The sequence below is a fragment of the Chitinophaga rhizophila genome (assembly GCF_019492185.1).
GTDB classification, from domain to species: Bacteria; Bacteroidota; Bacteroidia; order Chitinophagales; family Chitinophagaceae; genus Chitinophaga; species Chitinophaga rhizophila.
On the sequence record NZ_JAICCF010000003.1, the window covers coordinates 1326446 to 1366829 of the forward strand.

Annotated in this window: 35 protein-coding genes and 1 tRNA gene (1 of these 36 only partly in view); 16 read left to right on the forward strand and 20 right to left on the reverse strand. The window is 45.0% G+C overall.

The window, feature by feature from the left end:
- Window positions 1-25 carry the beginning of a helix-turn-helix domain-containing protein gene (locus K1Y79_RS20020; protein WP_220251932.1) on the reverse strand. 980 nt of this gene lie to the left of the window's left edge, so 25 of the gene's 1005 nt are visible here — the first part of the coding sequence; the start codon lies at window positions 23-25; the stop codon falls past the left edge of the window.
- Between the two features lie 108 nt (window positions 26-133).
- Window positions 134-1300, reverse strand: coding sequence for a DUF1624 domain-containing protein (locus K1Y79_RS20025; protein WP_220251933.1), 1167 nt, complete (start codon window positions 1298-1300; stop codon window positions 134-136).
- 122 nt (window positions 1301-1422) lie between these two features.
- On the opposite strand from K1Y79_RS20025, the gene K1Y79_RS20030 reads away from it, so the two are divergent.
- Window positions 1423-1782 carry a nuclear transport factor 2 family protein gene (locus K1Y79_RS20030; RefSeq protein ID WP_220251934.1) on the forward strand — a complete coding sequence of 120 codons (360 nt, stop codon included), beginning with the start codon at window positions 1423-1425 and terminating at the stop codon, window positions 1780-1782.
- A 95-nt stretch (window positions 1783-1877) separates the two neighbouring features.
- On the opposite strand, the gene K1Y79_RS20035 is transcribed toward K1Y79_RS20030, so the two are convergent.
- Window positions 1878-2360 carry a DUF4240 domain-containing protein gene (locus tag K1Y79_RS20035; protein WP_220251935.1) on the reverse strand — a complete coding sequence of 161 codons (483 nt, stop codon included), beginning with the start codon at window positions 2358-2360 and terminating at the stop codon, window positions 1878-1880.
- Between the two features lie 183 nt (window positions 2361-2543).
- Between K1Y79_RS20035 and K1Y79_RS20040 the strand changes: the two genes are divergently transcribed.
- A complete protein-coding gene (locus K1Y79_RS20040) occupies window positions 2544-4475 on the forward strand; it encodes a gamma-glutamyltransferase family protein (protein WP_220251936.1) in 1932 nt (643 codons plus the stop codon).
- A gap of 6 nt (window positions 4476-4481) precedes the next feature.
- Here K1Y79_RS20040 and K1Y79_RS20045 read toward each other — a convergent pair whose 3' ends face one another.
- A complete protein-coding gene (locus K1Y79_RS20045; protein WP_317197491.1) occupies window positions 4482-5798 on the reverse strand; it encodes an amino acid permease in 1317 nt (438 codons plus the stop codon).
- 112 nt (window positions 5799-5910) lie between these two features.
- Here K1Y79_RS20045 and K1Y79_RS20050 point away from each other — a divergent pair.
- Window positions 5911-5984, forward strand: a tRNA-Ala gene (locus K1Y79_RS20050).
- An 87-nt stretch (window positions 5985-6071) separates the two neighbouring features.
- A complete protein-coding gene (locus K1Y79_RS20055; RefSeq protein ID WP_220251937.1) occupies window positions 6072-6806 on the forward strand; it encodes an AraC family transcriptional regulator in 735 nt (244 codons plus the stop codon).
- A gap of 224 nt (window positions 6807-7030) precedes the next feature.
- Here the strand turns inward: K1Y79_RS20055 and K1Y79_RS20060 are convergent, their stop codons facing one another.
- From K1Y79_RS20060 to K1Y79_RS20085, 6 genes are all read right to left on the reverse strand, one after another.
- The gene (locus K1Y79_RS20060; protein WP_220251938.1) at window positions 7031-7795 is read right to left on the reverse strand and encodes a hypothetical protein; all 765 of its coding nucleotides are present in this window, start codon (window positions 7793-7795) and stop codon (window positions 7031-7033) included.
- A 193-nt stretch (window positions 7796-7988) separates the two neighbouring features.
- Window positions 7989-8405 (reverse strand): response regulator, encoded by a 417-nt coding sequence (locus K1Y79_RS20065; protein WP_220251939.1) that lies wholly within the window; start codon window positions 8403-8405, stop codon window positions 7989-7991.
- Window positions 8389-9486, reverse strand: a complete 1098-nt coding sequence (locus K1Y79_RS20070; protein WP_220251940.1) for a sensor histidine kinase — start codon at window positions 9484-9486, stop codon at window positions 8389-8391. The genes K1Y79_RS20065 and K1Y79_RS20070 overlap by 17 nt, the downstream gene beginning before the upstream one ends.
- A 63-nt stretch (window positions 9487-9549) precedes the next feature.
- A complete protein-coding gene (locus tag K1Y79_RS20075) occupies window positions 9550-11676 on the reverse strand; it encodes a sensor histidine kinase (protein ID WP_220251941.1) in 2127 nt (708 codons plus the stop codon).
- Window positions 11677-11696: 20 nt separating this feature from the next.
- Complete coding sequence (locus K1Y79_RS20080) at window positions 11697-12407, reverse strand: hypothetical protein (protein WP_220251942.1); 711 nt, start codon at window positions 12405-12407, stop codon at window positions 11697-11699.
- Window positions 12408-12513: 106 nt separating this feature from the next.
- Window positions 12514-13617, reverse strand: coding sequence for a ThiF family adenylyltransferase (locus K1Y79_RS20085; RefSeq protein ID WP_236059709.1), 1104 nt, complete (start codon window positions 13615-13617; stop codon window positions 12514-12516).
- A 415-nt stretch (window positions 13618-14032) separates the two neighbouring features.
- Here K1Y79_RS20085 and K1Y79_RS20090 point away from each other — a divergent pair, with 415 nt between their 5' ends.
- Window positions 14033-14770, forward strand: a complete 738-nt coding sequence (locus tag K1Y79_RS20090; protein ID WP_236059710.1) for a superoxide dismutase — start codon at window positions 14033-14035, stop codon at window positions 14768-14770.
- A 228-nt stretch (window positions 14771-14998) separates the two neighbouring features.
- Here K1Y79_RS20090 and K1Y79_RS20095 read toward each other — a convergent pair whose 3' ends face one another.
- The 3 genes from K1Y79_RS20095 to K1Y79_RS20105 form a co-directional block, all read right to left on the reverse strand.
- On the reverse strand, window positions 14999-16636 hold the full coding sequence (locus K1Y79_RS20095) for an ArnT family glycosyltransferase (protein WP_220251944.1): 1638 nt from the start codon (window positions 16634-16636) through the stop codon (window positions 14999-15001).
- Window positions 16637-16664: 28 nt separating this feature from the next.
- A complete protein-coding gene (locus tag K1Y79_RS20100; RefSeq protein WP_220251945.1) occupies window positions 16665-17327 on the reverse strand; it encodes a phosphatase PAP2 family protein in 663 nt (220 codons plus the stop codon).
- Between the two features lie 157 nt (window positions 17328-17484).
- Window positions 17485-18921, reverse strand: a complete 1437-nt coding sequence (locus K1Y79_RS20105) for an LptF/LptG family permease (RefSeq protein ID WP_220251946.1) — start codon at window positions 18919-18921, stop codon at window positions 17485-17487.
- A 186-nt stretch (window positions 18922-19107) separates the two neighbouring features.
- Between K1Y79_RS20105 and K1Y79_RS20110 the strand changes: the two genes are divergently transcribed.
- Entirely contained in the window at window positions 19108-19719 is a 612-nt protein-coding gene (locus tag K1Y79_RS20110) for a hypothetical protein (RefSeq protein ID WP_220251947.1), read from the forward strand.
- Window positions 19720-19735: 16 nt separating this feature from the next.
- Here the strand turns inward: K1Y79_RS20110 and K1Y79_RS20115 are convergent, their stop codons facing one another.
- Window positions 19736-20116, reverse strand: a complete 381-nt coding sequence (locus K1Y79_RS20115; protein WP_220251948.1) for an START-like domain-containing protein — start codon at window positions 20114-20116, stop codon at window positions 19736-19738.
- 368 nt (window positions 20117-20484) lie between these two features.
- Here K1Y79_RS20115 and K1Y79_RS20120 point away from each other — a divergent pair, with 368 nt between their 5' ends.
- The 9 genes from K1Y79_RS20120 (at window position 20485) to K1Y79_RS20160 (ending at window position 28681) form a co-directional block, all read left to right on the forward strand.
- Window positions 20485-21354: a sigma-70 family RNA polymerase sigma factor gene (locus tag K1Y79_RS20120; protein WP_044218015.1), complete on the forward strand. Its 870-nt coding sequence runs from the start codon at window positions 20485-20487 to the stop codon at window positions 21352-21354.
- 218 nt (window positions 21355-21572) lie between these two features.
- Entirely contained in the window at window positions 21573-22898 is a 1326-nt protein-coding gene (ffh, locus tag K1Y79_RS20125) for a signal recognition particle protein (protein WP_220251949.1), read from the forward strand.
- 132 nt (window positions 22899-23030) lie between these two features.
- Complete coding sequence (rpsP, locus tag K1Y79_RS29560; protein ID WP_220251950.1) at window positions 23031-23471, forward strand: 30S ribosomal protein S16; 441 nt, start codon at window positions 23031-23033, stop codon at window positions 23469-23471.
- 81 nt (window positions 23472-23552) lie between these two features.
- The gene (rimM, locus tag K1Y79_RS20135) at window positions 23553-24074 is read left to right on the forward strand and encodes a ribosome maturation factor RimM (RefSeq protein ID WP_220251951.1); all 522 of its coding nucleotides are present in this window, start codon (window positions 23553-23555) and stop codon (window positions 24072-24074) included.
- 57 nt (window positions 24075-24131) lie between these two features.
- Entirely contained in the window at window positions 24132-24803 is a 672-nt protein-coding gene (trmD, locus tag K1Y79_RS20140) for a tRNA (guanosine(37)-N1)-methyltransferase TrmD (protein ID WP_220251952.1), read from the forward strand.
- Window positions 24804-24913: 110 nt separating this feature from the next.
- Window positions 24914-25261, forward strand: a complete 348-nt coding sequence (rplS, locus tag K1Y79_RS20145) for a 50S ribosomal protein L19 (protein WP_220251953.1) — start codon at window positions 24914-24916, stop codon at window positions 25259-25261.
- A 236-nt stretch (window positions 25262-25497) separates the two neighbouring features.
- Window positions 25498-25683 carry a Sec-independent protein translocase subunit TatA/TatB gene (locus K1Y79_RS20150; RefSeq protein WP_044220993.1) on the forward strand — a complete coding sequence of 62 codons (186 nt, stop codon included), beginning with the start codon at window positions 25498-25500 and terminating at the stop codon, window positions 25681-25683.
- 195 nt (window positions 25684-25878) lie between these two features.
- Complete coding sequence (gene gatA, locus K1Y79_RS20155; RefSeq protein ID WP_220251954.1) at window positions 25879-27318, forward strand: Asp-tRNA(Asn)/Glu-tRNA(Gln) amidotransferase subunit GatA; 1440 nt, start codon at window positions 25879-25881, stop codon at window positions 27316-27318.
- A 13-nt stretch (window positions 27319-27331) separates the two neighbouring features.
- Window positions 27332-28681: a lytic transglycosylase domain-containing protein gene (locus K1Y79_RS20160; protein ID WP_220251955.1), complete on the forward strand. Its 1350-nt coding sequence runs from the start codon at window positions 27332-27334 to the stop codon at window positions 28679-28681.
- 200 nt (window positions 28682-28881) lie between these two features.
- On the opposite strand, the gene K1Y79_RS20165 is transcribed toward K1Y79_RS20160, so the two are convergent.
- Entirely contained in the window at window positions 28882-30327 is a 1446-nt protein-coding gene (locus K1Y79_RS20165) for a cation:proton antiporter (RefSeq protein WP_220251956.1), read from the reverse strand.
- Between the two features lie 132 nt (window positions 30328-30459).
- Between K1Y79_RS20165 and K1Y79_RS20170 the strand changes: the two genes are divergently transcribed.
- On the forward strand, window positions 30460-32997 hold the full coding sequence (locus K1Y79_RS20170; RefSeq protein WP_220251957.1) for a phosphocholine-specific phospholipase C: 2538 nt from the start codon (window positions 30460-30462) through the stop codon (window positions 32995-32997).
- Between the two features lie 121 nt (window positions 32998-33118).
- Here K1Y79_RS20170 and K1Y79_RS20175 read toward each other — a convergent pair whose 3' ends face one another.
- The 5 genes from K1Y79_RS20175 to K1Y79_RS20195 form a co-directional block, all read right to left on the reverse strand.
- Window positions 33119-33544 (reverse strand): SufE family protein, encoded by a 426-nt coding sequence (locus K1Y79_RS20175; protein ID WP_220251958.1) that lies wholly within the window; start codon window positions 33542-33544, stop codon window positions 33119-33121.
- A gap of 74 nt (window positions 33545-33618) precedes the next feature.
- Entirely contained in the window at window positions 33619-34521 is a 903-nt protein-coding gene (locus K1Y79_RS20180; protein WP_220251959.1) for a DUF4349 domain-containing protein, read from the reverse strand.
- A 121-nt stretch (window positions 34522-34642) separates the two neighbouring features.
- Window positions 34643-36778: a DNA topoisomerase 3 gene (locus K1Y79_RS20185; RefSeq protein WP_220251960.1), complete on the reverse strand. Its 2136-nt coding sequence runs from the start codon at window positions 36776-36778 to the stop codon at window positions 34643-34645.
- 46 nt (window positions 36779-36824) lie between these two features.
- Window positions 36825-38495: an FAD-dependent oxidoreductase gene (locus K1Y79_RS20190; RefSeq protein ID WP_220251961.1), complete on the reverse strand. Its 1671-nt coding sequence runs from the start codon at window positions 38493-38495 to the stop codon at window positions 36825-36827.
- A gap of 30 nt (window positions 38496-38525) precedes the next feature.
- Complete coding sequence (locus K1Y79_RS20195; protein ID WP_220251962.1) at window positions 38526-39932, reverse strand: ATP-binding protein; 1407 nt, start codon at window positions 39930-39932, stop codon at window positions 38526-38528.
- Window positions 39933-40384: the final 452 nt, after the last annotated feature.

The window sequence follows — 40384 nt, forward strand, 5'->3', positions numbered from 1 at the left end:
CCGGGGGATATAAGCTGGAAGTCATGTTCAGGCATTTAACCGGTGACTGATAATAATTCTGGTTGTATAAATTCTGGTTACTACCCAAATTTATGTCCCGGTACTGCGATGGTACTTCAAATGAATGCCTGCGCTAAATATACTTCAGCCACCACTGCGTATGTGTCTGCCTGTATTTTCCGAACCACTGACTAGGTTTATACAGTATAGCAACTACCGATATCCATATCGCATATACTATCGGTAACGTATACCCGAAGTTAACCGGTCTGAATAAAAAAGGTATATTAGGATCAACTATATCTCCTGCTGTATAACCGCTAAGGAAAAAGGCAATCACCAGCAAAAAATGTAACAGGTAGAAATGCAGAATGTAATAGAAGAAAGGAACTTTACCATACACACTAATCACCTCCTGCCAGCGCCCTTTTACCTGTTCAAGCCCTGCAAGTGCAAGCAATGTTGGCCCCAATGTCATGCACAAGAAATCAAGTGATGGCGGATATTTACTTACATCAATAAAATCAAGGAATGTTCTGAAGCCTGTCTGCTGAAATTCCCATGGAGTAGGGTTTCCATAATGATTAATGCTTCTGAGCACAATGAATAAAAGTATAGCCGCACTGCCTGTTATCAGCAGAAACTTTCTACGTACTTCTACTGTTGCGTCTTTCCTGAAAAAATATCCCGCACAATATCCGAGTAACATGGCACTGGTCCAGGGCAGTATGGCGTAGAACGCAAAGATGAACCGGTTGCCTCCCATCGGTATAACTGTTCCAAATGAGGTAAATAATATCTTCCAGATATTACCCGGCAGCGTGAAGTAATCAAGTATATTATGTCCGAAGAAAAGCAGCAGACCTGTGAATAGTACTGCCTTAAATGATAATCGCATCAGTAAACCAAGTACAATCATACTCCATCCGATAGCCCAGATTACCTGCAGGATGAACACATTGTAAAGCGGATTAAATGTAAGCCCCAGGGTAACTATCACCAGCTCTGCAATAATCAGCCATAGCCCCCTTTTCATGAGGAAGGTACTGGCCTCTTTCATTGTTTTCTTCTGCGAAGCAATGTATGCTGATAATCCCGATAAGAATACAAATGCAGGAGCACAATAATGCGTGATCCAGCGGGTGAAAAATAACAGGGGCGTTGTAGTTGCCGCATCCAGTGGATCGGCAGTCATCGCTGTGTTATGGAAGAAATCACGTGTATGGTCCAATGCCATAATGATCATTATAATGCCACGCAGGATATCTATTGATGCAATACGGGAACTTGCTGACTGCATATGGAGTGTATTTTACAGGGATGGGTTGATGCTATGGTGAATATACCGATGTTTATTTATGACAACAATATCTTTTCAGAAATTGGCCTAAATTAGCTGATACTCCAAAATCCACCATTCTCATGACTACAAAACAAATTGCTGATCGCCTGGTAGCACTCTGCCAACAAGGTGAATTTGATGCTGCTCAGAAAGAACTCTTTGCAGCTGATGCTGTAAGTATTGAACCTTATGCCACACCTGAATTTGAGAAAGAAGTAAAAGGACTGGATAAGATTGCCGAGAAAGGAGAGAAGTTCATGCATATGACGGAAACTATGCATAGTGTAGAAATCTCTGCTCCGGTAATCGGAGGAAATGCCTTCGCTATGTCTCTAAAAATGGACATCACTATGAAAGGACAAGATAGAATGACAATTGAAGAATTATGTGTTTACCAGGTGAAAGACGGAAAGATTATTTCCGAGCAGTTTTTTATGTAAAAGTCCGCCGCTGTAACTAACTGCGTCCAGGACGGCAACCCCTGAAGAGCTTTTTAGATAATACAGCAAAGGGCTGCCTGAGCAGCCCTTTGCTGTTACCAGCCCCTTGAATTAGAGCCGGACTCAATACAGTGGAGGCAGTATCGCTCAAATGTTTCGCCGAATTTGTCTTCATAGACACCATATCCGACAAACCCGACATCCCCGGCAGCAACATCGGTAGTAGCTACCGAAGGGTTCTCATCCACCATGTCGTAATAGGTTTGTCCCATACCTACAATAAAGCATCGCCGGTATAGAAAGCCGTCGTCAGTCCCGCCTGTGCGTTCATGAATCTCTTCCCTGTCTATATGGAAAAGCTTTTCCTCCATCACATGATTGAACTTCGTTAATTCCCGATCATCCAGGTAAATAAGCTGCTGCCGGATATGGTCTGTGATCTCTGTGGAAACGATGTTTCCGAGGTACCTGATTAAAGCGGGATCATTGGTAGTAAGCGCGGTTTCTCTTAAATTGAATAAATCTCTATCTGTTGTCCACGCGGTTTCAATGATTTCCCAGAATCTTGTTGCGTTCATAAAAGACAGATTTTTATGTGTCGTGGAATAGGCGCCGGGTATCACCAATGTACATTTACATAGACGCCTTTACCTATAACAATCCAGGGACGCCAAAGTTCATCCCTTATTTTAGAAGTATACCTGCTATTTTACTATTTTGTCACCTACTGATAATAACACCTATAAATCGCTTATTATTTTATGAAACAGCTTCTTTTTCTTGTCATATTCCTGTCCCTCGGATTGACAATGCGGGCGCAGCCAACCCAAAAGCCGCCATTACATGGACGTCACTGGATGGCTGTTACCGGTAAGCCCCTGGCCGCTACTGCGGGCTCAATGATATTTCAGAAAGGTGGCAATGCTGTCGATGCTGCCTGTGCAATGCTGGCCGCTACCTGTACAATGTGGGATGTGCTGAGCTGGGGTGGAGAAACGCAGGCGCTCATCTATAATCCTAAGACAAAGAAAGTAATTGCTATCAATGCGCTCGGTGTAGCTCCGACAGGAGCAACGCCTGCTTTCTTTAAAGAAAAAGGATATAATTTCCCTCCTGAGTACGGTCCTTTAGCAGCTGTTACGCCTGGCACCCCAGGTGGAATTTGCTACATGCTGGCAGAATATGGTACGCTTAGTCTGAAAGAAGTGCTTGCTCCCGCAATGGAGATGGCTGCCGGATACCCTATAGAGGCGCAAACCGCCAATAGCATGGAAAGAGGTAAAGATCGCATTAAGCAATGGCCCTATAGTAAAGCCGTATTTCTTACGCATCCGGGAGAAAAAAGAGAAGCGCCTGAAGCAGGAGAGATCTTTGTACAAAAAGATCTGCTGGCAACCCTCACCAAAATGGTGGAAGCCGAACAAGACGCGCTGAAGAAGAAGAAATCCCGTAAGGAGGCTATTATGGCTGCCTACGACAGGTTCTATAAAGGAGATATTGCCAAGGAATTTGTACGTGGTTGCCAGGAACAGGGCGGCCTAATTACAGAACAAGACCTCGCCCGCTGGAAGCCAATTGAGGAAGAACCATTACACGTCAACTATAAAGGTATTGAGGTCTACAAACTACAGTCCTGGACACAAGGCCCTATGCTACTCCAGAGCCTGAATATCCTCGAGAACTTTGACATCAAAGCGATGGGTTATAACTCTCCGCAGTATATCCATACGCTGTATCAAACCATGAATCTGACATTCGCTGACAGAGACTTCTACTATGGCGATCCTTATTTTATGCCTAAGACACCTATTGCCGGTCTCTTAAGTAAAGCATATGCGAAAGACAGGGCAAAGCTGATCAATCCCGATCACAATGACCCTGCTCCGTTGCCAGGTGATCCATATCCCTTTGAAGGTAAGACCAACCCGTATCTTCAGCTGTTGCAGCAGCGCCCATCATTGACAGATACTGCTTCGCAGAAAAAACCTGCCCGTTTCGTACCTAAACATGATGCCGCCAGCCTGCTGAATACACCGGCTTCCCCAGAGATGTATGCCAGCAATGAGATAGACAGCGCCTATATGGATAGATTATGGAGAGGTACAACCAGCGTGGAAGCAGCGGATAAAGACGGTTGGGTCGTTTCAATTACACCAAGCGGTGGATGGATGCCTGCCTGTATCGCCGGTCGTACTGGTGTTGGTATGAGTCAGCGCTTGCAGAGTTTTGTACTTGACAGTGTATTATGCCCGTTTAATGTGGTTGCGCCAGGCAAACGCCCCCGCGTGACGCTTACACCATCCATGGCCCTCAAAGATGGCAAACCCTACCTGTCTTTTGCAGTTCAGGGCGGCGATACCCAGGATCAGAACCTTTTACAGTTCTTCTTAAACATGGTAGAATTTGGAATGACTGTGCAACAGGCTACTGAAGCTGCCAACATTAACACGAATCAATTATGGTTATCTCTCGGTGGAACGACTATCAAAGACCGTATGCCGCATACTGGCAGTATATTGCTGAATAATAACACGCCGGATACTACGCGCTCTATTTTAAAGAAGATGGGCTATAATCCCAGCTACGGTGAACGTACCAGTGGCCCTATCAATGCCATATTCCTTGATACTGCTCATGGCTCCTTATGGGGTGGTAGCAGTAATCATGGAGAAGACTATGGTATTGCATGGTAAGCGCAATCAACTGCTCCTTTTGGCCTTCATCCATAGGAAGAATGGGATACCGGTCATCTGTAAAAGAAAACCATAGTATATCGTTTTCTGGCCTGCGCTGGCAATTGCCCAGAATACATACCCAAAAGAAATGACAAACAGCAGTATACATTGTATCCATTCCATCGTAGTAAGTTGCGTATCCCTGGTGCGCAATATGAAATAAGAAGCGGTGGAGAAAAGGTAAGGTATCAGGACTGACAGCGTAGATAAAAGTACAAGGAACTTAAACTGATCTACCAAACCCTTGTTGTAATTCATAATCATGAATATGGAGATCAGTATACTGCTGAAAAACATACCTACATAAGGCACACCCTTCTTATTTTCTTTACCAAATATCGCAGGAAACAGGTTGTCCTTCGCAATGGCGAAGGGCAGCTGTCCCTGGATAAGTATCCATCCATTCAGTGCCCCAAAAGCAGCGATAGCCACGCCTGCGCTGACAAGATAACGCGCATTCGGTCCCCACATTACTACGGCTGCATCTGAGAACGGAGTCAGACTCTTTTGTAACTGCTCCGGCGGAATGATGCCCATCACACTGACAGTACCCACTATATACACGATTGTCGCAATGGTCAGTCCCAGCATCGTTGCACGAGGAATAGTTCTTTGCGGATTGGCCACTTTATCTGCCGGTACGGTTGCAGATTCAATACCTACAAACGCAAACATGGTAAAGGTAACTGTGTTTGAAAGCACTTCAAACAGTGAAGTACCGCTGTTGTTAAAAGGAGGGAAGTTGTCTGCTTTAATAAAGAACAGTCCTCCGAAAGCAACTGCAATCAATGGTATCAGTTTCAGAATAGTGGTTGTAAGCTGTACGCCACCGGAAACCCTTACACCGGCATTGTTGATCCATGTCAGGAGCCATATAGAAGCTAAGCCGGTACTAACTGCTGCCAGCGTACTGGTTGACAATATCGGAATAAAGGTACTTAGCGCACTCACAAAGCCCACAGTGATAGCAGCATTTGCACAGGCTACTGCAATATAATATCCCCAGGCAACAGAGAATCCCATATAATCTCCGAACCCCCGCCGCGTATACGCATAAGGCCCCCCGGTAACATTCGGTACAATCCGGCTCAGGTTACCGAACACTTTAACCAGGAAAAAGCACCCAATGGCAGAAATGACCCATCCCAGCAAGCTTACACTGCCAAAAGAGGAAAGCGCCGCCGGCGCCAGGAATATGCCTGCTCCAATCATATTACCAACGATCAGGGAGGTACTGGTTAGCAGGCCAAGTTTGTTTTTATCTGTATGCTGTTGTTTCACGGATATGCTGGGTGAATGAGCGGCAAAAATAGGTTTTGACAGAGATATTGGAATTATTCTCCTGAATATTTGCTGATTTCAGGAAATATTATACATTTGCACACCATTATGCGGGGAATTAGCTCAGTTGGCTAGAGCGCTTGCATGGCATGCAAGAGGTCACCGGTTCGACTCCGGTATTCTCCACAGAAAAAAGCCTTATAATTCATTTTATAAGGCTTTTTTATTGTACCTCCTCAATGACACCCCGGCTATCTTAACTAAACCACTTCCATGAGCTATCGCCAATTCAAACCTCACCCTGCCTTGTCCGCGTACATCGACGCATACTGGCTCGTTGAAGGAAGCGGCAATGCACTACATACCAGCAACATCCTGCCCGACGGATGTGTAGATCTCATCTTTAATCTCGATGATCAGTGCAGAAATACTGAAGGTACCATCACCATGGAATCGGAAAAGACTTACCTGATTGGTACAATGACGACTTTTAAAACTTCCTGTATCGGGCCTGATAATAAACTGATAGGTGTAAGATTTAAACCCGCGGCATTTTCGTCGTTCTTCAGGTTTGCACCATTGCATGAAATTACTGATCTGTCAATTGACTTTAAGCCAACCGATATTCCTGAAATAAATAAGCTGAGAGAGCGGCCGGTTCAATACCTGAATCACTATTTTCTGAACAGATTGATACAACCCCGGCACAACCTGTTAGATGTGGCCAGGGAGATAGAACAGGCAAAAGGACAGTTACCTATCCATGAACTGGCTAAACGGAATTATATCACTACGCGGCAGTTAGAACGACATTTTCAGCGTTATGTAGGCACTTCTCCAAAAGAGTTTGCAAATATTATTCGTTTCAGAAATGCGCATGCGCTGATTAAACGAAACAAAGAGAAACGAAGTTTGTTGACGATAGCATTTGAATGTGGGTATTATGATCATGCGCATCTGACAAATGATATCAAGCGTTACACCGGACTTACACCTTCGCAGTTGTAGGCACTGTTTCCCTATAGCTGCCCCGGCATCACCGTGTATTTGAGGTGGACTTGATCAGTTGCGTTAATGACAGTGTTCCGGCATGATAATATGCAGGCAACGTATTATACAGGCAAAAGGGATTCCATCACAGGTATCACCTGCATTCAATTCAGTAAGATAGTCAATGTAAAATGTAGTGTCAGGATATTTATCACCAATAGCTGACCCGCTGGCGGGGATTGTTATTCCCGTTGGATGATCTGCCGGGTTATAGGGGTAGGCTGCTTATATCCTACCTGTACTGACGTATTACAGGACAATGCTGGGTAGGAGGGTAACGGTGGATAGGAGATATGTTTCATCGCAGGAATGCCTACAGCTATAATATCTGCTGCTGAATACTTCCTGTCGGTGGAGGGACGTCCATGTATTATTGCGCGTACTTGCACAACAACAATGAGTATGCCTTTGCCGGGTGCATTTATCAACAGGTCTGCGCCGGTAAAGTAGGTGCTGGTATCAATTATCAGCTGACTCACTTCCGTATTCTTTACCTGCTGTGTGGCGAAACTGATACGAGTGGCAATAACTTTTATTTCCAGGGCAGTAGCGCCATTGTGCTGCCCCAACCATTGTGCCGGTAGGTGTAATACGTCTGCTGCTGTCAATGACGGAGGTATTGAAAAGAACTTATCAGTCCCCGTCTGTTGATTGAACCGGAAACCTGTTATTTTACCCAGGTCCTTGTTGCCGGCGTGAATCAGCGCTTTGGTCAGCTGATTGATGTAGCTACTATCCATAGGGATATCCAGTTCTCTGCAAAAGGCTTTACGGATCAGCGCTCCTTTGCTGCTTGCGATGCCAAACCTTTGCGCCGCCTGCCGGGTAGCACGTGTTTGTCTGGTTATTGTGGGCATACTGCGCACAAAGTGTCTGCCGTTCCGGTAATAGCCGATCATATTGCCCAGCTTACCGGTGAAAGTGAGTAAAGATGTTTGTTTTGCCATGTCGGATGGTATTGGTGATAACTAAAGATAACGCATCCGAATGCAGTTCTTCAGAGAGGTGATTTGTGTTTATTCAAATGTGATATAAGCATGTTTAGTAACTGTACAGCAATCATTCGAATGCTATTAAATGGATAGCAAATGCTGACGCGGTGGTCTTGCAAGGGGACGAAAAAATGAAGTTCCGGGTAATTTACATATCCTTGAAAATGTCTGTAATAGCGGTTTTCAGTTCCGTAGCCAGTAATGGTTTTTTGAGTAGTTTCAGTACCATCGGGTTTGCATAGGTACGGCTCAGGTCTCCATAGTCCAGGGAAGACGATACCATGATAACATGGCATTGTGACTTGATCTTGGCAGGATAGCTATAGAAAGCCTCCAGGAACTCGAAACCATCCATTTCCGGCATCTGTATGTCTAATAAGAGTACAGTAGGAGGGATGCGTGGAAGGGCGATGTTTGAAGACAGAAATTCGAGCGCCTTGTTAGCGTTGTTAAATGCAAGCACAGTCCTGCTGATCTGTTGCAATGTTATCAAACGTTCATGCAGCAGCAGATCCACTTCATTGTCATCAATCAGTATAACACGTAAATCAGGAATCGAAATCATTTCTGTTGGGGATGCTTATTTCAAATAGGGTACCTTCTCCATACTTTGATTCAACGTTGATAGTACCGCCAATTTTATTCAGCGCTTCTTTCACGATATACAATCCAATACCACTGCCTGGCTTGTTATTGTTTTTGGAGCGGAAGAACATTTTGAAAATGTTGTTGAGGTGCTCGCTAAGTATACCAATGCCATTATCTTCAATAGACAGGGTGGCTTTATGTGGTTCTACTTTAACAGACAGGTTTACTTTCGGATGACTTTCATCAGGCTTCTGATACTTTACGGCATTAGAGATCAGGTTATTGAGAATGACGCTGATGCGGAAAGTGTCTCCTTTAAAGTCTACCGGCTGGTCTACGTCTACCTGGAACTCGATAGCGGTATTCTGATGCCGGAAAGATGCGATACATTCCTGGATAAGGTGCTGAAAACTGATCTTTTCATACTCTACATCCAGGCGGGAATTGCGATAGTACTCAATAATTTTCTGGATAAAGCCATCCAGCTTAAGAATGCACACCTCGATCATGTTCAGGTAGCCGTTAGGGTCGGTTACTGAGTTATCCAGGCGGCTAAGATTGATAATGCCTAAAACGGACATCAGTGGCGAGCGCAGGTCATGGGAGGTGGAGTAGATAAAGCGGTTTAATTCGTCATTGATCTTTTCCAGTTCCAGGATCTTCTCCTTAAGCTGTCTGCGTGTATTGTATATCTCAAATGCGTTATTGATGGTACGGTGCAGCTCTACCTCATCCCATGGCTTTTTGATATAGGAGAAGATATGGCCTTTGTTGATGGCGTCTATGATATCCTCCACATCCGTATAACCGGTTAGCAGAATGCGCATCGGGTCGGGGAGGGTATCTTTTATTTCATTGAAAAATTCAACCCCTGTAGATACTGGCATCTTCTGGTCCGCTATAATGATTTGGACATCGATGCTTTTGAGCAGTTGTTTGCCTTCCTGGGCGGAATTGGCGGTGTAAATTTCATAACTTCTGCGGAATCCGGCTTTAAAAGCATTGAGGTTATGAATTTCATCGTCAATGTACAAGATCCTGATACGGTTTTCTTTCATCCATTTGTGGTTTTGGCGCAGGTTCAATTTCGTGATTGACATGGATTTGCCTGCGTGGGTATACTAAGACGCCAGAACGGTTACGCTCATGGGTAAATATATAATAAATTCTGCACCTTCGTCAGGCGCTGTAATTACCTCGATACGGCCGTTGTGCTTTTCTATAATACTGAATACGATGGAAAGACCTAACCCTGTACCTTCACCTACATCCTTAGTAGTAAAGAACGGATCGAAGATCTTCTCTTTTACCTTTTCTGTCATTCCGGGGCCAGTGTCTTTTATGCTGATAAGGGCAAGGCCGTTCTCTTCTCTGGTAGTGATAGTGACCGTTTCTTCGCGGTCTTTGTTATTGGTCTTAATAGCGTTGAATGCATTGGTCAGAATGTTCATGAACACCTGGTTAATCTTGCCGGCATAACACTCTATTTTGGGTAAAGAGCCATATGTTTTAACGACTCTTACATTAGGAGGGATGCTGTTTTTGAGTAACACCAGTGTGCTGTCAATTCCTTCGTGCAGGTCTACAGATTTTACTTCGCTTTCATCCAGTCTGCTGAAGGTACGCAATCCGCGGACAATTTCCGACGTTCTGGAGGCACCATCTTCAATACCTTTGATGAGGGACGAAATTTCTTCGTGAATATAATCAATATCTATCTCTTGTTTAAAAGCGGCAATTTCCTTTAATGCTCCGGGAATGTCCGGGTTATTAGGCAAGGCGTCATATTTGTCCAGCAATGTTTTTATATCCTGGATGTCAAGTTTAAGCGGCTTTATATTAGAAGTGACAAAATTGATAGGATTATTTATCTCGTGTGCAATTCCGGCTGTCAGCTGACCCAGCGAGGCCATTTTTTCCCGTTCAACAAGCTGGGTCTGGGCTTCTTTCAGATTTTTCAGGGCCACATTCAGTTCACCGTTGGAAGTCTGTAACTCCTCTGTACGTTGGGTTACTTTTTCTTCCAGGATGATATTCTGTTCCCTTACCAGCCGCTCATTCTCCTGAGAGGCCTGCAGTGCCTCTGCTTTGAAGAGGTTGATTTTATATGCCAGGGCGAAGGATAGCAGCAAGGCTTCCATACCGGAGCCTATCTGCAGGGCGTAATATGTAAATTCATTGTAGGGCAGCACATTAGCATTTCTGAGTACAAATACCAGTACGCTGAGCAGGAATATTGACCATGCCAACAGGAAGAAACGTGCAGAGCTATATCCTTTCAGGCTCATTCGCATGGCTACATAAAAGACTGCAACGGCGGCAAGGCCTACCACTATCTGCACCCATATCTGGGCAATGATATACATATTCAGAAAGGCTGGTATAAAGCAACCCAGGTATAAATATATCAATATGTTGATCAGGCGGTGCCCGGATTTGAAGTATTGTTTGGTCAGCAGGAACTGCTGTATAAATACCAGGGCCGTTAATCCGTTCAGTATGGGTACTAGTACAGGCGCATGTTGCGCCATCCACGGACTGTCGGGATACAGAAAGCGGAAGGTATAACCCTGTAAGGTAGCCTGTGTTAGTCCGACAAACACATTGTAGGAAACGTATGTCAGGTAACTATTGTCTTTGGTAGACATATACAGGAAGAGGTTATAGAAGGACATGGCCAGTATAACACCTATGTATAAACCGAAGATCAGATCCCTGTAGTTATTTTTCGCTGATACCTGGTCACGTGTGCCGACATATATAGGCAGCTGCAGCTGTTCGCCTGCCACCACCCGCAGGTAGTACTGCCGGGTGGAATCCGGGAGAAGCCGAATCGGAAAGATATAGTTCTGATGATCCACCGGCCTGTTGTTATAGCTGGTGAACTCTCCCAGTCTGGTGACTTTGAAGCGCCCGTCTGGCAGTACCTCAAAAAGGGTAATATCGTCTATGGTAGGGTATTCTACTTCCAGTAGCAGGTCTTTAACGTCAGATTGGTTGGTGATGGCGAATCTCACCCAATGGGTATATGGAGTGATCTGCAGGTTAGGGACGTTTTCATCGGGGAAGCTGAATTGCTGTTGCTTTATTGCATTGATATCCAGTTTATTGGTTTTGTCGGTATATATTTCCAGGAATTTGCCGATCCGGGTTAAGGGCATGTTGTTACGGTAAACGAAGGGTGCTGCCGCCTCCAATTGCTGGTAACCACAGATTGCAAGTAGCAAAAGAGCGATAAATCGGAACATGCGTTAAATTTATAGAAAATTCACCGTTCACTCTTCACATTGGAGAATTGTAAGTTGGGAATTTCGAGGTTATAACTCACATCATAGGAGCCTTTGGGGCCTACTTCTGTTTTTGTTTGCACCAGGTTTTCCCTGAGATCGTAGATCAGTTCTTTCTCTTTTGAATCGGCATGTTCCAGTCGGTTCACGTCATTGATCAGCATGGCAGTGGCTATGAAGTCGTCTTTGGGATAGAAGAAGGTACCTTTATCACCCAGCGATTCATCGATCACAAACCCAACCCGCTTGCCTATACGGGTAGTGATAGGCGCACAGAGTACGTGAAAGTTGTCGATAAGAAGCTGTGCGGCAAGTACCACGCCTGCTCTGGCCAGCACCTGGCTACCGATGCCCATTCCGGCTACTTCTTTTGAGTTCCACATAGCACAGATCTCTGCGCTGCCAGGGCGGACAGCGTCGTATATTTTGGCGTCATATTTTCCGATCGCGGTTTCGATTGGCAATGGTAGTATACCATCTGCCAGCTGTACGCGTGCGCCTCCATATGTTTTGGTGCGGGTTTCGTCCTCTACGATGATCACGATACTATTCTCATGATGCATCCAGTCAGCGCTACCTGAGGTAATTTTAGCAATACCGAAGTAGATCTCCAACAGCCGGAGGTGGCCATTGTAAAATCGCAGACAGGCCTCAGGATCGTCTGGTGCCTTAAAAGCCCTTACTGTAATCATGATCGTGCATGTGGGTACTCTTTAAAAAGGATCGGTGCGGAGATGGATAAATCCAGCATTCCGCGTTCGATTGCAAAATGAGATGCTACTGCTCATTCCTGCATTATTAAACAAGAATTTGTTCAAAATCCACATAATACCTGCCTGAGCTTTTGAATTGATCAAGCAGTATCCTTCTGCAGGTGTCTGTTACTACAGCGCCACCCAGTACGACAGATGATGCGAGCTGGGGCCAGGTAGTAATAGTTTTTCCGATCTGGCCTAAAGAGTATTTCATCCTTTCGGACATATCATCCAGGGCGACCATAGGGCGGAATATGGGTAATTTCTCTGCATCTGTTAGCCCACGCAGGCTTTTCAGATCGATATCCGGTATAAATCCGTGAAGCAAAGGTCGTTCGGGTTCCAGGTCAAAGCGTTCCACGTCTACCATTCCTCTGTCGTTCGTATCCATTACAACGGGGATGCCAAGGGCTTTCGCCTTCATTCTGCTCAGGATCTTAATATCTATACCGTCACATTCTTCTACCAGGATGTCAATATTGCCATCTTTGGTGAAGAAGTCATCGAGGTTTTCTTCAGTTGCACCTTCTTTATATATAACTACTTTGAGGAACGGGTCAAGTTCTGCTATTTCGCGTGCAGCGATGACCACTTTGTGTACCTGTATACTGTGTATGCCGGTGCGTATCCTGTTCATATTGGTCAGTTCCACTTTGTCGAAGTCCGTGAGGCGTAATTCACCACATACCCGTTCCATGGCAAGGGTAAGTGCGATGGACTGTCCGACGGAAAGACCGATAATACCGACCTTTTTACTGCTGAGGAGGGCGGTTTCCTCATCGGTGATTTTTTGTTTATTACGGCTTGTCCTTAATTCTATGAAGTCTTTTTCATCTACGATATGCACAACCCGATGTGACCAAGGATAATAAACCCATACGCCAAAAGCATGTATTGGTGTAGTACCAACATATTCCCTGATCTTTTGTTCAGATTCTTCTTCAGTAAGCCGCTGGGTAGGATTCCGGATCTTCATCAGTTCTCTCAGCTGAGAGTATATTTCGTCATATACCCTTATATGCGGATGATTTGCCAGTAAAGCCAGTAAACCGGCGTATTGTTCTTCATGCTGCAATCGGTAAAATACTGGTGTGTAATGATCCGGCTCGGTCCGTTGCTGATTGATATAGTGCTCTAGTTCTGTCATTTTGCCTGGCATAAAATTTTATGAACAATGATGGCAGTTATATGGTATATGTTAAAGTATGGTCAATTAGTTGTGTGCGTATAGTAGCATGGTAAGGGCCCTGATGACAAAGGCAAGCGCGTTAGTTGTCTATATATAGTGCATATTCGCTATGTAGTCTGGGATAAATGTTGTTTTAGTATACAAGTAAAGAATTAGTTAAAGTTTCACATGAAAGCGTATGGTAAAATAACAATTAATTTCAAAAGATTGCGAAATGTTGCAGTTATTTTAATGAGAATCTGTTGTTTACTTCCTGGTGTTTGATAGCTGGTTCAACTTATGCAATAAATTTCTATAATATTGGTGCAGAATTTGCTGCCGTAAGCAGTAATTATTAGAGTTCTTTATCATCATAATTTAATGCCTTAAGTATATGAACAAGAGAGAATTTATTAAGCTGGCTAGCCTGGCAGGTGTAGCAGCTCTGGGAAATCCAATCGGAATGATGGCCGCTGCTCCGGCAGCCCGTAATGGTGTATCAGTGTTGGGCAGCGATGCAAAAGCTCCTTTTGAACTGCCTCCATTACCTTATGGATTTGATGCCCTGGAGCCGCATATTGATAAAGCAACTATGCAGATTCACCACGATAAGCATCATGCTGCGTACGTGAAAAATCTGAATGAAGCTGTTAAAGGCTCATCTTATGAAAATCTTACACTTGAAGAAATACTGGCGAAAGTGAGAGCAGAAGATAAAGCTGTACGTAACAACGCCGGTGGCCACTATAATCACTCTCTGTTCTGGAAGTTATTATCTCCGAAGAAATCAGCGCCTTCTGATAAACTGAAAGCTGCTATCAATGAGTCTTTTACCTCATGGGATAAGTTTCAGGAGATCTTCAATACCGCTGCAAAAGGTGTATTCGGTTCAGGTTGGGCATGGCTGATTGTTACTCCAGGCAAGAAGCTGTCTGTAGTTGCCACACCTAATCAGGATAATCCACTGATGGAAAACATCGTTAAGGAGCGCGGTACACCTATCCTTGCACTGGATGTATGGGAACATGCATACTATCTGAAATATCATAATGTGAGAGCAGAGTACATAACAGCATTCTGGAATGCGGTAAACTGGACAGAAGTTGATAGACTGTACGCTGAGGCTAAATAGGCTTAATAACTATAAATAGCCGCGAGTGGTTGGACATACTGAATGCAGTAAGGAGAATGAAGGGTAAGATAAGCGCGTATGTATGTCTTGATTATTGAGCTGCTGTATAGAAATAATACCTACAATAACAAAGGGCTGACCGATCTGGTTAGCCCTTTGTTATATCAGTAATCTTGTTAATGTTTTAGTTTTTGAAATAGTCAAAGCCTCATTACTGGCACCCTGTTCTTAATTGTTCACTCGTTTTCTCTTGAAGAAAACGAATCCATTCTTTTCTTCTACGATCTCCAGATTAGGGTCAGTTCTGAATGGTGCACTATCTGTAATACGGCATACAAACCATGTAGGCTTATCTACATTCCCTGTCAACAGCCACTCCGTATTATAATAGTTCTGATTAGCAGGAGGCAGTTTTTTCGTATAGAACAGATGGGCGTAGCTATGATACATGAGCACCTGTACATAGTCGTCTTTCCCTTCAAAGGTTTTGAAGAAGTCAATGGCTGCACCTTGTGAAAAACGCTCAATCTTAGGTGTGAAATGCACAATTGTGATCTGGATAGCCACAATGGTACTGAAGAACATGCAAAGCAGTCCGGCCTGTGTTTTTTTCCTGAACATCAGCACTGCGCCGGTAATGATCAGTAGCATATAGCCTGCACCGTAAGCAGCTTCCCAGGCTGACCAGGGCACCTGGGCCTGAAGATTAGCCTGCGCAAAGCGGTCATGTATATGAGGAATAAGCAGGTCTTTATATACGCCTACCAGTGGAAGCAGGGTAATAGCCAGACCGATGGCTAGTCCGATCACCAGCATTAATGCAATATTCCATGCGTGCAGCTGGAGCTTATTTTCGGAAATACGGTATAGCTGCCATGCCGCCAGGAAACTAAGTGGGAAGTAGCACAGCGACGAGTAGTGAACTATTTTGGTTTCTACGATAGAGAAAAGTATCAGTACTACCCAGAACAGTACCCACATCCATACCTTAAAGTCCTTTACCTCTGTCGAAGCTGATCCCGAGTAGATAGATTTATGTTTCCTTCCCCTGAGATAGGTGAAGAGTAGTATGCTGCCAGGAAAACAGCCTACCAGCAATATAATCCAGTGATAGAAGAACGAGCCTCCGTGACCGGCATCTTTGGTGGTAAAGAGTCTTATCTGGTAGGTGATGAACTCCTCAACGAACCAGAAGCCGTGTGCGATAATCTCGTAGCCGAACCACAACGCGGTGGTCAGGAAGGAGGCAAGTATGATCAGGCCCAGCTGTCCCAGCCCCATACCGATCTTACCTTTCTTATACAGCCAGTAAAACAGCAGGGTAAGAATACTGACAAGGATGGCTACAGGGCCTTTTGTCAGTACTGCCAGTCCCAGGAATATACCACTGAATATGGCCATCGCTGATGGGCGGGGGCTATAGGCTATGCGATAGGCATAATAGATGGCGAGGAAGATAAACAGGTTGAATGTCGGATCTATGATACCCGATTTAAAGTAAAAGTGAGGCAACCAGGAGCCGGCATATGCCAGCGCCCACCATAGCCCAAGCTTGTCATCGGCAAGTTTCTTACCGATACCAAATAAGGCTACAAGCGTAGCAATACCAACAACGGCATTCGGGAAGCGGGCAGCAAATTCATTTACGCCAAAGATATGCATACTGATAGCCTGGAGCCAGATGAACAACGGAGGTTTTTCCCAGAACGGCTTAAAATCGATCTGTACTCTCGAATAATCATGGCTTACAATCATCTCTCTTGCAGCTTCTGCAAAATTGATCTCGTCCCAGTCAAACAGGTGTACGGCACCCAGGAAGGGTACGAAAAGCAAAGCAGCTGCAATAGCAATCAACAGGTATTTCATAATTCAGGCTATCAATAAAATAATACAATCAGGTCAGGCTGATCACCGGTTCGGTGACTACTTCCGGTACTTCTTTTCTTCTACTCTGGTGGAACAGTGTATACACAACCAGGCTGCTTGTTGTACCGATGATGCTCCCAACATACACATCCACAAAGAAATGCTGGGCCAGGTAAATTCTTGAATGGGCAGCAAGCAGTGCCAGTGTTATGAACGCAAATCCGGCAAATTTATTCCTGCATACCATAGCGAGGAAGGTAAACATGGCAAATGCAGTTGTTGTATGTCCGGATGGAAAACTGCAGGAACCGTGTACCGTTACCCATTTTACGGTATGTACCAGGTAATTTGCGTCTGCAAAATACAACGCAGGTCTCGGTTCATTGTAATAATGTTTTGCTGTTTGTACAATGATCGTAGTCAATAGCAATACAGTACCTGCTGTGAGGAACAGTTTGTATTTTCTGAAGACCAGTATAAAGGCCAGCATCACCGCAAAGGTAATACCATCTCCGATGTAGGTAATACCTGTCATGACAACGTCTGCCCATGGTGTATTGGCATGGTTAATGGCAAGAAACAGTTCGTCATGAGTGAAATAGGCCTGTAATAGCGCTCCTGCCACAATCCATAAAAGGAATGGCAAAAAGAAGCTGGCATTTTTGCCCAGCAGCGTCAGTAGTGTTTTCATAGTTGTAGGTTGTGACCCGCTCATAGGCAAAGCGGCGCGTATAGATCTTCACATTGTGCATTATGTTGTGGCAGGCACAGGTATATCCCCCCGGATGTTTGGAACTGACCGGCTAAGTGTGAAAATCTTGAAGCTGGAAGCTAAATGCCTATGGCTGTCAAGTTGTAGGTTTTGTACTAAGTTTTCTAAAGAGCTTTTTAACTTTATTGAATATCCTGAAATAAAACTCTTTGTTGAACAGATTGGAATCGTTCAGTGCTTTATAGATCAGGAACATCGCAATAGGTATAAGGACAATATTGGAGAGCCACATTCCGCTCCAGGTAGCCATCACATCTTTTCTGGCCATCTTCTCTCCAACCATGAAAAATATATTAAATATCACAAAGAATACAACCGCAAATATCAGCGGAGTACCCAGACCGCCCTTTCTGATAATGGATCCCAGCGGCGCACCGATCAGGAACATCACAATACAGGAGAATGCAAGGGTAAATTTACGTTGCCATTCGACTTTATGCAATAGTAAGGTACTATGTTTATCCCCAAATTCACGGGCAGGTCCTTCCAGGTTGTTCTGACCGTCGCGTATATTCTGTTCTGTTCTTTCCAGTGTATATCTGAGTGACTTCTCAGGAATAAAGTCTCTGAAGCTGGCAGCAGCGAGCGGCGGTGCTTTGGATACCCAGCCGGTATCGCCCCATTTGTAAAAGGCATAACGGGTGGTAATGTAAGCATTAACCGTACGGCTGAAGAGTTTTTCCTGCTCGTAGAGAGAGTCGATGGCTTTGTCCAGCTGAGCAACGTTCAGCATCTGCTGGTTGGAAGCAAATAGTCCCATATCCAGTCGGCTGAAAGCAAACGAACTAAGGTCAAATGCCTTTTTATACTCGCGGAAGCCAAGACGGATCAGTTCCCCGGGAGTGGAAGAGCTGCGGCTGTTGCGTTCTTCATAGCGCCAGCCTTTTTCCAGTATGAAGTAAAGGAATCGTTTATCGGCGGAGAGCAGCATTGTACCTTTTTCTGCCAGTATCACTTTGTCGCCACCGCCAGGAGTATGATCAATGATCATTACCTGGTGAATGGTTTTGTTGTCTTTTTCTTTCTGTGCTACTTTGATGGTGTAGTCAGGAATGTCTGTATAGAAAACGCCGGCTTTGATGTTGAAGGCCGGTTTTGAGTTGGTAATATCGTATAATAAAGACTTAGCGCGAAGGTTTGCCACCGGCATGGCATAGTTATTAAAGAGAAATGCCAGTAATGCAATAGTAGCAGAGACCGCCAGCAGGGGACGCATGAAACGGGTCAGGGAGATACCGGCAGATTTCAGTGCAACCAGCTCAAAGCTTTCCCCAAGGTTACCAAAGGTCATGATGGAAGAGAGCAGTACGGCGAGTGGGAGCGCCAGTGAAACGAGGTTAGCGCTGGTATAGGTGATCAGTTCAATAATCACCGGCGTGTCCAGACCTTTACCCACCAGGTCGTCGATATATTTCCAGAGAAACTGCATCACCAACACGAAGAGTGTTACAAAGAACGTAGCCACGAATGGCCCCATGAATGTTTTGATGATGAGCTTATCCAGTTTTTTCACTTTCCTGAGTAGTTTGTTTGATATCGGACTTTAACGTTGTCGGGTGTCTTATGTTGGCAAGATACGTTTGCCGGAGGACAAATTTAAAGCATACAAATTTAATATGATTTATGGAAGTGGGAGAGGGTTAGGCTTAAAATTACCGTTAAATTTCTCCCAATAAGGCTTTGCGGCTAAATTTACAGGATGGAGAATGTTTCATTGACAGCAGAAGAGCGGGCATTGGTAGGGAATGCCGGTTGGATTTATCTGAAAAACAATGTTTTAGAAAAGGTGGTATTGTTAATGGGGCAGTTGCATGAGGCTTTGAGAGCTGCGCCGGCAACTCATACGTTTCCTTTTCCAGCCGGCATGCTGGAAGCTGGAGGGAAGATATCACGAGGGGAGCGTTACCGGGAGCTGCCTTATGTTATATTGGATTATCCCCGCTTGTTCAGCAGGGACAATATTTTTGCGTTCCGCACCATGTTCTGGTGGGGACATTATTTCATTGCTACCCTGCATTTGGCGGGGGAGGAAAAAGAAAAGTATGGTCATGCGATTGCTTCAGCCTGGCAATTGCTGGCTGAAAATCAGTTTCAGGTATATCTTCTGGAAGACCCCTGGCAGCATGATTTTGAAGATGGAAATTACAAATTAATATCAGCCTTCTCGGAACTGGAATTTAAGCAGCTGGTTGCCCGATGTTCTTTTATTAAACTTGCTAGACCTTATAGTTTTGAAGAATGGGGAAAGATAGTTCCGGAGATAGTAAGAGATTATACTCTTCTGCTTCGGGCACTGATCAGTATCAGTTGATCACTGTTGGCTGGTTTTAGTTACCTATTCTGTGGAAAAGGTCTTTCACCTGGTAGTCCCACAGCTGGCTCTGGTCAGCGATCTCTTTCTTTTCTGCAAAATCTCTAACGATCAGTATCGTTTCATTTGTGACTTCGGAAATCTGTATGCGAAATTCAAAGAATTCTTCTTTGGGCGCATGTTTCCAATGTAGACGGATAAATTCATCTTCTTCCTGTTCGAGCACTTCAGCTTCTTCGACCGAACCATTCCATGAAAAAGAGAAAACGCTGTCCCGGTAATCTACTTTATCTGCGAACCACTCCTGCAAACCGGCTGGGGTGGAAAGAAATTCGTATAAGATACTGGGTGAGCATCGTACCGGGTATTCTAACTCATATTGCACTTTCTTAGACATCGCTCAAGTAATTAGTAAATCAATAGCATCTGGTTGCAATTATAGAAAATTATTTATTCTGTCAAAATTATTTTGCATTTATTTTTAATAATTGCCCAAAATCTTGTACACTTTATAAATAACAATTTTATTATGGAAAATATGAATATATTAGCAATCCACACTAATTGTTTTCACAGCTTTTATAAGAAAACCCGCTGTTAACGGCGTTGATATTAAGTTGTGAATGGTGAAACGTTTTTGCTTGAATATGGTTTAATAACTAATTATTTTTTTTGGGTGCTATCTAAAAAAACTTATTTTTGTCTGGCATTCATCAAATAGGGTAACATTTTATTAACCTGTAACTGTTCCGATTCTTTATGTCAATGCGCCAACTCAAAATCACGAAATCCATCACCAATAGGGAGTCCCAGTCCTTGGAGAAATACTTGCAGGAAATTGGGAAAGTGGATTTAATAACACCGGAGGAAGAGGTGAACCTTGCTATACGCATTAAGCAGGGGGATCAGAGAGCTTTAGAAAAGCTGACGAAGGCGAACCTCCGCTTTGTGGTGTCTGTTGCCAAACAGTATCAGAACCAGGGCCTGTCTCTCAGTGATCTTATCAATGAGGGAAATCTCGGCCTGATCAAAGCAGCACAGCGTTTTGATGAGACCCGCGGTTTTAAGTTTATCTCTTATGCCGTATGGTGGATTCGACAATCTATTCTCCAGGCATTGGCAGAACAGAGCCGTATAGTAAGATTGCCACTTAACAAAGTGGGATTGAGCAATAAGATCAGTAAGGCTTACTCTCAGCTGGAACAGGAATTTGAAAGAGAGCCATCTCCCGACGAACTTGCGACCATCCTCGAAATTAATACAGAAGAAGTAGAAGCCACTTTAGGCGTTGCTGCCCGTCACGTATCTATGGATGCGCCATTTATTGACGGAGAAGATAACTCCCTGCTGGATGTTCTTGCTAATCCAAATGCGGTAAACGCAGATGAAGAACTGGATCACCATGATTCACTGCGCCGTGAAATAGAACGCTCTTTATCTACCCTGACAGACAGACAGAAAGACGTTATCATCCTGTACTTCGGTATTGCGGTGGAACATCCGATGTCTCTGGAAGATATTGGTGAGAAATTTGGCCTGACCCGCGAACGTGTACGTCAGATCAAGGATAAAGCGATCACTAAACTGCGCACCACTTCCCGTAGCAAACTGCTGAGAAATTACCTGGGAAGTTGATTATTATTGCCCGCGCAGTAAAACAATCACTGAGAATTAAGTAACTTATATAATCAGAAAGGTGAATATCTGCGGATATTCACCTTTTTTTGTTATTTGTGGCTGCTTACTGGTTTGCATGCTACTTTATATTATTTTTGCAACCCTTGCAGCTGTGAGGTCCTGACACCAGGATGAGCAGCGAATAGCTTACAGCTAAAAATTAAACAAGATCACAGATGTTCGAATCATTATCAGAGCGGCTCGACTCGGCGTTTAAACAACTGAAGGGCGAAGGCCGTATCAGTGAAATCAATGTGGCCTCTACGGTGAAAGAAATTCGCCGTGCGCTGGTGGATGCTGACGTAAACTATAAAATTGCGAAAGACTTCACTGACCGTGTGAGAGAAAAGGCACTGGGTGAAAAGGTAATTACCGCTATTTCTCCAGGACAGTTGATGGTTAAGATCGTAAAGGATGAGCTGACTGAGCTGATGGGGGGTACCGAGGCAGAACTGGATATTAAGTCCAGCCCCTCTATTATCCTGATCGCTGGTCTGCAAGGTTCTGGTAAAACGACCTTTTCTGGTAAACTGGCCAATTTCCTGAAAAGCAAAAAGGGCAAGAAGCCATTATTGGTAGCGGCAGATATTTATCGTCCGGCAGCGATTGACCAGCTGAAAGTGCTGGGTGAGCAGATTGGAGTGGAAGTGTACAATGAGCCGGAGAACAAGGATGCGGTTAAGATCGCGCAGAATGCGATAGCGCATGCTAAACAGAATGGCAATAACATCATAATCATAGATACTGCCGGTCGCCTTGCCGTAGATGAGGTGATGATGACCGAGGTAGCCAATGTTAAAGCAGCAGTAAAGCCTAATGAGATCCTCTTTGTAGTGGATTCTATGACAGGTCAGGATGCTGTGAATACCGCCAAAGCGTTTAATGAACGCCTTGATTTCAGCGGTGTTGTACTGACTAAACTGGATGGTGATACCCGTGGAGGTGCTGCCCTGACAATCAAGTATACGGTAGAGAAGCCCATCAAGTTTGTGAGTATGGGTGAGAAGCTGGATACGCTGGATGTGTTCTATCCTGAGCGTATGGCACAGCGTATCCTCGGTATGGGTGATATCACTACCCTGGTTGAACGTGCGCAGGCTCAATTTGATGAAGAACAGGCAAAGAAACTGGAGAAGAAGATTCGTCAGAACCAGTTTGACTTTGAAGACTTCCGCGAGCAATTGCAGCAGATCAAGAAGATGGGTAACCTGAAAGATCTGATGGCGATGATTCCAGGCGTAGGTAAAGCTATTAAGGACATTGATATCAGTGATGACGCGTTTAAAGGCATAGAAGCCATGATCGGTTCTATGACGCCTTATGAGAGGAACAATCCGGATAGTATCGATGGCAGCCGCCGTAAGCGTATAGCAAAGGGCTCTGGTAAGGATATTCAGGATGTAAACCAGTTCATGAAGCAATTTGACCAGATGCGTCAGATGATGAAGATGATGAACAAATTCGGAGCTGGTGGTAAAGGTTTAAGAGCTTTAGGTAGATAGTCTCAGAAAAAAAAGTCCACAGTTTGTAGACTTTTAACAGAAAATATTTTGAACTATCCACTTTTAAGATTACTTTTGCTGCCCCAATTAAATACTTTTTCATAACTCGCAAAAAAATAACTCGAATTATTTATGCCAGTAAAAATCAGACTGCAACGTCATGGCGCTAAGAAGAGACCTTTTTATTTTATAGTAGTAGCCGATGCTCGCGCGCCTAGAGATGGTAAATTCATCCAAAAGATCGGTACTTACAACCCACTGACTGTGCCTGCTTCTATCAACATTGATACAGACAAAGCACTGCGTTGGTTACAGAAAGGTGCTCAGCCTACAGATACAGTTAGAAGAATCCTGTCTTTCAAAGGAGTTCTTTACCTGAAACACCTGTTGAGAGGTGTGAAACTGGGTCTGTTCGATGAACCTACTGCGTTCCAGAAATTCGAACAATGGCAGGCTGAACACGAGCAGAAAGTTGCTGCCCGTCGTGATAGCCACAAAAAAGCAAGAATTGCTACTCCAATCGTGAGAAGAGTTGAAGATACTCCAGCTCAGCCAGAAGGAGGCGAAGCATAATCCAGCTTTTGAATCATATTTGAAAGGGAAATATTTGTACGCAAATATTTCCCTTTTTCTTAGCCGCAAGGCCATCGTATTATGAATAATTACTTCAGCATAGGAAAACTGGTATCTGTATTTGGCTTACAGGGCGAATTTATCCTCAAACATAGTTTGGGTAAAAGGTCGGCACTGCAAGGAGTAGAGGCTATCTTTCTCGAAGTGCGTAAGAACAGTTTCATTCCCTACTTTGTACAAAAGACCAGCGTGAAGGACCATGAACATGTGTTTATCAAGCTGGAAGGAGTAGATACTAAGGAAGAAGCCCGGAAGCTGGTACAAACGCCCGTATACCTGGCAGAAGAAGATTTCAAGACGCAGACTGCCTCGTCAGCCCCGTTGTCTATGCTTGGTTTTTCCGTACAGGATAAGCAACAAGGCGAACTGGGAGTTATCGAAGAAGTGATCGAAATGCCGATGCAGGTGCTGGTAAAGGTGACTTACAAGGAAAAAGAGATGTTGCTACCGCTGAATGAGCAATCGCTTATTAAGGTGGATAAAAAGCAGCAGATCGTTCATGTAGATCTTCCTGACGGCTTACTGGACATTTACATGGAGTAGCAGGGAACACTTATATTCACTGAGACCTGCCTTTGCAGGGTCGATTGGATCATTACTATGAGAATAGATATCATTACGGTACAGCCAGGATTGCTGGAAAGCCCTTTTTCGCATTCCATCCTGAAAAGGGCTCAGACGAAAGGGTTGCTGGAAGTGCATACCCATAATCTGCGCGATTATTCCAATCTGAAGCACAAGCAGGTAGACGACTACCAGTTTGGCGGAGGAGCAGGAATGGTAATGATGTTGGAACCAATGGTAAATGCAATTGAGACCTTGCAGTCTAAAGTACAGTATGACGAAGTAATATACCTAACACCAGATGGCGAAACGCTTAATCAAAAGATAGCCAACCAGTTATCACTCAAAGGCAACCTGCTGTTGCTATGTGGTCACTACAAAGGTATTGATGAGCGTATCCGCACGCATTTCGTTACTAAGGAGATCTCTATTGGGGATTATGTACTCTCAGGAGGAGAACTGGCCGCCGCCGTGCTAGTAGATGCTATTGGCAGACTGATACCCGGAGTATTAAACGATGAGACTTCTGCATTATTAGACTCATTTCAGGACAATCTGCTGGCACCGCCAGTATATACCCGTCCGGAGGAGTTCAGGGGCTGGAAAGTGCCCGATGTGCTTTTAAGCGGTGATCATAAGAAAATTGATAACTGGAGACATGACCAGGCGCTGGAGCGCACAAAGGCACGTCGTCCGGATCTGTTATAAATTTTGGTTGGTTTTCAACCTATTGGAAAATTATTCTTTAATAAACGGGGTTGTTATTTGGAAGTTCTGTATTTCTCAGTTACCTTTGCACTCCGATAAATATTTGAAAGATGAACGCTATTTCTTTTGTTCACGAGCAACTGACAGGTAAGAAATCCTACCCGAAGTTTAAGGCCGGTGATAACGTCACTGTAAACTATAAAATTGTTGAAGGTAACAAGGAAAGAATCCAGTCCTTCAAAGGTGATGTATTGAAAATCCAGGGTACTGGAGCTACTGTAACTTTTACAGTTAGAAAGATTTCTGATGGTGTAGGTGTAGAAAGGGTATTCCCGCTGCTGTCGCCACATATCGATGGAATCGTGCTGAATAAGGTTGGTAAAGTTAGAAGGGCGAGACTGTTCTACCTGCGCGAACGTGCTGGTAAAGCTGCCCGTATCAAAGAGAAAAGGGTTTAGTATAAATACAGGGAAATTAGTGATAACGGGGACCGTTTGGCTCCCCGTTTTTTTCATGTCTATGAGAACCGGAACCACGCATTGAAAGCTCTTAAAATAGTATTAAAACTTTGCTGGCCAATCCATGTCAGGCTAAATCCCGAATATATTTACCTATCTTTGTTTGCTTAACGTTTAAAACTGAGAAAATGACTGCCGCATTTAAATCACCATTTTTATTATTTCAGGAATTAGGTATGACAGAATTACTCTTGATTGCTCTGGTTGTATTGCTGCTGTTTGGTGGTAAGAAAATTCCAGAACTGATGCGTGGCCTTGGTAAAGGTATCCGTGAGTTTAACGACGCCAAGAACAACGTACGTAAAGAGATCGAAGATGGTATGAAAGATCAGCCAGCTACGACAGATCATAAGAATGCCTAATTAACCTGTAGCTCAGGAATCTGGTTTTCATTGAATTAATTCAAACGTGAATAGGGGAGTAGTTTGCCTGTGAAAGGGAATGCAGTTAATCACTGTACAAAGCTGCTATATGCCATATGCCAACTGAGTACTGCTCAGTAGCAATTTTTCAAGTTTGACTTTACCTTATTTTTTAAGCAATTAACTGGTTTGGCTTTGTCTGAATACAGCAGTATATCGGCTTTTCATGAAGCATTATACGCCGGCAGAACAACCTGTACGGAGATGGTGCGGTATTACCTTGACCGCATCGTGCAGACAAAACACCTGAATGCTTATCTGGAAGTTTTTGAGGAAGAAGCCCTTGCGAAAGCGCATGCACTGGATCTCCGTGTTAAAAACGGTGACTCTGTGGGAGCGCTTGCAGGCGTTGTGATAGGCATTAAGGATGTTATCTGTTATAAAGGCCATAAAGTAAGCGCCGCTTCCCGCATTCTCGAGGGATTTACCTCCCTCTATTCTGCTACCGCTGTCGAAAGACTGCTGGCAGAAGATGCCATTATTATTGGTAATCTCAATTGCGATGAATTTGCTATGGGATCAACCAATGAGAACTCCGCCTATGGTCCGGTGTTGAACGCACTGGACAATTCCTGTGTACCGGGCGGGTCATCTGGGGGATCGGCAGTTGCTGTGCAAGCTGATCTCTGTATGGTAAGCCTGGGAAGTGACACAGGCGGCTCAGTAAGACAACCCGCTGATTTCTGTGGAATTGTAGGACTGAAACCGACATATGGAAGAATTTCCAGACATGGACTAATAGCATACGCTTCGTCCTTCGACCAGATAGGAATTTTTGGCAGGAATATTGCAGATGTGGGTATAGTGCTACAGTTTATTGCAGGGCCCGATGAGTATGATAGTACAGCTTCGGGCGAAGCAGTACCAGAGTATAAGATTGAGCACAATAAATCCTGGAAAATAGCGTATTTAAAAGATGCGTTATTTCACCCCGGCCTCGATACGGAGATGAAGGAAGGTTATCTCCGCTTCTTTGAAGAACTGGAAGCTAACGGTAGCTCAGTTACCGCAGCTGACTTCGCCTACCTCGATTATGTAGTGCCCGCATATTATGTGTTGACCACTGCAGAAGCTTCATCTAACCTTTCCCGGTTCGATGGAGTGAAATACGGACACAGAACTTCTTTAAATAACCTCGAACTCGCAGACTTTTACAAGAAAAGCCGCTCAGAGGGTTTTGGTAAAGAGGTAAAACGACGTATCTTACTTGGGACTTTCGTACTTAGCGCGGGTTATTATGACGCCTATTTTACTAAAGCCCAGCAAGTTAGACGAATGGTGGTGGACAAATTGAACGAAATTCTTTCGGAATATGACGCCATCGTAATGCCAACTGTTCCGTCTACAGCATTTAAAATTGGAGAGAAATCAAATGATCCAATAGCCATGTACCTGGCCGATATTTACACGGTACTGGCAAATCTGGCAGGGGTTCCGGCAATTTCCGTACCTTTGCAACGGCATTCAAACGGGATGCCATATGGTGTACAGATCATCACAAAGCAATTTAGCGAAGCAAACCTGTTAAGCATTGCGGAACACGTAATGCAGACACGGAGGGTTACTCCTGTTTAAAATAAATATGTGTATGAGGAAAATCTTTTTACTACTGCTGTTGCCATCGTTAGGAGCAGTGCAATTGAAAGCGATTGGTGGCAATGGTGTACCTAAAGAGATGGTTACTCCCTATGGAGGACCGGATACTACGGTACTGAACCACAAAGTACGTTTGCCCAAGGATACTGTTGTAGTACCTTCCGCAACGTCTCAGGCGGTGCGCAAAAATGCGCAGAGTCTCCCGTCCAGCATCAGCAGCCCAAAGGTCTATGAACAGATCAACAACAACATCGTAGCTGGATACATCAATAACTTTGCCACACGGTATAGCCAACACCTGCAGGTAATGATCTCCAGAGGTCAGCCTTACTTTGTGATGGTTGAGAAAATCTTCAGAGAACACGGGATTCCTGAGGAAATGAAGTACCTCGCAGTGATAGAATCCAGCTTTAATACTAATGCTCGTTCCCGTGTAGGTGCAGTTGGAGCCTGGCAATTTATGTCTGGTACAGCGCGCATCTTCGGTCTCAATGTGGGTAAAAAAGTGGACGAACGTAAAGACTTCTACAAGTCTACAGTAGCCGCTGCCAAGTTCCTGAATGAACTGTACAACCAGTTCGGTGACTGGTTACTAGTAGTAGCTGCCTATAACTGCGGTCCCGGCGGCGTACAACGTGCTATGAATGCAAGCGGTCGCAGCGACTTCTGGGGAATGCAATACTTCCTGCCTGCAGAATCCCGTAATCACGTTTATAAATTCATTGCTACAGGTTACATCCTCGATAGATTCAATAACTTCTTCGGTGTAGGTAACGACGGCGTGGCTGCTCCTGTAAGCGCTCCTGCAATGACAAGTGCGGCTTCCTCTACTACTGAGCTTACAGAAGAAGAAATGTTCAATACTGTTGAGTTTAACATCTCCGGTAAATATCGCCTGGATGCTATTGCAAAGAAGCTGAACATGGAAGTTTCTGAACTGGAACACCTGAACCCGGAGTTCGCCAAAATGATGGCAAGCCCTGAGAATAGCTACGATCTGAGAATCCCTAAAGACAAGATGAAGGAATTTCAGACAGAGAAAGATGAGATTCTGAAAGAGTCCCTGCAGATGATGCTGGATGATAAAGCCACAGCTTTAGACAAATCCCGCTTCCCTGCTCCTGCAAAAGTAGCTGCTCCAGCCGAGGCTAAAGCAAAGAAGACGACTACAAATAATCATATAGCAGCAAAAACGTCTAAAACATCCAAAGCTGTTGCCGCTAAAAAGCCAGCAGCAAAAGGTAAGACAGCTACCGCTAAAAAGAAAACAGTTGCTAAAAAGACAACTGCTAAAAAGCCGGTAACTAAGAAGCCAGTGATGAAGAAAACAACGCTGCATTAATCATACGGAACTAATAGCAAAGGCCTGATCATACGATCAGGCCTTTTTGTTTTATCTACTTTGCCAAGCTCCTGCAACACGCATCTCCGATAATGTCTTGCCGGCAACTTTCCAATACTGGGAATATTGTCTCTAAATAGGAACGCCTACATATCGTATATGCAGGCGTTCATGTATTTAGCGATAAAAAAATTTAATCATTATCCTACCTGACTCGCCTGTAGACGGTTTTCCTCTACCTTCTTAACAATATCCAGCAGTGGTCCTGTCATGAAGGTGGTTGCCAATGCCATCAATACCAGCATAGCAAAAATTTCAGGGGAAAGAATACCCAGATCATAGCCGATATTTAATACTACCAGTTCCATAAGCCCTCTGGTATTCATTAACGCGCCTATACCCAAAGCATCCATCCAGGATTGGCCCATCAGTTTCGCAGTAAGAGCGCTACCTCCCAGCTTGCCGCCTACTGCAACCAACATAATCAGTCCGAATACAGACCAAAGCTGCCCCTGACCTAATAATCCGATCTGAGTACGCAAGCCAGTAAAGACAAAGAATATTGGTAACAATAGCAGAACGCTCACGTCTTCCAGCTTATCAGTAAGCAACTTCTGAACAGATACTTCTGCCGGCATGATCACACCTGCCAGAAAAGCACCGAACAATGCATGTATACCGATTACCTCTGCCGCCCAGGCTGAAAACAATAGTACCATGAATGCTAATGCGACAATTGACTTCTCTTTCTGCTGCCGTTGAAACTGAGCAATCTTCTTTGCAAGCCAGGGTTTCAGTACATACAACATAATAGCAAGGAATACGAGCGACAATGCCAGCGTAAGTGCAGCAGTCCATAAAGTGCCTGCTTTTACAATTGCAATCACAACAGCCAATATACACCATGCTGTAACGTCATCTGCTGCAGCACAGGTTATCGCCAGCAGGCCTAATGGTGTACTGCTAAGCTTTCTTTCCTGTACAATACGAGCCAACACCGGAAACGCTGTTATACTCATTGCAATACCCATAAACAATGAGAAGGAAAGGAAACTTACATTAGCAGGTGCAAACTGTCCGTATATATAATAAGCCAGTAATACTCCCAGGAAGAACGGAAACACAATGCTTGCATGACTGATCATCACTGCGTCATGCGCCTTGTTTTTCATTTTGTGCGTATCCAGTTCCATGCCGACTACAAACATAAAAAATGCAAGTCCTATCTGACTCAGAAACTGTAAGTTCTTAAATCCTTCTGCCGGAAAAACAAACGCACTGACAGACGGCAACGCCATGCCTAACAGGGACGGGCCCAGGCATATACCTGCAACAATTTCTCCTACCACCGCTGGTTGACCTATCTTATTCGCCAGCCATCCAAATAAGCGTGCTGTCAGCAGAATCAGAATGATCTGCAGCAGCAATAACGCCAGTGGATGGTGTACATTCTGTACCATCCCCAGCCATACACTTTCTGCTGTGGAGTGGGCGCTCGCTGCAGATGCAGCTGTTGCTGCTTCTACTACACTACTCGCAGGCGTACTTCCGTCTGTAACCAGGTGGCTGCCTTGATCAATGATAAACCAGGTCAGGCATCCGAAAAAGCCGATAATTAAGGGGTAAAGCAACAGTTTCTTGTTCATATAGTATCGGTTTGGTTGGACGAAAGATAATAATAATACCTGGGAGCTTCATATGGGACCGGTATTAAATTACGTTGAAGAATATCATCTCGTGGTGCCACCTTGCAGGGCGTTCCGTATCTTGTCATTATTATGGATACCAGGAGAGACTTTATCAAAAAGGCCGCATTACTATCAGGCGGCACCGGGCTGGCGGGTGTACTGCCAGCCTCAATTCAGCGGGCATTAGCAATCAATCCCGCTGCCGGCAGTACCTTCCTTGATGCAGAACATGTCGTACTGCTCATGCAGGAAAACAGATCTTTTGACCATTGCCTGGGTACATTACGCGGTGTACGTGGCTTCAATGATCCCAGGGCTATTACGCTGCCTGATGATAACCTGGTCTGGCTGCAGTCTAATAAAAAGGGAGAAACTTATGCTCCTTTCAGGCTGGATATTAAAGACTCGAAGGTCACCTGGATGAGCTCTCTTCCGCATTCTTGGGAAAACCAGGTTGATGCCCGTAATAATGGCAAATACGACGGATGGCTGGATGCAAAGCAATCCGGTCACAAAGACTATGCGCATCTACCCTTAACCATGGGTTACTTTACCCGGGAAGATATTCCATTCTACTATGCGCTGGCCGACGCATTTACAGTCTGCGACCAGAACTTCTGCTCGTCTCTTACCGGCACTACCCCTAACAGACTCTATTTCTGGACAGGCACCATCCGCGAAAAACAAAGTACTGATGCTGCTCCTAATGTGCGTAACGCTGAGGTGGATTATGGCGTTCCTGCCAGCTGGACTACCTTCCCGGAAAGACTGGAAGAAAACGGCATCAGCTGGAAAGTATATCAAAACGAACTAAGTGTCGGCGTAGGATTCTCTGGTGAAGAAGATTCCTGGCTGGCTAACTTTACAGATAACCCGCTGGAGTTTTTTTCCCAATACAAACCGCAGTTCTCCGCTGCTCACTATCAACATCTGCAAAAAAGAATATTACAGCTTACGAAGGCTGTCCACACACTGGAAGATAAGCTGAAAAGCCTCACCGGCGAAGCTGCTATAGCTACCAGCAAGGAACTGGACGAGAAGAAAGCCCTCCTCCTCCGTATCCGGGAAGAGGAAGCAAAATGGCGGCCGGAGCATTTTGAAAAGCTGTCCGACCGCGAAAAGAATATTCACAGAAAAGCATTCACTACGAATGAGAAAGATCCTGACTATCATCAGCTGACTTCACTTCAGTATCAGGATGGCGATACAACACGCACGATGCAGGTGCCAAAAGGCGATGTGCTATACCAGTTCCGGGAAGATGTGAAGACTGGTCAACTGCCAACGGTCTCCTGGATTGTAGCGCCCGAAAATTTCTCCGACCATCCCGGTGCGCCCTGGTACGGGGCCTGGTACCTGGCAGAAGTGATGGATATCCTGACGCAAAATCCGGAGGTATGGAAGAAAACAGTATTCATCCTTGCCTACGACGAAAATGACGGCGATTTCGATCACATTCCCCCATTTGTACCTCCACATGGACCAGGTACCGGAAAAGTATCTGCCGGCATTGATACAGCGGTGGAGTACGTTACCCGTGAACAGGAACTCCGCAAAAAAGGAATGACCGACGAGGATGCCCGAGAAAGTCCTATCGGACTAGGCTATCGTGTGCCACTGATCGTCGCCTCTCCCTGGAGCCGCGGGGGAATGGTCTGCTCGGAAGTTTTTGACCATACCTCTGTACTTCAGTTTTTAGAGCGCTTCCTGTCACATAAAACGGGTAAACCTATCCAGGAGAGTAATATCAGTGAATGGCGTCGCACCATATGTGGCGACCTGAGCTCCGTCTTCCAGCCCTACAACGGTGAACAAATTCCGGTGCCTGCCTTTGGCGACAAGGATACATTCATCGAAAGTATACATAAAGCCCAGTTTAAGGCTGTTCCTTCGGGTTTTAAACTGCTGAGCACTCAAGAGATCGCCGCCATTAACAATGATCCGGCTAATGCAGCCTATATGGCTAAACAGGAGCCAGGTATCAAACCATCCTGTGCACTACCCTACGAAATGTATGCCGACGGCCGTGTGCATAAAGGGGCGTTTGAGATATCTTTTAAAGCAGGTAACGAAATGGCAGGTAAAGCTGCCGCTGGACTGCCATTCCATGTGTATGCTCCGGGTAAATATATGGCTGCCGATAACTCCAGGTTTGAAAAAGTCAGAACCTGGGCCTATGCAGTAAAAGCCGGAGACCGACTTACCGATCACTGGCCGCTGCAGTCTTTTGAAAACAATAACTACCACCTGCGGGTATATGGCCCTAACGGCTTCTACCGCGAGTTTACAGGAGACGACAAAGCTCCCGGCCTGGAGGTACTATGCGATTATGAAAGGAAAGGGAAAGTATTTACCGGTAATATATCATTACAGCTCAAAAATGCTGATAGTCAGGCTGTTAACATAGAGGTCGTTGACAATGCTTATGGTAGTCCGCTGCAGAAAAAGGTACTGGCTGCCGGCAGCAAAACAATAGTTGTAATTGATCTGCGCAAAAGCCACTCCTGGTATGATTTCAGCGTACGCATCACCGGGCACGGCAACTTTGGAAGAAGGTATGCTGGCAAAGTGGAAAATGGTAAAGCTGGTTTCAGTGATCCGGCAATGGGTAGAGTGAAGTCAAGCTAAACAATCCTACCTTTGTAAAAGTAACGGGACCTCGATCCCGTTGATTTAATCTTATCATATTGTTTAGAAAGGAAGGCCGCCCAGGTAACTGAGCGGCCTTTCTCTATCTGAAGAGTTTCGTTTATACGCTTTGCAACAACTGTATCTGGTACGCTACTGCCTGCGACTTCATTTTCCGTAATATCAATGGCCATTGTACCGAGAAAAATGGCTGAAACAGACCCGCGATCTCATTCATGAAGTATATATCCGCGTCGGCAATATCCTTCGGATGATTACCGGATAATACCCTGGCAAACATCGCTAACAGCCCGTTGGTAGCCTTGGCACTACCCGCTGCGGTAAACCATACCCTTTCCTTGATATATACCGCACGTATCCAGATGTCAGATATCCAGCCTTGCACCTGGTAGTGCTCATGCTTATATCTATCTTCCATCACAGGCAGCGAATCAGCAATGTTATCTATGTATTGCTTGCGGCTTTCTTCATCATCGAGGAGCATTAGATCCTCAATCAGCTTATCCTGTACTTCATTTATTGACATAGACGCTCTTTTAAAGGTGAATAGCATGAATTTACAGAGATATGCCGGTTGTAGGGAATCAAAAACGGAAAATATTATTCCTCGAGTTTCCTCGCAATCTTATTGATCAGCTTTAATTTGTCAACAATAACCAGCAGCACAAACGCACCACACAACACCGCCACTGTTGCAAACGCCAGGTAGGTGAAGTAATGTATCGTCCACTCCAGCGCCACTCTCACCCGGTGAATTAAGCTGATCTGCTTCTTCTCTGTTGCGCCTTCGTACAAGGATATCCTGACGGTACAAAATTCATTCTCCGTATCGAAATTGCCCAGTTCTACGCCCAGGTCCTGCAGCTTTCCTTCAGTTTCCAGTATCTTATCATGAAGCGCTACCAGGTCAGTAATAGGCCCTGGCTTGGACTTTAATTCATTCAGTGATTCCAGCGTCTTCTGCAAAGATGCTTTTTGCGCATTCAGCTGACGGTATTCATTGGTCTTATCCACTTTAGTGATCTGTGTGGATTTGATCACTCCAACCTTTTGAATCGCCAGGTAAAACGAATCAAACGCTTCCGGATTAACGCCTATCAACAGGTGAAGTTCCCTGCCACCTTTCAGTCCAAGTGCCTGTTCATATTGTACTATCGCTTTAAATGCTTCAGTCTTTGCAGCAATCTGTTTGGCGTCATCTTCAAAATGTGAGGATTTTGCTCTTACTGACGCTGTCTTTTCATATTTCTGACTTGGCGCTGCTCCCCCTGCTGCCTGTGGCAGGCCACCACTATTACCCTGTTGCTGAAACTTTACTTTCTCAGATGCATAGTTCTTCCTAAGATCACTGATGCTTTCAAAGAAGTCAACTGTGTAGTCTCCCGTCTGGCGCGTATCTGTAGCCAGGTAGCCATAAATAAACCTGAAAATGAAAAGAATACAAAAGGTTAGGGTCGCCCATCTCACCAGTCTCCAGATGCGGGCCTTGAAACTTTTAGTCATATAGGGTAAATATTAGGTATGTAAGATAGGGAATAGTCAATAAGCTGCAGGAACAAACCTGGTAAGACTGCTTACTGCCAATAACGCTTAACGCGCTATACCTGCTACCACCAGCACCTCATCAGGCCTTCTCCACCTCCAGCTCAAACGCTTTATTCAGAATCAGCTTACCTTCTGTATCTCCTGTTACTCCTGGTAACTTCCAGCCCTTTATCTTACCAGTTTTGCCTTTACCCAGCAGATCTGCAATCTGTTTGTCTGTCAGTTTCTTACCGAAGACTTCAAACGGTACCTTAAATCCGCATACGCTGAAGTTTGCACAACCATATGCGGTATTGCCCTTCTTTAATGGATGGGATTTACATTTCGGACATTGCTGTTCTGCAATGACAACTGTCTTTTTCTCTTTGGATTTGGCTTCTTTTTTAGGCTTGTCTTCTTTATCCTTTTCCTTCTCTTCCGGCTGGTCCGGCCTGATCGTAATAACTTTGTAGTTGGAGGTTTTGACTTCAATGGTCAGGTCTATTACCATCTGGATCAGCTCCTGCTTGAACGTCTCCATGGCATATTCTCCCTTTTCGATAAGGCGGAGTTTACGCTCCCAGATACCTGTCAGCTCCGGACTTTTCAACAATTCGGTCTGAATCGTATCTATCAGGTCCATACCTGTCTGCGTAGCAAAGATGTTCTTCTTACGTTTCTCAATATACTTACGGCGGAACAGCGTCTCAATAATGTTTGCTCTGGTAGAAGGCCGTCCGATACCATTATCTTTCAGCAGCTCACGCACTTCTTCGTCATCAACCTGCTTACCGGCTGTCTCCATTGCACGCAATAGAGTGGCTTCAGTAAATGCTTTCGGCGGGGTCGTTTTCCCCTGGTGAATCCTGGGCGTATGTGGCCCCGTCTCACCTACTACAAATACCGGCAGTATCTTTTCTTCTTCTTCTCCCTCTTTTTTAGGTGTTACATCATTTGCATATACTTCCTTCCAGCCTGGTTCCAATATCTGTTTACCCGTTACCTTGAAATCTACCTGGCCGACTTTACCAAGTACTGTTGTGTTGGATATCTTACATTCCGGATAGAAGGCGGCAATAAAACGCCTTGCTACCAGGTCATAGATGCGTTTTTCTTCAAGTCCGAGGCTGGATGGATACACGCCTGTCGGTATGATCGCATGGTGATCTGTGACCTTTTTATCGTCAAAGACTGTCTTTAATTTGGGAATAGGTTTTGTCAGTAATGGCGCTGTGAGCGCTGCATACGGCGTCAGATCTTTCATAATGCCCTCTATCTTAGGATGAAGGTCTTCTGAGAGATAGGTGGTGTCTACCCTGGGATAGGTGACCAGCTTCTTCTCATACAGGTTCTGTATGTATTTCAGGGTGTCATCGGCAGAGTAGGCGTATTTCTTGTTGGCCTCCACCTGCAGGGCCGTCAGGTCAAATAGCCGGGGATTCCCCTCTTTCCCCTCTTTCTTCTCAAAAGAGGTCACTTCAAAAGGATGCTCCTTCAGATAGGCTAAACCTTTCTCGGCCCGGTCCAGCACTTTTATACGGTCGATGGTGGCTGTAAACTCTGTTTCTCTGTACAGCGTCTTCAGCTCCCAATATTCTTCAGAAACAAAGGCATTAATCTCTTTCTGTCTGGCGACGATCATCGCCAGGGTAGGAGTCTGTACTCTTCCGATGGAGAGTACAGTCTTTCCCATGGCAAACTTTTTTGTAAACAGCCGGGTGGCATTCATACCCAGCAGCCAGTCTCCGATAGCCCTGGCACTACCGGCTGCATACAGGTTATTATATTGAGCTGCGTCTTTTAATTTCTGAAATCCTTCCCGGATAGCCTCCTCTGTAAGGGAGGAGATCCACAGGCGTTTTACCGGTGCGGTACATTGTGCTTTGAGTAATACCCATCGCTGAATCAGTTCACCTTCCTGGCCGGCATCCCCGCAGTTAATCACTTCCTCACTTTGCTGTACCAGCTGTTCTATGATCTTAAACTGCTTCTGTACGCCGGCATTGTCTATCAGTTTGATTCCAAAGCTGCTGGGGATCATAGGCAGATCCTCCATCCGCCAGAACTTCCATTGTTCCGTATAGTCATGGGGCTCCTTCAGGGTACAGAAATGTCCGAAGGTCCAGGTGACCTGGTACCCGTTGCCTTCATAATATCCATCCTTACGTACTTTAGCGCCAATGACTTCGGCAATGTCTCTGGCAACACTTGGTTTTTCAGCTATACAAACCTTCATAGTCAATTAAAACAGGGAAGCAAATGTCGGATAAATACCCAAGAAGCTACTTAACTTCTGCCAGGTATTTATGCACAAAGCTGATAGCCATAGAACCTTCTCCAACTGCTGCGGCTACCCTGTTCATGGCAGACGCCCTCACATCTCCCGCAGCAAAGATTCCCGGACAACTGGTTTCCAGCAGATAAGGATCGCGTTCCTGCTTCCAGATCCGCTTAAAAGCGTCGCAACTATGCAGATCTCCGCCGGTTTTAATAAAGCCTTTATCATCTTTGATAATATCCAGCGCTATCCAGTCAGTATATGGTTTTGCACCAATGAAAATATATAATGCATCTGCCCGTACTTGCTGCTGCTCTTTTGTATCAATATTGCAAAGCACCAGCTCTTCCAGTTTGTCATGCCCTTTTGCTTCCGCAATCTCTGTCTTCGGACAAATCGTAATATTCGGTACGCCGGAAATCTGCTCTATCAGGTAGGCTGACATCGTACTGCTCAGATCTTCCCTGCGGATGATGATATAGACGCTCTTAGCGAATTTGGAAAGATACATGGCTGCCTGTCCGGCAGAATTACCGCCTCCGACTATATATACTTCCATTCCTGTACAGGCCGCGGCTTCGGTCATAGCGGCCCCATAGTATACGCCTGCGCCGGTAAAGTCAGGTACTCCTTTCGTCTCCAGCTGACGATAGTCAACACCCGTAGTAATGATCACCGCCCGGGTATTGATCTCAGTACCATCTTCCAGGATGATCTTTTTATAGCCATCCTTTTGTTTGATATCTTTCACCGACTGTGGTGTGATCAGTTCCGTACCCAACCTGGTAGCCTGTGCAATGGCTCTCCTTGTTAGTTCTGCACCACTCAGACCACTCGGGAAGCCGAGATAGTTTTCAATACGGGAACTGGTGCCTGCCTGCCCGCCTGGCGCACGCCTTTCTATCAGCAGTGTTTTTAATCCCTCCGATGCACCATATACGCCTGCTGCCAGTCCCGCTGGCCCGGCACCGATGATGACTACATCATACACGTCCAGCTTCACCTGCGGATTCAGACCTACCTTACTGGCAATCTCCATGATTGATGGATTTGAAAGGAAGGAGCCATCTTCAAAAAACACCAGCGGTACATCCTTGATAGTCAGGTTGTTCAATGATAATAGCCTGCTTGCTTCATCTGAGTTCTGTACATCCAGCCACTGATACGGAATAAGGTTCCCTGCCAGGAAATCTTTCACCGAATGGGATTTCGGAGAAAACTGGTATCCTACTACCTTAATACCTCTGAAATCTGGTTTATACACACTTTGCCAGTTACCCAGCAAATCATCCAATACGGGATATAACCTTTCCTCCGGCGGACTCCAAGGTTTTACCAGGTAATAGTCCAGCTGTACTGAGTTAATCGCTTTAATGGCTGCATCTGTATCCGAATAGGCCGTGAGCAGCACCCTGCGTGCATCCGGATAATATTCCATTGCACGTTCCAGGAAATCCACTCCTTCCATTTCAGGCATACGCTGATCTGAAATGAACATCGCAACAGTTTCGCCTTTATTTTTCAATTCCAGTAAAGATTCTAATGCCTCACTGATCACAGTTGTACTGATAATTCTGTATTGTTCACGGTATTGACTCTTGAGGTCGCGCACCAGCGCACGTAACACCTGCGGATCATCGTCAATACAGAGAATGTATGGTAAGTTCTGACTCATAATGGTATTATTATTGGAATGACCCTAATTTTATCCATGAATAGGTAGTGACACGATGAAACGTGTTTCTCCCGGTTGAGATTCCGCTTTCAGATATCCCTTGTGTTGGCGTACAATCTGGGACACAATGTCAAGTCCCAGCCCGGTACCTTTCCCTGGTTCTTTAGTGGTAAAGAAAGGATCAAAGATCCGTTCAAGTACATGGGGAGGAATACCCGGACCATCATCAGTAATGATCACTTTCAGGCAGTCCTTATCTCTTTCAGTTTTAATAATGATTTTCCCCTTTTTATTTACCTCCATGGCATCAAGTGCATTGTCAATGATGTTGGTCCAGACCTGGTTTAATTCTCCTACCAGGGCCCGTAAAGGTGGCAAATTGGCATCAAAATCTTCTATCAGTTCAACATTGCCCTTGCGTATCTTATACTGCAGGATGGAAATGGTAGTCCGGATGCCATCATGGATGTTGGTCAGCTGTTTATCCAGCCCCTGATCCATATGTGTAAATGTTTTAACAGAGCCGACAAGATCTGCAATACGCTTCGACGCTTGTTCAATATCCGATACAATCCTTTCAGTGATCAGGTTATTGTTAATCCAGTTGAACACCGGCGAAATATCTTTTGCGCCAAGCCGTTGCCTGAATGCGTCAAGGTCTTCAATGGTAAATCCAAATTCAACAAAATTCTCGGCCAGTTCTGTACTGTTTTCAACCTCCAGTTCATCCAGCCAGTCAGTCAGCTCATCTTCCTGCTGCGAACGTTGCACCAGGGTAAGCGACTGCTTATGCGAATTGTGTTTTGACAGTATTTCAAACATCTTTTCCTTTACCAGGTTAATGGCGGCTTCATCCATGCGAATTTCCATAATCTTCTTGAAAAACTCAGGCTGTAATTGCAAGTGTTTTTTCATGGAGTGAGCACCACGTACTACTGCTGCTGCAGGATTATTCAACTCGTGTGCCAGTCCGGCAGAAAGTTTACCTAATGCCATCATTTTTTCGCCCTGGCGGATGAAAGACGTATAATCCCTCACACGGTTCGTCATGATATGCACTAAAGCCTGCGTCAGTTCAAAATGATTCCTGATCATGGGCTCAATCTTATCCATAGGCAGGGTATACACTATAACATCTTCTATCGCTTCTCCAGCTACAGATGATACCATACCGCGTGAAAAGGGAAGGTACCCCAATATGCGGCCCGGTTCTGCGATCATAAGTTCACGTAACTCATTATTCTGCATCTGGCATATCTTAATATGACCGGAAAGTAAAAGGTGTGTGCCAGTCATCGGTTCACCTACATTGAAGCCAAAAGAACCTGCTGGAATCTCTCTGCGTTCACTATTATCAATAAACCACTGCAACTGATTATCGGGTACGCCATGCAGCGTGTCAATGGATCGCATCCATTCAACTGTTAAATTAGTCATGGAACTCTGATTATTGGGCAGAAAGGTAGGGATAATTTGGGTAGGTTTTCCAGGGGATCGTTGTATAGATTGAAGCAATACTAGCACAATTCAAAGAAATCAGCATTGCAGTATTGAGTATTGAAACGCAAAGGTGAATGAGGTGAGGTATTCCGGATCAGCCGGAGCAACAATAAGGGATGTATACCCAAGTAACGTACTACGTACGGCCAAGGGACGAACAAGCGACGGCGAAGAGGTGGACTTGATCCGAAGACAGGACGGCCAAGGGACGAACAAGCGACGGCGAAGAGGTGGACTTGATCCGAAGACGGGACGGCCAAGGGACGAACAAGCGACGGCGAAGAGGTGGACTTGATCCGAAGACAGGACGGCCAAGGGACGAACAAGCGACGGCGAAGAGGTGGACTTGATCCGAAGACGGGACGGCCAAGGGACGAACAAGCGACGGC

Coding starts and splice junctions, on each gene's coding strand:
- K1Y79_RS20120 (WP_044218015.1), top strand. CDS start 20,485: ATGCGCCAACTCAAAATCACGAAATCCATCACCAATAGGGAGTCCCAG.
- K1Y79_RS20190 (WP_220251961.1), bottom strand. CDS start 38,495: ATGAGTCAGAACTTACCATACATTCTCTGTATTGACGATGATCCGCAG.
- K1Y79_RS20095 (WP_220251944.1), bottom strand. CDS start 16,636: ATGAAATACCTGTTGATTGCTATTGCAGCTGCTTTGCTTTTCGTACCC.
- K1Y79_RS20070 (WP_220251940.1), bottom strand. CDS start 9,486: ATGAAAGAAAACCGTATCAGGATCTTGTACATTGACGATGAAATTCAT.
- K1Y79_RS20115 (WP_220251948.1), bottom strand. CDS start 20,116: ATGTCTAAGAAAGTGCAATATGAGTTAGAATACCCGGTACGATGCTCA.
- K1Y79_RS20065 (WP_220251939.1), bottom strand. CDS start 8,405: ATGATTTCGATTCCTGATTTACGTGTTATACTGATTGATGACAATGAA.
- rimM (WP_220251951.1), top strand. CDS start 23,553: ATGAATAATTACTTCAGCATAGGAAAACTGGTATCTGTATTTGGCTTA.
- K1Y79_RS20035 (WP_220251935.1), bottom strand. CDS start 2,360: ATGAACGCAACAAGATTCTGGGAAATCATTGAAACCGCGTGGACAACA.
- rpsP (WP_220251950.1), top strand. CDS start 23,031: ATGCCAGTAAAAATCAGACTGCAACGTCATGGCGCTAAGAAGAGACCT.
- K1Y79_RS20100 (WP_220251945.1), bottom strand. CDS start 17,327: ATGAAAACACTACTGACGCTGCTGGGCAAAAATGCCAGCTTCTTTTTG.
- K1Y79_RS20110 (WP_220251947.1), top strand. CDS start 19,108: ATGGAGAATGTTTCATTGACAGCAGAAGAGCGGGCATTGGTAGGGAAT.
- K1Y79_RS20195 (WP_220251962.1), bottom strand. CDS start 39,932: ATGACTAATTTAACAGTTGAATGGATGCGATCCATTGACACGCTGCAT.
- trmD (WP_220251952.1), top strand. CDS start 24,132: ATGAGAATAGATATCATTACGGTACAGCCAGGATTGCTGGAAAGCCCT.
- K1Y79_RS20025 (WP_220251933.1), bottom strand. CDS start 1,300: ATGCAGTCAGCAAGTTCCCGTATTGCATCAATAGATATCCTGCGTGGC.
- K1Y79_RS20090 (WP_236059710.1), top strand. CDS start 14,033: ATGAACAAGAGAGAATTTATTAAGCTGGCTAGCCTGGCAGGTGTAGCA.
- rplS (WP_220251953.1), top strand. CDS start 24,914: ATGAACGCTATTTCTTTTGTTCACGAGCAACTGACAGGTAAGAAATCC.
- K1Y79_RS20030 (WP_220251934.1), top strand. CDS start 1,423: ATGACTACAAAACAAATTGCTGATCGCCTGGTAGCACTCTGCCAACAA.
- K1Y79_RS20075 (WP_220251941.1), bottom strand. CDS start 11,676: ATGTTCCGATTTATCGCTCTTTTGCTACTTGCAATCTGTGGTTACCAG.
- K1Y79_RS20085 (WP_236059709.1), bottom strand. CDS start 13,617: ATGACAGAACTAGAGCACTATATCAATCAGCAACGGACCGAGCCGGAT.
- K1Y79_RS20080 (WP_220251942.1), bottom strand. CDS start 12,407: ATGATTACAGTAAGGGCTTTTAAGGCACCAGACGATCCTGAGGCCTGT.
- K1Y79_RS20165 (WP_220251956.1), bottom strand. CDS start 30,327: ATGAACAAGAAACTGTTGCTTTACCCCTTAATTATCGGCTTTTTCGGA.
- K1Y79_RS20150 (WP_044220993.1), top strand. CDS start 25,498: ATGACAGAATTACTCTTGATTGCTCTGGTTGTATTGCTGCTGTTTGGT.
- K1Y79_RS20055 (WP_220251937.1), top strand. CDS start 6,072: ATGAGCTATCGCCAATTCAAACCTCACCCTGCCTTGTCCGCGTACATC.
- K1Y79_RS20180 (WP_220251959.1), bottom strand. CDS start 34,521: ATGACTAAAAGTTTCAAGGCCCGCATCTGGAGACTGGTGAGATGGGCG.
- K1Y79_RS20060 (WP_220251938.1), bottom strand. CDS start 7,795: ATGGCAAAACAAACATCTTTACTCACTTTCACCGGTAAGCTGGGCAAT.
- ffh (WP_220251949.1), top strand. CDS start 21,573: ATGTTCGAATCATTATCAGAGCGGCTCGACTCGGCGTTTAAACAACTG.
- K1Y79_RS20170 (WP_220251957.1), top strand. CDS start 30,460: ATGGATACCAGGAGAGACTTTATCAAAAAGGCCGCATTACTATCAGGC.
- K1Y79_RS20175 (WP_220251958.1), bottom strand. CDS start 33,544: ATGTCAATAAATGAAGTACAGGATAAGCTGATTGAGGATCTAATGCTC.
- K1Y79_RS20160 (WP_220251955.1), top strand. CDS start 27,332: ATGAGGAAAATCTTTTTACTACTGCTGTTGCCATCGTTAGGAGCAGTG.
- K1Y79_RS20185 (WP_220251960.1), bottom strand. CDS start 36,778: ATGAAGGTTTGTATAGCTGAAAAACCAAGTGTTGCCAGAGACATTGCC.
- K1Y79_RS20040 (WP_220251936.1), top strand. CDS start 2,544: ATGAAACAGCTTCTTTTTCTTGTCATATTCCTGTCCCTCGGATTGACA.